Origin of the sequence: Halomonas sp. IOP_6 (genome assembly GCF_021151565.1) — a bacterium.
Classification (GTDB): domain Bacteria; phylum Pseudomonadota; class Gammaproteobacteria; order Pseudomonadales; family Halomonadaceae; genus Vreelandella; species Vreelandella alkaliphila.
Genome location: NZ_JAIRBO010000015.1, coordinates 1 through 51,247, shown reverse-complemented (window position 1 = coordinate 51,247; position 51,247 = coordinate 1). Strand labels below are relative to the sequence as shown.

Below are 51,247 nucleotides of genomic sequence, written 5' to 3'. Positions count from 1 at the left end.
ACTGATCTCGGTACTGGATACGGTAAGAGGGCTTAACCGTTCTTCATGAACCGCCGTGGTACGGAACCGTATGCCCGGTGGTGTGAGAGGACAGGGGAGGCGACTCCCCTTCCTACTCGATGCCAACCGATAAAGCTAGTCGATAAAGAGAGGGAGGTCAGTCTGGCGAATAAACGTAGCCACCAGTGCCTCAATACCCGCCTGATCTTCTTGACTAAAGCGTGCGTGCTGGGGGCTGTCTAGGTCGAGCACTCCCCAGAGATAGCTGTCGATCACGATGGGAGCAACGAGCTCTGAGCGAGAGTCAGCATCGCAGGCGATGTGATCAGCAATAGAGTGAACGTCATCAACCCGTTGGGTAGCTTGTTGGCGGGCAGCAGCCCCGCAAACGCCTTTGCTGAAGGGGATTGGATGGCAGGCAGGTTTGCCCTGAAATGGGCCAAGGCTGAGTTGGTTGGGCTGGCGCTGCAAATAGAACCCCACCCAGTTGATGTCGCTCAGGGCATGTTGAATAAAGGCACAGGTTTGTGCGCTGTTGGTTAGCCAATCACGTGTGTCTAGCAGAGCTTCAAGCTGCCGATTAAGCAACGCATAATCAACACTATGCATACGAATTCCTTATAGGATTAAACACATCAGGCCAGCCCTAAGGCTGGCCTGATTATATCGATAGAGAAAACCGTACTGTTTATTCGATCCAGCCGGGTACAGCTGCGCCCTTAAACAATTCTTCTGCTTTTTCGATGACCTCGTCGCGCTGATAAGCGTCAACAAGTTGACGGATTTCTTCGCGATCTTCGTCTCCGCCCCGTACCGCAATCAAGTTGACGTAGGGAGATTCAGGACCTTCCTTGATTATCGCGTCACTCAGGCTCAAGCCAGCCGGTTGGGCGAACGTATTGTTAATGAACGCCATGTCGACGTCTGGTAGTACACGGGGTAGTTGTGCAGCTTCAATTTCGCGGAAACGGAAGTTGCGGGGATTTTCAGCGATGTCGATGGGGGTAGCTTCCAGGTTGCTCGGATCATTAAGTGTGATCAGGCCCTGGTTGTGCATCAGAATGAGTGCGCGCCCTTCATTAGATGGGTCGTTGGGCAGCGCGATTTGAGCGCCGTCGGGCAGTTCTTCAATGCTGTCGTATTTCTCAGAGTATGCGCCGATCGGGTAAACAAAAGTGTAGCCCGCAATGGCAAGATCATATCCACGGTCATTGACCATAGCCTGCAGGTACGGTTCGTGCTGATAAGCGTTCGCGTCTAAGCTGCCATCGGCGAGGGCAGCATTCGGCGTGACGTAGTCGGTGAACTCAATGATCTCGACGTTTAGGTCATACTCTTCTTTGGCAATTCGCGCTGCCACTTCCATGACTTCGGTTTCCGGACCTGCCACAGTGCCCATTTTGATGGTGCGTGTTTCTGCGTTGGCAACGTTAACTGCAAGGGCTAAGGCAGTCAGGCTGCCGATAAGTAGTTTTTGCATGGTGTCACTCCTGTGGCACAGTAAATGTTGGATGTGATTATGCGGCAATAAGAAATAAAATTCTAATGCGTTTTGGTTATATTCGACTATGCCGATAAAAGGTGCAGACTATCGTCACTTGCGATCACTTTTGCGCACCAAATAGTCGCCCAGGCTTTGGAAACCTTGAACCATCACCACCAGTATAACGACGGTAATTAACATAATGGTGGGGTTGAAGCGGTTATAGCCATAGCGAATGCCTAAATCGCCCAGGCCACCGCCACCTACGGCGCCCGCCATGGCAGAGTAACTGACCAGTGTCACTAACGTAATCGTCAGCCCCGTGATAATACCGCCCCTTGCCTCAGGGATCAGTACCTTGGTAATGATCTGCCAAGGCGTTGCGCCCATTGATTGAGCAGACTCAATAAGCCCCGGGGATATCTCGTTAAGCGCACCTTCGATTAGCCGAGCTACAAATGGAATAGCAGCAATAGTTAACGGCACTGAGGCGGCATTAATACCAATAGAGGTGCCGACCAGCATGCGGGTGAACGGGATAATCGCCACCATCAAAATGATGAACGGAATTGAGCGGCCAACATTGGTAACAATGCCTAGTACTTGATTGAGTGCTGGCATCGCTAATATCTGACGAGGGCGAGTCACGTAGAGCATGACGCCAAGTGGCAGGCCGAGCAGGGTGGCGATCACGCCTGAAATAGCCACCATGTAGAGCGTATCCAGCGTGGCTTGTAAAATAAGATCAAACATTGCGCTGGACATGACCAAGTACCTCTACCTGTAGTTGATGTGCTTCTAAATAAGCCATTGCTTCCTGAGTTTGAGCGGGGCTGCCGAGCAGCTCTGCAATCATCAGCCCTAGGGTGCGGTCTTGAATGGACTCGACCTTTGCCTGGAGGATGCTGACATCAACGCTGCACTCCCGCGCTAAGCGTGAAATAAGCGGCGTCGAAACAGCATCACCGGAAAACGTTAGCCGAACGACGGGATGAGTATGTTCGCTCGGTGTATCGCTTAAACGCTCGATCAGTTCTTTAGGTGGGCTTAGCTGCAAAAAGTCGTTCAGGAACTCCCTACCCAGCTGTGTGATAGGCGCAGTGAAGAAATCACCGACCTCGGCGTCTTCTACTAGCTCACCATCGGAGATGAGGCTTACTCGATGGCAAATAGACTTCACAACTTCCATTTCGTGAGTGATCAACAAAATGGTGATGCCGAGCTGCTGATTAATTTCTCTCAACAGCTCAAGAATCGAACTGGTGGTCTGGGGGTCTAGTGCGGAAGTGGCTTCATCGCACAGTAAGACGTTGGGTTTGCTGGCCAGGGCGCGGGCGATGGCGACACGCTGCTTTTGACCACCAGAAAGCTGGGCTGGGTATTGTTTGGCTTTATCAGACAAGCCCACCAGCTCCAGCAGCGGCAATACGCGATCCTTTATAGCACTGCGGCTTTCGCCCATTAACTCAAGGGGAAGTGCCACATTATCAAATACAGTACGCGTTGTTAGCAGATTGAAATGCTGGAAAATCATTCCAATGCGGTGTCGGGCACGGTTTAATTCGCCGCGACTAAGGCGGGTCATTTCCTGGCCATCGACTGATACGCTGCCAGTGCTTGGGCGTTCAAGTAGGTTGACACAGCGAATAAGGGTCGACTTGCCTGCGCCCGAAAGACCAATAACGCCGTGAATGGTGCCTTTGGGAATCGTTAAATTGACATCTTTTAGGGCATGAACGGCACTATTGCCAGTGCCATAGGTTTTACTAACGTTGCTAATTTCAATCATAGCGTCTGCCTTAACGGTAGGCCGAAGACGGAGTGCGAGGGAGCAAGCGTAGGGCGGGAAATAAAAAAAGGCCACCCTTGCGGGTGGCCATCAACGCTGGACACACCCTTTTAGCTGCACTTCACCAAGCCATTGGCTTGGTGGACGCCCGCAATCTGGGTACAAATCGGCGTCATTACATTTGCGGCGAAAGTCTAAAGAGTGGTGGGTGTCTTGTCAATTAGCGCCGTTCTATTTCATGTTTTAATGCGATAATTCAGGTTTATTTTCTGAGTCAATGATTTTTGTTAGTGATTGATTCTGATGAGTGCTAATGCGGCGCTTGTTATCAGAAAAAAAGCCGTTTCAACGTTTGTAGCAAGGCTTCTGGCTGCACACGGGTTGGGTATTAGTAGTAAGCTTGCACAGAATTTTAGGACCTGTTTTGACTTTAATGCGTTGAGAAAGAGGGCGTAGCAATATGTTTACTGGCATTGTGCAAGGCGTGGCTGAGGTCGTCGCTGTTAAAGAGCTGGAAGAGTTTCGCACCCACGTAGTCGCATTGCCGGAGGCGTTGCGTGAAGGGCTCACTATTGGTGCGTCGGTAGCCCATAATGGTGTTTGCCTGACGGTAACCGCGATAGAAGGTGAGAATGTCAGTTTTGATCTGATGCGTGAAACGTTGCGTTTGACAAATCTTGGTGCAATTGCACCAGGTCAGTGCGTCAACATAGAGCGCGCGGCGCGTTTTGGTGATGAAATTGGTGGGCACTCCATGTCAGGCCACATTATTTGTATGGCCAATGTGGTGGCAATCGAAGAGGCACCCAACAATCGTCGGCTTTGGTTTTCACTGCCTGAGAGAGTCGCTAAGTTTGTATTCGAGAAAGGGTACATTGGTGTTGATGGTATCAGCTTGACGGTAGGTGACGTACGTCCCGCCAGCGATAGTGCGGGGGTGGAGTTTAGCGTCAATCTGATACCAGAGACGCTGGCGCGTACAGTTTTAAAAGACCGGTTGCTAGGCGACAGGGTCAATATCGAGATTGATCCGCAAACCCAGGTGATTGTTGAAACAGTTGAAAGGGTGTTAGCGAGTCGTCTTTAGTCGTGTTTTTTGTCTTACCGTTGACCGATCGGTTAGCTCATGGACTGAAGTTTGCTATTCATAATAGATAGGTGGGGGAGTTCCCATCAACGCTAGCGGCACACGGGGCACTCGCAACGCGTAGAGCCTTTAGGTAGTATGTGCGGCTTTTCTCGCATCAAGGGACGCATTCAGCGTAAGCGCGAAGGATAAAAACGACATGAAACTTCTGGACAACTACTTCAAGCTCACCGAGCAGAAGACCAACGTAAAGACCGAGGTGATCGCTGGATTCACCACGTTTCTTACGATGGCTTATATCATTTTCGTCAACCCGAGCATTCTCTCGGAAGCGGGGATGGATTACGGCGCGGTGTTTGTGGCTACCTGTATCGCCGCTGCCATTGGCTGTTTTGTCATGGGGCTTTGGGCAAACTATCCGATCGCGCAAGCACCAGGTATGGGGCTGAATGCCTTTTTTACCTACGGGGTGGTGCTGGGAATGGGCTATACCTGGGAGGCGGCATTGGGGGCTGTCTTCTTCTCCGGCCTGACGTTCTTCCTGCTAAGTATTTTTAAAATCCGCGAGTGGATCATTAATTCTATTCCACTCTCATTGCGTTTGGGGATTGCCGCGGGTATTGGCTTATTCCTTGCGATGATCGCACTCAAAAATGCCGGTATTGTGGTCGCTAATCCAGCCACCTATGTGGCACTGGGTGATCTATCCCAGCCACCCGCACTTTACGCCTTACTGGGCTTTTTCGTTATTACGGCGCTTTCTTATCTGCGTGTGACCGGTGCGGTAATGATCGGTATTTTGGGTATCACGATCCTTGCGATGCTGTTCGGCCATAACCAGTATGGCGGTATTATGTCGATGCCGCCTTCGATTGCACCTACCTTTATGGCAATGGATCTAATGGGCGCACTGGATGTGGCCATGCTAAGCGTCATTTTTGCCTTCTTGTTTGTGGATCTGTTTGATACGTCAGGCACGTTGGTAGGGGTGGCCCACCGCGGCAAACTGCTGGATGAAAATGGCAAGCTGCCGCGCATTGGTCGCGCTATGATGGCCGACAGTACCGCGTCTATGGCGGGTGCTGCATTGGGTACTTCGACAACGACTAGCTATATTGAATCAACTGCGGGTATCGCTTCCGGTGGTCGTACGGGGTTAACGGCGGTTGTGGTTGGTGTGCTGTTTTTAATTAGCCTTTTCTTTGCGCCGTTAGCAGGTTCTATTCCGGCCTATGCGACAGCAGGGGCGCTGCTTTACGTGGCCGTTTTGATGGCGGGTAGCTTAGCCCACGCAAACTGGGAAGACCCAACCGACGCTGCGCCGGTACTGATCGCTGCCCTGGCTATGCCGCTGACGTTCTCAATTGCTGAGGGAATTGCGCTTGGCTTTATTAGCTATGTTGCGATTAAAGCGCTTTCGGGACGGTTCAGCGATTTGAACCCCGCCGTCATAACGCTGGCGCTACTGTTTGCAGCAAAATTTCTTTTCCTGGGTTAATTACCCGCTTTATCTTTAATCAATGAGAGACGCGATGAGCATCTACGGCGACTACATTAAGTCCGTTATTCGCACGGTTCCTGACTGGCCAGAGCAGGGCGTAAATTTTCGTGATATCACACCGCTACTGCAAAATAGTGCTGCCTTTCGTAAGCTGATTGATAGCTTTGTGCATCGCTACCAGGAAATGAACTTAGATGCCATCGCGGCGATTGATGCCCGAGGCTTCATCATTGGTGCGCCCTTGGCCTATGAGTTGGGCTGCAGCTTTGTGCCCGTTCGCAAGAAGGGCAAACTGCCTTTCAAGACGATCAGTGAGACTTACACGCTTGAGTACGGCCACTCTGAAGTTGAGCTTCATGCCGATGCTTTTCAGAAAAATGACCGTATCCTGCTGATGGATGATTTGATTGCCACTGGCGGTACTATGCTTGCAGCAGCGAATCTAATTCAACGCTCTGGTGGGCACGTGGTGGAAACCGCAACTATTATTGAACTGCCTGAGCTGGGCGGTTCCCAGAAAATTCGCGACGCTGGCTATAGCGTATTCGCGGTATGTTCATTCACCGAAGACGAGTAACGCCTCTTATGAGCAGCGAACGCTATCATCAGCACTTCACCATTTCCTGGGATCAACTGCACCGCGATGTGCGTCAACTTTGTCATCAGTTAATTGAACGAGATTTCAAAGGTATCGTCGCGATTACCCGTGGTGGATTAATACCTGCGGCGCTTATCGCCCGTGAACTCAATATTCGCTTGATCGATACCGTTTGTATCAAAAGCTATGATCATATGGATCAAGGCGGTTTAGACATTATGAAGGGCGTTGACCATGATGGTGATGGTTGGCTGTTGGTTGATGATCTGGTAGACACCGGTAAAACTGCCCGTGCTGTTCGTGAAATGCTGCCTAAGGCGCATTTCGTGACAATGTATGCCAAACCAGAAGGGCGCCCTCTGGTTGACCAATACCTTACCGAAGTGGCTCAGCAGTGTTGGATCCAGTTCCCTTGGGATATGGGCATTGCTTATGTTGAGCCGCTGGCGGATCAACTGAAGAAGTAATATGGCTAACCCGCTACCCGACGATTGGAATCAATGGCTTGGGCAAGAATTTCAGGCTGACTATATGTCAGCCCTGAAAGCATTTTTGGCCCAAGAAAAATCAGCCAAAAAAGTTATCTACCCGCACTCATCGCATTGGTTTCGCGCTTTTGAGTTGACACCTTTAGCCTCTGTGAAAGTCGTTATTCTAGGGCAAGACCCCTATCACGGCCCAAATCAAGCTCATGGGTTGTGCTTTTCGGTGCAGCCGGGTATCCAAGTGCCCCCCTCTTTGGTCAATATTTATAAAGAATTAGCTGCTGATGTGGGGTTTACGCCCGTGCGACACGGCTTTTTGGAGTCTTGGGCAAACCAGGGTGTGCTGCTGCTGAACACCGCATTAACGGTTGAGCAGGGTAATGCCGCTTCTCATCGTGGCAAGGGGTGGGAACACTTCACCGACTGCGCGATTGAAACCGTCAGTCGGTACGCTGAACCGTGCGTTTTCTTGTTGTGGGGTAGTCATGCGCGCCAGAAGAAAGTCCTGATTGATCAGTCGCGCCACTTGGTGTTGGAATCCCCGCATCCTTCGCCACTCTCGGCGCATCGAGGCTTTTTTGGCAATCATCACTTTTCCCGTGCCAATCAGTTTTTAGCAGAGCATGGGCGTTCACCGATTGAGTGGCAATTGCCGGAAACCCCTTAACCTACTGGTCAGTTGCGGGTAGAATGGCGCGCAATTTTGTAAGCTTGTCGATGCGACTTAGGTCGCCATCCTGAATCCCATGCAGCGAGGAAGTCCCATGAGTGTCTACGCCATTAATCATCCGCTTGTTCAACATAAGCTGGGACTGCTGCGCGAAGCTGATTTAAGCACCAAGAGCTTCCGAGAGCTGGCTGGTGAAGTGGCTAAGCTGCTGACCTATGAAGCAACAAAGGGGCTAGAGCTCGAAGATCATGAGATTCAAGGCTGGAACAACGAGCCTATTGCGACGCGTCGCTTGAAGGGAAAAAAAGTAACGGTTGTGCCAATTCTGCGAGCTGGTTTAGGTATGCTGGAGGGCGTAACTGATCTAATTCCTAGCGCACGCGTCAGCGTAGTGGGTCTTTATCGTGATGAAGAGACTCTTCAGCCAGTGCCTTATTTCGCCAAGTTCGCCAATGATATTGAAGAGCGCATGGCACTTGTCATCGACCCGATGCTTGCGACCGGTGGCTCAATGGTGGCGACGTTAGATATGTTGCGTGAGCGTGGTTGTGAGCATATGAAAGTCATCGTGCTGGTAGCTGCCCCTGAGGGTATTAAGCGTGTTCAGGATGCGTACCCAGATGTTGAGATTTACACCGCATCCGTTGATGACCGGCTAGATGAGCATGGCTACATCGTGCCTGGTTTGGGAGATGCAGGCGATAAGATCTTCGGAACGCGCTAAGCACTCCGACTAACAATGCCCCTTACGCTTCGCGTTGGGGGCATTTTTTTGGCTAACCACCGACAACGAAAACATTGGAAACGTTTAGATGAGACATTCAGCAAGTCATGAGTCTTGGCCCAAAATGCTGCTGACAGGTGCGCAAATGCTATTCGTAGCCTTTGGTGCACTGGTATTGGTTCCACTGCTGACTGGTCTAGATCCCAGTGTCGCACTATTTACCGCGGGTATTGGTACGCTGGTGTTTCACGGAATTACCAAGCAGACGGTGCCGGTATTCTTGGCGTCATCATTTGCGTTCATTGCTCCCATTCAAGGCTCGATAGCAAGCTTTGGCGTGTCAGCCACGCTGGGTGGCTTAATGGCAGCAGGGGTGGTGTACGTTGCCATTTCTCAAGTAGTACGTGTTAAAGGCACTGCTTGGCTGCACAGGCTGTTACCGCCTGTTGTTGTCGGGCCAGTCATTATGGTGATTGGTTTAGCATTGGCGCCAGTCGCTGTCAGTATGGCAACAGGAGAGACAAGCGATAACATTGGCTATGGTCAAGCGATCTTTCTTTCCATGGCCAGTTTGCTGGTAACGCTGATATTAGCTGTCTTCGGGCGTGGAATTCTTCGCTTGGTGCCGATAATGGGTGGTATTGCAGTAGGGTATGGCTTAGCGCTTGTTATGGGCGTTGTCGATTTCACTGTGGTGCGTGATGCTGCTTGGCTATCATTGCCAAACTTTACCGCGCCGAGTTTTCACTGGGCGGCTATTTTGTTCATGATTCCTGTCGCGATTGCTCCTGCGGTGGAACATATCGGCGATATGGTGGCGATAGGCTCAGTGACACGCAAAAACTATTTAGAGAAGCCAGGTCTTCACCGCACCTTGTTAGGCGATGGGCTGGCGACAATGGCGGCTGCGCTGTTTGGTGGTCCTCCCAACACAACCTACTCAGAAGTAACGGGGGCAGTGACGCTGACTAAGGCATTCAACCCCATGTACATGATCATCGCCGCAGTGATTGCGATTGTACTGGCCTTTGTAGGCAAGCTGGGCGCGTTACTGCAAACTATTCCAGGCCCTGTAATGGGCGGTATTATGACGCTGCTGTTTGGTTCGATCGCAGTGGTTGGTATGAATACCCTGGTGCGTGCAGGCCAGTCATTAACTGCGGCGCGTAATCTCGTGGTGGTTTCGTTAATTTTAGTATTTGGGATAGGTGGAATGCAGTTTGGAGGTGGTCAGTTCACCCTCCAGGGCGTGAGTTTAGCTGCGTTAGTTGGCATTGCGCTAAACTGGCTGTTACCCGCTGAGAAAGAGGGCGAATAGCCACTCAATCATACCCACCGGTTGGTCATTGGGAGTTGTTAATGGAAGAGGCAATTGATAGTCCATTTCCTGTACTCGGCATTGCCGCGTGGAGTGGTACTGGTAAGACGACTCTGTTAGCGCAGCTTTTGCCTCGCCTGCGCGAAAAGGGGCTTAGGGTGGGGGTGATAAAGCATGCTCACCATAGCTTTGATGTCGATCAGCCAGGAAAAGATAGCTATAAACTTCGTCAGGCTGGCGCTGCGCCTATGTTGATTGCATCCCGAGAGCGTTTTGCCATGATGCAAGAGACACCTGGCCAAGCAGAACCGGACCTTGGCTACCTCTTGTCACTGATGATTACCCAGGCGCCAGATTTGGTCATTGTCGAAGGCTTTAAGGCGTGGCCAATTCCTAAGCTAGTCCTGTACCGTGCAGGAATTGGCGATGTTTCCATTGTCAGTGGTGACTGGGTACAGGCGGTAGCGTCAAGTGGTTCGCTGCCTCCATCAATTCGCCCAACAGCTAAGCGGCTGGACCTGAATAATATTGAAGCGATCACTGAGTGGGTAATCGAGTGGATGAATGCTCAACCCAATGCTGTGGCTAACTAAATTAGCAGCTCCCAAATCAGTATTTTTATAACACCGTGGCTTGATTAAATAGGTAACGATATGCAGCTAACTCACCTCAATAAACACGGCGAAGCCAACATGGTCGATGTCGGAGATAAGCGAGAGACTCGCCGCGAGGCGGTAGCGTCTGGGCGTATCGTTATGCAGCCTAAAACGTTGCAGCTGTTGAGTGATGGCGAGTTGCCCAAAGGCGATGTGCTGGCGACTGCGCGCATTGCGGGTATTCAGGCAGCAAAGCGCACGCATGAGTTGATCCCGTTGTGCCATTCATTAGCGCTTTCAAAAGTCTCTGTAGATTTCGATATTGATCACGCTAACGGCTGTGTTGAAGTCTCCGCGCTTTGCCGCCTTAACGGACAGACCGGGGTGGAAATGGAAGCCCTGACAGCCGTGTCAGTAGCTTGTCTGACGCTTTACGATATGTGTAAAGCGGTGGATAAAGAGATGCGCATTGACGCCATTCAATTGGAAAGTAAGCGGGGCGGTGTTCGTGGCGATTATCAACGAGGTGTGCCAGAACCAATTGTGACTGGCGGTGGCGTTGCGGGAGAGGTTCGCTTAGGCGAGCGATGTGCATCCCCTTGCGTGCGGGTTAAGTTTCTTGCTGAGTTGCGTGAGCGGGTGGAAGAGAGTGACCTTGCCATTGGGCTTGATCAACTGCCAAGTCGAGATGTGGCGGGTTTGAAAGCGGCGTTAAGCACTATGGATGCACGCTTTAATGTGTTGTCAGAGCAGCGCACGTTGTGTGCTATCAATCAAGTGATGGCCAACGATAGTGCGCGCCTTACCGATGAGGATGAAGTGGCCTTCTTTCCTCCAGTGACGGGTGGGTAATCAGATGGCTGATATTACAGAGACTGAATTGGATATTGCTGTCAGGGTTCAAGAAGAAGCGTTTAAAATGGATGATGGCTATGAAAGTGCGCTGCGCAAGCGCACCGATATCGGCGCTATTGTCACCTTCACGGGATTTGTGCGTGACTTTAATGAATCCCCTGATGTTATTGGGCTGACTCTTGAGCACTACCCAGGGATGACCGAGCGCACATTAACGCAGATTGGTGAGCAGGCCTATCGGCGTTGGGATTTACAGGCCGTGCGGATTATTCACCGCATTGGTGATTTGACGCCGGGAGACCCTATTGTGCGGGTGCTGGTGGCCAGTGCTCATCGCCGCGATGCTTTCCAAGCCTGCGACTTTATTATGGATTTTTTAAAAAACCAGGCGCCGTTTTGGAAGAAAGAGCACTCCCGTCAGGGGGCTTACTGGGTAAAAGAGCGGCATACTGATCAGCAAGCTGCAGAACGCTGGTAGACGATATTGCCAATAGCATTAATATCGCCAATGGCTTTAACTATCGCTAATGGCTTCTGAAGAGGGCATTTCGGTTGCCATTATTTGTAAATGTACGTCTGGCATGTGCTGTAGGTGATTGGCTAGCCAATGAATGAGCCTCGGTTGCAGTGCTTGACGCAAATCGGCCAATGTCTCTGCTGCTATTTCTAATAACTGATCATCTAGCCATTCGCTGAAACTATCTTCATCGAGTGGGCTGGTACCGCTGGCATCCAGCATCAAACGACCAATGCGGCACCAGCCAGTGTCGGTAGCCGTAACGGGAAGCGCTAAGAACAAACTGCCGCGCCGCGATGAATGAGAGCCGGTATCGAGCCCTGGATGAGGCACGACGCTGTTCTGATTAACGATGCAGGGCGGCTGGGGATAGCGTGCTTCGCAGCGTAAGCCTAGATTGTCGAACATCAACATGTCGCCATTTACCGGTGCGAGCGGGGCGTTAATACCGAGACTGGTGGCAATCTCTTGATGGGTAGCCTGATGGCGCGCCTCCCCATGCACCGGCAGCAATGTTTTCGGCCGAACCCATTGATACAGTTTTCTCAGCTCATCTTCGGCAGGATGCCCAGTAGCGTGTAATTCTGGGTGGTTCATCTCATCGAAAATTGACACCCCAAGCTGCACTAGGCGTTTTTTCAGTTGTTCAATAGGGCGCTCGTTGCCTGGTATGGCTTTGGCAGAAAAAATGATGCTATCGCCTGGCTCAAGATCCACAAACGGGTGCCTCCGCTGCGCTAAGCGTTGTAGTGCTGCACGTGGTTCGCCTTGGCTGCCCGTCGCAATAATCACCACCTCTTCTGGCGGCAGGTAGCCTAAGTCATGGGGCGGTACTAGCGGCGGAAAGTCGTCTAGATACCCTAGGCCCTTCGCGACACTCACCATGCGTTCCATTGAACGGCCCATCAGACTGACGCGTCGGCCGCACTGTTGGGCAGCAATCCCAATCGCTAATACGCGGGCGAGGTTGCTGGCAAAACAAGATACCACCACGCGGCCTTTGCACTGCTTCAAGGTGTGAGCGAGTGCTTTTGCAACATCGCCTTCACTGCCTGAATGGCCGGGCATCGGGGCGTTAGTGGAGTCGCCTACGACGAGGTCGATAGGCGCGAGCGCACGAAATTGAGCAGCGTTAATGGGCGAACCAATTAACGGGTTAGGGTCTAGTTTCCAGTCCCCGGTGTGTAGCACGCGATAGTCGCCTGCCTGCATTAGGATTGAGCAGCTTTCAGGAATCGAATGGGTAACTTGAAGGTAACGCAGCGTGAAGGGGCCGAGCTCCATTGCATCACCCGGTTCCACAACGTTTATAGCGGCGCTACTAAGCTGATGTTCTGCAAACTTATGGCGCAGCAATCCCGCCGCTAACGGCGTTGCAAAAATAGGGCAATTCCACTTAGGCCAGAGCCACGCCACGGCGCCAATATGATCTTCATGGCCATGGGTAATGTAGAGTGCCTTTGGGGTAATGTTGAGTGCTGCTAATGTATCTGTATTGGGCACCTGCAGTGGAGAATTAGGTAGATCTTGGCGAATCATCATGCCGCAGTCGACGGCGATCCACTCATCATCGTATCCATACAGCGTAAGGTTCATTCCAATTTCACCACACCCACCTAGCGGCAGTAGGCGCAGGGGAGGGCGACGGCGGGGACGAAGTTGAACGCGTGGTGGGTGCATCAGTAATGAAAAGCCTAAAAAGTAAGGCCTTAACTATACGGGAAGGCAGGGGCGGGTAACAATCATCGTGGCATTTGGCTGCGGTGCTTCCTTGATAAGCATAAGGTACACTATTTCGCCTATATACCGCTTACCTACCGCTGGTAGGTGCTTGTCGAACGTGCCGTTAAAATATGTCAAGAGTGTTTATTTATGTCTCATTATTACCGTTTGGTGGTTTCTTGCCCTGATCAAGTGGGCATTGTGGCGCGTGTCTCAAGCTTTATTGCTCAACAAGGTGGTTCTATCACTGAAGCAAGCCAGCATTCTGATCTTGAGACTGGCCGATTCTTCATGCGATACGAAATTTTGGCAGATTCGTTGGGTATGTCGGCGGAGGCGTTACGTAGTGCGTTTGAGCCGGTGGCTAAAGCCTTCAATATGCAGTGGTCGCTCGTCGATACTCAAAAGCGTAGGCGTGTGGTGTTGATGGTGTCGCGGGAGTCTCACTGCCTGGTTGATCTGCTTTATCGTTGGCAGGCTGGGGAGCTTGATTGCGATATTGTCGGGGTTATTTCAAACCATGAGGATATGCGATCACTCACTGAGTGGTATGGCATTCCTTACCATCATGTGCCCGTAGATCCTGATAACAAGCAGGTTGCTTTCGAGCAGGTGCAAACTCAGATTGATAGCGCAAGGGCTGACTGCGTTGTGCTGGCACGTTACATGCAGATTTTGCCACCTTCGCTCTGCTCACGTTACGCGGGACGGGTGATTAACATCCACCATAGCTTCTTACCCTCTTTTGCCGGTGCTAAGCCCTATCATCAAGCTTACCAGCGTGGCGTTAAGCTAATCGGTGCTACCTGTCACTATGTCACTGAAGAACTGGATGCTGGGCCGATTATTGAACAAGATATTCATCGGGTAAGTCATTGCCACACGCCAACGGATCTCGTGCGTTTTGGGCGCGATGTCGAAAAAGCGGTATTGGCGCGTGGTTTACGATGGCATTTAGAAGACCGAGTATTAATCCATGGCAATAAGACCGTGGTGTTCAGCTAAGCATGTTGTTTAGATACGCAGAGTTTTTAGTCAATTCAATTTTACAGCTGGCTTGTCGTTAGCTGACGGGTAGATAGGGGCATCCATGTCTTTCGCGCAAAGTGTTTTAGCTCCCTGGGCATTGTTGCTGACGTGGTTGGTATCGTTGAGCGTACTTGCATGGATGATATGGCTGCGCCCTTGGCGAGTACTGATAGGCGATGTGGCTCTTCAGCATCGGTGGTTAGCCGCGACGCTCGCTGTAGTGTTGATGTGGCAACTGCGTGCTCAGGCAGTCGATTGGCTAACCCTGCACTTAGTATTCACTGTCTTAATGACGTTGGTATTCAAAATGCCTCTCGCATTAATCAGCAATGTGCTGATTAATGTTGCGATGTCAGCTATTGGCCGCAACGAATGGGTGTTACTAGGCGCTAATGTATTGGTAACCGGCATTGTACCTGCGGTCATTACCGGTTTGGTATGGCGATGGGTAGATCGGCGCCTGCCGGATAACTTGATGATCTTTCTATTCGTATGCGGCTTTTTTGGCGCAGCGCTGGCAACACTGGCAGGAGGGTTGTCGGCGGTCTTGCTAATCATGGTGGCGGGTACCGACTCTGAAGCTGTGTACTTAGCCCAAGAGTATGCGCGCTTCTTACCCCTGTTAATGCCCTCCGAGGCTTTCATCACAGGGATGTTGCTCAGTATTTTATTGGTGTATCACCCGAGTTGGGTAGCTACGTTTAATGATCGTCGCTATATAGACTCTCAGTAACATTGCGATAGCCGGTGAGTATCTCTATCGAGTGCCTCACCGGCATTTACACTTACTCGCTTATCCCAGTGCTTGGCCGTTACCGCCACGTATGACACCAACTCCCACCCCTTCGATATCCAACTGCTGCGTGCGTAGGTCAATTTCTATGGGCGCAAAGTCGTTGTTTTCAGCAATCAGCGTCACCGTATGGCCCTGTCGTTTAAAGCGTTTTACAGTTACTTCATCTTCTAGCCTTGCCACCACAATCTGGCCATCACGAACCCGGTCGGTGCGATGCACGGCAAGAAGGTCGCCTTCCAGTATGCCAACATCCTTCATTGACAAGCCTCGCACCCGAAGAAGGTAATCCGCTTTGGGGGTAAAGTATTCAGCGGGGAGTGGGCAATAACGATCAATGTGTTCCGCTGCTAGAATCGGGCTTCCTGCGGCCACTTCGCCAATGACAGGTAAGCCATTGGGTAGTGGTTCTACGTTGGCGGCAGGCGCTGTTGCCGAGACATCACTGACATCCTGCGGTTCCTGATTAGGCAGTCGAATCCCCCGCGAGGTATTGCGAATGATGCGGATGGCACCTTTACGCTCAAGCGCTCGTAAATGCTCTTCAGCAGCGTTAGGGGAGCGAAAGCCTAGCGCTTTGGCAATTTCTGCGCGGGTTGGCGGATAGCCAAATTCAGACATCGTTTTAACAATAAAATCAAAAACATGCTGTTGACGAGCAGTAAGTGGACGCGACATAACAAACTCCAAAAAATTAAACAAGACAGTGGCTACATGTCGGCTTAAACAGTATGTGGTTAAGTATACAGTATGTTGCTCTGTCCAGTACATGCTAGAGCGTTTCGCTATGGCATGGGAGTCGTTATGCGAATGGTGTCAGGAGTGGAGATAAGAACGGTAAGTCTGAGGGGCTCTGTCGACGGAGCGTCTGATGGCAGGCGTTTGAATAGGGGCCTAGGGTGTATTTGAGCGTTGGGTAAAAAGCTAAAGATAAGTGATTGAGCCAAATAGCGTTATGGCATAGTATTTAACGATGTTTTAAACACTCGTTTTCTGGAGGGCGCTATGGCGCAATCTGATACGGTAACACGTATCCTCGATACCGCTGAGGTGCTGTTTGCCGAGCGTGGTTTTGCCGAAACATCGCTACGCAATATCACCAGTAAAGCGCGGGTCAATTTGGCGGCTGTCAATTACCACTTTGGTTCTAAAAAAGCGCTTATCCAAGCGGTGTTTGCGCGCTATTTAGACCCCTTCTCGCAACGTTTTCATACGGCGCTTGATGAGCTGGAAGCGCAGTACAACGGTGATGTGATTCCGCTTGAAGTGCTGTTGGAAACAATGGCAAGCACGGTGCTGGCAGTGCCTGCTGAGCGCAATAGCCTGAAGGTGTTTATGCGTCTGCTAGGGTTGGCGTATAGCCAGGCACAAGGGCATTTACGCCGTTATATCCAACAGCAGTACGGAGACGTATTTACCCGCTTTACTGAACTCGTGCGCCAGGCAACGCCAGATTTACCTGATGCTGAGCGTTTTTGGCGACTGCATTTCATGTTGGGCACCGTGATTTTTACGCTGTCGGGTCTAGATGCGCTGCGAGACATTGCTGCGAAAGACTATAATGAGCAAGTAACCGTCAGGGATTTGGTAAGACGTTTACGCCCTGTCGTGGTTGCTGCCATGAATGCTCCGCTACCGCCTGCTGCTGATGAAGGACATTATGCGAACGCCCACGCTAGCTGAACTACCCCCGCAGAATGGTGGTTGGATAGACATCAATATCAAACAGCAGCAGCTATGCTGGTGGCAAGGGCGTACGCTGCAGTACACGTGCTCTGTATCCACCGGTGAGAAAGGTGTAGGACAGCAGGAAGGTAGTGGTCAAACCCCCCTGGGATGGCATTATATCCGCGCATCGATAGGGGGCGGTTTAGCTGATAATGCTGTTTTTCGGGGGCGACGGTGGACTGGGGAGGTGTTTACGTCGGCGCTTGCGGCGGAATTCCCTCATCGTGATTGGATATTAACGCGCATTTTGTGGCTCTGTGGTTTAGAGAGAGGAGTGAATCGCGGCGGGGATGTCGACACTCAGCGTCGCTTTATCTACCTTCATGGCACGCCACCTGATCAACCGATGGGTGTGGCTGCTTCACATGGGTGTATTCGGTTGCGCAATGACGATCTGCTTTATCTTTTTGAGCATGCGCCGCCGGGCACACCTGTTTGGCTTCATAATGGCTAAGCGTAGGCAGCTTATTATTGATTTTTTGACACGAGAGATTGATCAACTAAAATTGACGGCCCTTTTGTTGGATCCATCACAATGACTCAATCTTTAGGCCCGGTCATGCTTGACCTTGAAGGGCCGCGATTAACCAAAGCTGAAAAACATCTTTTGATGGACCCTGCTGTGGGCGGTGTCATTTTATTCGCTAGAAATGTCGAGAATGCTTACCAGGTTAGAAAGCTTTGCAGTGATATTCGTCGTGTTCGCGGCGAGCTGTTACTTGGTATTGATCAAGAAGGCGGTCGCGTTCAGCGAATTAAAGAAGGCGTTACTCGCATGCCAGCCATGGCACGCATTGGTGATCAATTCGCTGAGGATTCGGCATCCGGTCTTGCACTAGCAAAAGATGCGGGTTGGTTGCTGGGGATGGAAATGGCTGCTTGCGGTCTGGATATCAGCTTTGCGCCTGTTTTAGATGTCGAAAGTGGCATCTCTAGCGTTATCGGTGATCGTAGCTTCAGCACCGACCCTGCACACGTCGCTGCGCTGGGTCAGTGTTTTATCAACGGTTTGCATGAAGCGGGTATGGCGGCGGTAGGTAAGCATTTTCCTGGCCATGGTGGCGTTGCCGCTGACTCCCATGTGGCGTTACCTGTGGATGACCGTCCGCTGGCGCTTATTAAACAGCGCGATCTTGTTCCGTTTAGCCAGCTTGCTACTCAGCTTGATGGTGTTATGCCTGCCCATGTTATTTATAGTGCGTTTGACTCACGTCCTGCTGGCTTCTCACCTAGCTGGTTGGGAATGTTAAGAGAGTCCCTGGGGTTTAAAGGTTGTATCTTTTCAGATGATTTAAGCATGGCGGGTGCTCATGAAGCGGGTGACCCGAAGGAGCGCGCCAGTGCTGCCCTTGCCGCAGGATGCGACATGCTATTGGTCTGTAATGACCGCTCTGCAGCGTTAGACGTTGTTGAAGCATGCCAAGGATTACACAGCAAACGACCAATCAAGCTACGCTATGGGCGAGCCCGTCCAGATGTGGATGCGCTAACGGCGCTTGGCCGCTGGCGTCGTACCCATGCCAAATTAGAAGCGTTGGCGAACTAACCCCATCTTTTCTTAAATTATTTCGTTTTTAAGTCACTGACTAGTTAACCTCTTCTTGGAGTAACCCGATGTCCAAACTGGATAAAGAGGCGCTTGAGTCGCTTGACTCAATGCGTGAGCTGATGGATAACGCTGACTGCTTAATTTCTCAAGAACAAGTTGAGCGCGCACTGGATCGAATGGCCGAGGCAATTAGCAAAGATCTAGGGGATAAGTTGCCGGTTTTTTACTGTGTTATGAATGGCGGCTTGATCACTACAGGGCACCTGCTAACTCGATTAGGTTTCCCTCTTGAGGTTGATTATCTGCACGCGACCCGCTATCGCAATGAGTTGCGTGGTGGCGAACTTTTTTGGCGTGTTTCTCCAGAAATTCCCATGGCAGGGCGCCACGTAGTCATCGTCGATGACATTCTTGATGAAGGCTCTACGTTAGCCGCTATTCTTGCCTACTGCGAGGAAGCCCAAGCGGCGAGCGTTACAACGGCCGTGCTGGTGGATAAGCAGCATGACCGTAAAGCGGTGCCTGGCTTAAAAGCCGATTACTGTAGCCTAGAGGTTGCAGATCGTTACGTGTTCGGCTTTGGCATGGATTATAAAGGCTACTGGCGTAATGCCCCTGGAATATTTGCTCCCAAGGGCATGTGATGTTCTGGCCTAGCGGGGCGAGAAGCGCCTGGCTAGGCCTGTCTCCGCAATCATTCGGGTTGATATCTCTTCTACTGAAAAGCGTGTCGTATCGATAAACGGGATGTGCATCGAGCGATATAGCGACTCAGCCTGTTCAACTTCTTGCAAACACTGATCCATTGAACTGTAGCGGCTGTTTGGACGGCGCTCGTTGCGTATTGCTGCTAGCCTGCGAGCATCAATTGTCAGACCAAACAGCTTGTGTCTATGAGGAGCCAGTGCCTTGGGTAGTTTTAAACTGCCATCTTCATCCAGGTCATCTTCAGTTAATGGGTAGTTAGCTGCTCGAATACCAAATTGAAGCGCTAGATAAAGAGAGGTGGGTGTTTTTCCGCAACGTGAAACGCCAACCAGAATAATGTCGGCTTTATCGTATTGGTGCGTTCGTGCGCCATCATCATTATCTAGTGCAAAATGGACGGAATGGATGCGATCCATGTAGACATCATCGCTACCAATCGAGTGCGTTCTGCCGACGCTGTAAGAGGAGTGTGTTTCTAGCTCTTGCTCTAGGGGTTCTAAAAAGGTAGAGAAGATATCCACCTTGAAACCTGAGGCCTGTCGAATGACGTTACGGATATCCTGATCCACAATGGTATCAATGATAATCGGCCGATGGCCGTCACGGACGGCGGTAGAGTCGATTATTTCCGCTAAAGCTTGAGCCTTTTCCAGCGTATCAATGTAGGGCTTTGTAAGCATATTAATTTCAACATCACTAAATTGAGCTAACAGGCTACGCCCAAGGCTTTCTGCCGTAATGCCAGTACCATCAGAAATAAAAAAGGCTGTTCGCTTCATCGCTAAATCCGTCAATAAATAAAGTTGCTATTGTGGGGTGAGGCGTGGGTTAGCACAATCGTTGCCAAGCCATTCACATTGCAGTTCGTTTTAACGCATATTTAATAAAAATTACCTCATTAAGACTACATAAAAAGCCCTTTATTGCACTTTGTTGTAAAAATCCTCCACTCCGTTCGCTATTAGACCAATGGCGAATGCGGTGGGGCGATGCTAGTGTGACATGGTCAATTAGAGTCGGCCTGTCAGGTCGCAAAGCAGTCTAAAAGCGAGGGGGTTGCGTGGAAGAGTACATTCTATGGTTCGATCAGCTAGGTATGGCAGACGTCGAACGTGTGGGTGGTAAAAACGCTTCGCTTGGCGAAATGATCTCGAATTTATCAGGTGTGGGCGTGACAGTGCCGGGTGGATTTGCCACGACGGCCCATGCCTATCGTGAGTTTCTCTCTCACGAAGGGCTAAATGACCGCATCAACGCCACCCTTGCTCGCCTTGATGTCGATGATGTTAAGGCGTTGGCAGAGGCTGGCAAGACTATCCGCCAGTGGATTATTGATACGCCACTTCCCCCTGCATTTGAACATGCTTTACGCGGTGCCTATGAGCAGCTTCAGGCTAAGCATCCCAGCTTGAAAGTTGCCGTACGCAGCTCGGCCACGGCAGAAGATCTGCCTGATGCGTCTTTTGCTGGTCAGCAGGAAACGTTCCTCAATATTGAAGGTTTTGACAATATTAAACAGGCGGTGCACGAAGTGTTTGCATCGCTATTCAACGACCGCGCGATCTCTTACCGCGTTCACCGCGGCTACGCCCATGAGAATGTGGCGCTGTCTGCGGGTGTGCAGAAGATGGTGCGTTCAGAGACAGGTGCTTCCGGGGTTATGTTTACGCTGGATACCGAGTCTGGTTACCGCGACGCAGTGTTTGTCACTGCTTCCTGGGGGCTTGGTGAAACCGTCGTCCAGGGGGCTGTCAATCCTGATGAATTTTATGTGCACAAGCCCACGCTTGAGGCTGGCCGTCCCGCGGTGCTTCGCCGGACGCTAGGCTCTAAATTGATCAAAATGATCTATGGGCAAGATGCCAGTGCTGGTAAATCAGTTGAAACTGTTGATGTGCCGCTTAACGATCGTGGTCGGTTCTGTATTAACGATGAGCAGATCATGGATCTTGCACGGCAAGCCATGATCATTGAAAAACATTACCAGCGCCCGATGGATATCGAGTGGGCACTGGATGGTGATGATGGTCAGCTTTACATCGTTCAAGCACGTCCTGAAACCGTTGTTTCACAACAGGAAGGAGGAAAGTTAGAACGCTTCCACCTGCGTGAAAAAGGACGCACGCTGATTACAGGGCGGGCGATTGGTCAGCGGATTGGGCGTGGCACGGTAAAAACAGTACTTAGCCCAGAAGAAATGGACAAGGTTCAAGAGGGTGACATCCTGGTAACCGACATGACCGACCCGGATTGGGAACCGATCATGAAGCGTGCATCAGCGATTGTTACTAATCGTGGTGGACGAACTTGTCACGCGGCCATCATTGCGCGGGAATTGGGCATACCTGCGGTGGTCGGTTGCGGGGATGCAACCACTCAGCTTAAAGAAGGCATTGATGTCACGGTGTCCTGTGCCGAAGGTGACACTGGCCACGTATATGAAGGGCTTCTGGCATTTGACTGCAAGGTCTCAAGTGTCGACGCGATGCCGGAGATCCCCTTCAAAATTATGATGAATGTGGGTAACCCAGACCGTGCATTTGGCTTTGCTGGCTTACCCCACGCTGGGGTTGGCCTTGCTAGGCTGGAGTTCATCATTAACCGTATGATCGGTGTTCACCCCAAAGCGCTGTTGGATTACGACACGCTGCCTGCTGATCTTCAGCAGGTCATCGATTTGCGCACTGCCGGTTACGATGATCCTGTCAGTTTCTATGTTGATAAGCTGGTCGAAGGCATCTCAACCCTGGCCGCTGCTTTCCATCCTCAGCGAGTGATCGTAAGGCTCTCCGATTTTAAATCAAATGAGTACGAAAACCTCATTGGTGGCAAGCTTTATGAGCCCGGTGAAGAGAACCCAATGCTTGGTTTCAGAGGGGCCTCGCGTTATATCTCGGATGCCTTTAGGCCCTGTTTTGAGCTTGAGTGCCGAGCGCTGAAGCGGGTTCGTGAAGAAATGGGCTTTGATAACGTTGAAATCATGGTGCCCTTTGTCCGCACAACCGATGAAGCGCGCGAGGTCGTAGAGTTGTTAGCGGCTAATGGCTTACCGCGGGGCGGTGAGTCTAATCCTGATGGCTTAAAAGTTATCATGATGTGTGAGTTACCGGCTAACGCACTACTGGCTGATGAGTTCCTCGAGTACTTTGATGGTTTCTCGATTGGTTCCAATGATTTGACCCAACTGACGCTAGGTCTGGATCGTGACTCGGGTATCGTTGCGCATCTGTTTGATGAACGAAATCCAGCGGTGAAAAAGCTATTAGCAATGGCCATCAAAGCCTGCAAAGCGCAAGGCAAGTATGTTGGCATTTGTGGTCAAGGCCCTTCTGATCATCCGGATCTGGCCAAGTGGTTAATGGAGCAGGGAATTGATTCTGTCTCCTTAAACCCAGACGCGGTGCTTGAAACCTGGTTTATGCTGGCGGGTGAAACCATCGAATAATACTGTCAGCTTGCAGGACTGGCTCGCAACACCAGTGAGTGACATAGTGGGGTGAGTTGCTCATCTTCGCCCGGCCATTGGCCGGGCGACTGGGAATCATAAAGAGATTTTTGCTATTGGCGTAGCCAGTTGCGCAGTTTTACCAGCATTAGACCGCCGTCGCTCAGCGCACGGCGGTCTTCTATTAGCTCGCTCAAACGGTCTGGATAGTCAGTGATTATCGCATCAACCCCAAGATCAATCAGTGCCGACATGCGCGCTCGGTCATTGACTGTCCAGGCGTGTATTTCGTAGTTATAAAGCGCCGCCAATCGAATTTCTTGTGGTGTGATACGGTTATGACGCAGGCCTAAAGCATCGAATTGGCGTCGATCCAGCGTGCCAGCCAAGATCAGTTGGGCGAGTAAGGTAATGCGTAATTCGGGGGCTTGCTGTTTTAAATAAGTCACCATACTGGGTGACATGGTCGCCATGCGCATATCTAGGAATACATTTGGAAACCCGCAGTTCGCGTTCGCATTGAGCGCGTTATCCTGGGTTGCCCAGCAGCGATAACGAATGTCACTTTCTGTCTCAAGGGTTGCTAATACGGCGCGAGCAAGCCTCTCTTCGTCGCCAGGCGAGGGCTTCATGTCAATCATTAAGCCTGCGCGTCCTCGCACTAGCGCCAAAGCATCATCCAAACCAGCAATCCTTTCGTCTTGAAAGGCATCGCCAAACCAGCTGCCGACATCAACTTTGCTCAACTCTGCTCTAGTGAGTGAATCAAATTCTCGCCGATCGCCTGTTAGCCGGGCCAAGCTGCGATCATGGTAAAGAAGCACCTGGTTGTCAGCACTCAGGCGAACATCCAGTTCTACAGCATCGGCACCGTCTTCAAGCGCTTGTCTTATCGCGGATAAGGTATTCTCCGGCGCTACCATCGAGCTTCCTCGGTGGGCGATGACTGCTACGTTATCGCGTATTTCAAAGCTGTTGAGTATCCACCATGCTTGTAGCCCCGCCAGTAGCAGTACGCTTAGTTCAATCGCCCACGCAAGGCGACCAGGATGGGCGTGTTCCGACCGAGGCGAAGGGCGTGTCTCTCGAAAAGCCAGTTGCAGGTATAAGCACGCTGATAGGAGGGCATTGGTGGCAATACCTAAAAATGTAATGGTTAACGTAACCAGTACGTAGCTGGTTAAATAAGCCAACATCGCTGGAATCAGCACGGCATTATGTTCGGGTAGTCCCCATAACAGGGGCGTCACGACACTATCAAATAGCCATGTAGAGATAATCGGCAGACTGATAATGACGATCAGCAGTGTCAAGACCGCCACACCAATCGAACGATGCCAGCCGCGAGTTAAGCGCACGCTACGCTTAAGTGCTTGGAAAGGGGGACAGTTGTCCAACGCTACTAACGGTAGCGCTAGTAACCAACGCAGGTAGAGCCACGCAGCAAACCCAAGCCAGATAACCAGTAACGGCAGTGCGCAAGCAATAAAATACCACAGCGAGGCTGGGCGGGTTTGTTGTAAATAGTAGGGATCTATACCGCTTAACCACACATCATAAAGCCACGCTAAGCCCATCATAAAAGGGGCTAAAAGCAACAAGTGGGCTCCTACCTGAAGAATGACCAGACCCGCGAGTGCTGGCAAACGGCGTGTGCTTAACCACAGTGCTTCAAAAGCGAGTCGGTAGTGGTTGTCTTTAGGTCTGACGGCCACCAGCAGCATGCCTGCTTGTTGCCAATAAATCAGTAAGAATGCAAAGCCAAGACCCACGAGCAACGCAACTAAGCCCAGTGGACTAAATAGCAGTGTAATCAGCGCATCATTGGTGACGACTGTTTGGTTGAGTTGCGCTAGTAAGGCCCGAGAGATCCACGCAATCAATGGCACTACAAGAGCAGAGGCTAATAGGGTGAAGAGCAGGTGATAAGCAATGAGAGGACGAAGATGGTCGCGCAGAGTGTGGAGTAGGGTGTAGCCCAATTGGTTAAGCGGCTGCATGGTCACAATTTTGTCAGAGTTGAATTACCAGGGTGGCACTAAGTACCACACCTGGCAAGCCCTTGCCTTAGGAAAGCTCAAGCGGTTTTTCGGCGATAATAATGCCGTTGTTATCTGCGTAAAGCCATTGTCCAGTGTGTAACGTGGCGCCTGCAAAGGTAATGGGTATATCGCGTTGCCCTTCGCCGCGCTTTTCGCTCTTGCGCGGATGGTTACCTAACGCTTGAACGCCAAGTGGTAGTGTGACAAGAATGTCGACGTCTCGTACACAGCCATACATCACCACACCAGCCCAGCCATTTTTAGCGGCTTGCTCGGCGAGCATATCACCAAGCATGGCACAGCGGTGTGACCCGCCAGCATCCACAACTAGCACTGCACCATCACCTGGTTCGGCAACAGCTTGCTTAACCATTGAGTTGTCTTCAAAACACTTAACGGTACGAATAGGGCCGTAAAAACTGTCGACGCCACCATAATTAGCAAACATCGGTTCAAGTACTATTACGTCAGGATTCGCATCACATAAATCTGGTGTGACAACAGGGGTTGCATATGTCATTACACGCTCCTATGAAGCATTATCTTCAAAATTAGCCCATGAAGACCCATTGATGAAAGTCAGGCGGCCATAAAAAAACGCCCCAGCCTGCAAGCAGGTTGGGGCGTTCGGTCATCGGCTCAAAAAGGAGACATTGTCATCCTTCTTGCGATGTTGCGAGCATCGGCGATAAGTTCTCGGTACTGCAAAGAGCATTAAGCTTCTTGAGCAACCGGAATCACGTTCGAGGCGATTTTTTGATACTCCTCGATTTCGTGGAAGTTCATGTAACGATATATTTCTCCAGCGAGTGCGTCAAATTCACTCATGTATCGCTGGTACTCTTCCACGGTTGGAAGGCGGCCTTCCACGGCAGCGACGGCTGCGAGTTCCGCTGAGGCGAGGTATACATTGGCACCATCACCTAAGCGGTTCGGGAAGTTACGTGTAGACGTAGACACAACAGTGCTTTTCGCTGCAACGCGTGCCTGGTTACCCATACACAGTGAACATCCCGGCATTTCCATGCGGGCGCCAGCACGGCCATAAATGCCGTAATAGCCTTCTTCGGTAAGCTGGTGCTGATCCATTTTGGTCGGCGGCGCCAGCCAAAGGCGCGTTTTCAGGCTGCCCGCAGGCTGTTTTTCAAGTAGTTTACCGGCTGCACGGAAGTGACCAATATTGGTCATGCACGAACCGATAAATACTTCATCAATTTTTTCGCCGGCAACGTCTGAAAGCAGACGAGCATCATCTGGATCATTAGGCGCACAAAGAACGGGTTCTTTAATTTCGCTCAAATCAATTTCGATGATTTCGGCGTAGTCAGCATCTTTGTCAGCACGCATCAAGCTTGGGTTCTCAAGCCATGCTTCCATACCTTCGATACGACGGCTGATAGTGCGTTCGTCACCGTAGCCATTCGCAATCATCCACTTCAGCAGTGTGATGTTGGATTTAAGGTACTCGGTGACGCTTTCTTCAGACAGGGTGATTGTACAGCCTGCTGCACTGCGCTCTGCTGAAGCGTCGGAAAGCTCGAAAGCTTGCTCGACGGTCAGGTCTTCAAGACCTTCAATTTCCAATACACGGCCAGAGAAAGCGTTCTTCTTACCGGATTTCTCAACGGTTAGCAGTCCCTGCTTGATGGCGTAAAGGGGAATGGCGTGAACCAGGTCGCGCAGTGTCACGCCCGGCTGGCGCTCACCTCTAAAGCGCACCAGTACGGATTCCGGCATGTCCAGTGGCATAACGCCAGTCGCAGCAGCAAACGCTACCAGACCAGAACCTGCTGGAAACGAAATGCCCAGCGGGAAACGGGTGTGAGAGTCACCACCGGTACCCACTGTGTCGGGCAGTAGCATACGGTTCAGCCAGCTGTGGATGATGCCGTCGCCGGGGCGAAGAGAGACGCCGCCACGGTTCATGATGAAGTCAGGCAGTGTGTGGTGCGTATCCACATCGACAGGCTTTGGATAGGCCGCAGTGTGACAGAATGACTGCATGACCAAGTCGGCCTGGAAACCAAGGCACGCCAAGTCTTTCAGCTCGTCACGGGTCATCGGCCCTGTTGTGTCCTGAGAGCCAACGGTGGTCATCTTGGGCTCGCAGTACATGCCGGGGCGTACGCCGTCCATGCCACACGCTTTACCGACCATTTTTTGAGCAAGGGTGAAGCCCTTGCCAGTATCAACCGGCTGGTCTGGCAGGCGGAAAACATCGGAAGGCTCAAGGCCTAGCGATTCACGCGCTTTACCTGTTAAACCACGACCGATAATCAGCGGAATGCGTCCACCTGCGCGCACTTCGTCAAGAATCAGTTGGGTTTTAAGTTCGAAGGTTGTCAGTACTTCGTCGGTACCGTGCTTGCACACTTTACCTTCGTATGGATAGACATCAATGATGTCGCCCATTTCCAGTTTGGCAACATCCATTTCAACCGGCAGTGCACCAGAATCTTCCATAGTATTGAAGAAGATCGGTGCGATTTTGGCACCAAAACAGAAGCCGCCAGCGCGCTTATTGGGCACGTAAGGAATGTCGTCGCCGAAGAACCAGAGTACAGAGTTAGTGGCGGACTTGCGTGAAGAGCCAGTACCAACCACGTCGCCTACATAGGCAACGGGGAAGCCTTTCGCTTTAACTTCTTCAATTTGTTTCAGCGGGCCAGTCGTGCCTTGCACTTCGGGTTCAATACCTTCGCGCTCGTTTTTGAGCATGGCATTGGCATGCAGCGGGATGTCTGGGCGCGACCACGCGTCAGGCGCAGGAGAGAGGTCGTCAGTATTGGTTTCGCCAGGAACCTTAAAGACGGTTAAGGTGATTTTCTCTTCCAGTGCAGGCTTGGAGAGGAACCACTCTGCAGCAGCCCAAGACTGAATAACGTCTTTAGCAACCGCATTGCCATTTTTGGCGCGCTCTTCAACGTCATGGAACGCATCAAACATGAGAAGGGTATGCTTGAGCTGTTCGCCAGCTTCTCGAGCAAGTTCTTCATTGTCTAATAGTTCGACCATGGAGACGATGTTATAACCGCCTTGCATGGTGCCGAGAAGTTTGACGGCATGGATCTTATCGATCAGTGGAGAGGTGGCTTCACCTTTAGCAATCGCGGTTAAGAAACCTGCTTTTACATACGCAGCTTCATCAACGCCTGGGGGTACTCGGTTGGTGATTAGGTCAAGAATAAACTCTTCTTCACCTGCCGGCGGATTTTTAAGTAGCTCAATTAAGGCAGCGACTTGTTCGGCGTTCAGGGGCTTGGGCGGTACGCCCTCTGCAGCGCGTTCCTCGACATGTTGGCGGTAAGCTTCAAGCACGTTGGGGCCCTCTCATCTTCTTAATGGTGACGAGCGCATACCCACACGGTATTGAGTATGTGCTCGGACACGTGACATACGCTTGACAAACAGCGTCTGGTGGATGAAATGGATTCTACGGGAAACTGTCGACAATGTTAAGGCGGCAAGCTCCTGAGGACCTTGTACTTTATGTTGAGGAGATGGTGTGGGGTTTCTTAATAGCGCGTTTTTTTCTTAATTAACCCAGCGGGTGGAAGTTTTTTACCGAACAGGCGTAATTGAGGGTGAGGGCACGTGTGATTATTGTGATGCCGCGTTACCATACTGTTTGATTATTTCGTCGTATTATTATCACTACGGCAGTTGAATCGCGGGTATTGTGGTGTGGAGCTGCAATATAAGCGTAATTTTATATTAGATATGTGCTATATAAAAAGTGCTGTTACGGCTCTTTCAACAGCGAGCGTAATGGCAGGGAACAAACGCCCAGGGCGTTTATATGTTGTACAATAGTGAGATAAGCGCTTGGTAATGGTGTTATGTCGATACAATTAAATATGTTGCAACCTGTAGGTCATGCGCTTCAAGCGGATGATTTACTGCCAGAATGTCTCCATCAGTTTCTTGCTTGCTCAACGCCTGATGCTTGGCTGCAATGGGCGCTGGATAACCCAGAGATACTTCTTATTGACCACGCTCAGTGTGAGAAAAAAGCCGCTTCAACGGCAATGAGCTTGCTCTATCGTTACGTTGATCAGCCGTTACTATTAAGCAAGATGTCGCAGCTGGCTCGAGAAGAACTACTGCATTTTGAGCAGGTAGTTGGCTTAATGGAGAAGCGAGGCGTGGCGTATAGTCACCTTACTGCGTCACGCTATGCCGAAGGCTTGCGCAAGCATGTGCGTAGCAATGATCCTGACCGTTTAATTGATGTGTTAATTATTGGTGCGCTCATTGAAGCACGTAGCTGCGAGCGCTTTGCGCGCTTAATTCCTTATTTAGATGAAGAGCTTGCCAAGTTCTATCGCACGTTAGTGAAGTCAGAAGGCCGTCACTTTGAAGACTATTTGCTGCTTGCAAGACAGCAAACATCGGCATCAATAGATGACAGAATCGCCTTTTTTGTGGCGCGTGAAGCGGAGTTGATTACTTCGCCAGATACGGCTTTTCGTTTTCATAGCGGTGTGCCTGCTTAAGCCACCGCTAGTCTAGGTAGGATATGTATCATGCGCGATGCTCGTGAGACAGACCAACTGACCCTGTTTGGCCATTTCTCTTTATCACAAGGAGAAGATGTGCTGACGCACTTCAGTTATGACAAGGTAAAAGCGCTGCTCGTTTATTTGTTGCTGCACCGACAGCCGGTCAACCGAGCTTCCCTCGCAGAGTTACTTTGGCCAGACCAGGGGCTGTCATCGGGCAGAACCAACCTACGTCATGCGCTTCACTGTCTGCGTCAGTCGATGGGGGACAATGCCGAGCAAGTGTTGAACGTATCTCGCCAGACCATCGCTTTTCAGTTGCCCGCCCACTGGCGGGTTGACTTGCACGAATTACAGCAATTGTTGGAAGGCCCTCGAGATTTGGCGAACCTTGAAGAGGTGATGTCGTGTTATCAGGGGGATTTGATAGAAGAACTCCAGCTTGCCAACTGCAGCGAATTTCAGCGCTGGTTAGTTCAGGTGCGCAACGAGTGGCGTCAGCGTGTTATCCGTTTCGCTGAGCAGGTGTTAGATGCCCACTCCGATGTACCTGACAATTTATTGGAAGGTTTAGTCAGCCGCTTTTCTGGCTACGGACCATTCCATGAGCGCCTAGTACGTCAGTTGGCTGAGCAAAATCAGATGGCTGCTGCCCATGAACAGTACAACAGCTATTTACAGTTGTTAGCACTTTCTGGACAGCAGCCCGAACCGAGCTTTCTACAGTTAGCTAATTATTGGTCAGATGGTCACCATGATCCGCGTGTATTGAGCCCGCAAGGCGCTTTTTCGCGCGTGTTGGCCGCGGATAGTAAGCCTCTTCGCGAAGATGAAATTGAGCTGCGCCAGTTATCTGTGATGGCTATCCGGCTTAAGTTACAAGGTGATTGGCAAGATCGCGCGGCTACTCGGAACTGTTTGGCGCTTCAATTAGAGCTACTGCGCTGGTTAGAACAGCAGTGTCATCACTTGGGTGGCTTCTGGTTGCCGGGCGCAACAGGTGGGCTTGGCTTGGCCTGCTTTGGTACCCATGGTCCGGCTCATCAGTTGGCAGAGCTGGTTGCACTTTATGAACACTGCCGCCTGGCGTTGCCTTTAGAGTCCCAGCGTCACTGGGTCGGTGACGGTGATCCTCCAAAATTTGAGCTCGCCGCAGGTCTTAATAGCGGAAGAGTGGTTTATCTACCTGAACGTCAGCTAGCTGACCCGCTTGGCCAAGTAACCCAAGTATCACTGGAGTTAATGAGTGCCGCAGAAGGTAGCGAGTTGGTAATTTCTCAAGAAGCCAGCCAGCACATGCCGCCTGCACTTGATTTGCAGCCGCGGTTGGTATCTCGCTTAGTGGCTAGCGATGGCCGCGTCCGCTTGAGAGCGTTAGTGCTGGGAGTGAATGAGGGCGGTAGGGATGCGCTACCTCCCAGTTTAGTGGGTCGAGAAACATCACTACGCACGCTAAGAGACGCGTTGGCGAGGGCAGGCATTGGCTTGCGCCAGAGCGTGCTAGTACGTGGTGCATCCGGGATGGGTAAATCTGCGCTAATGGTGGGTTTTCGCCAGTTAGAACTGAGTCGTGATGCTGCCATTTGTTGGCAGCCAACGACGCGGCTATCGGTGCTAGAGCCCTACGGTGTCGCACGTACTCTACTCGCTTGGTATGTTGAAGCTACGCCAACTTGTGAAGCTGTTCGCCAACTGCAAGAAACGCTCTCCTTAGAGCCTCTGGAGGATGAACGTCAGCAACTGCTTGAAGAAGCGCTCGGTGTGCGTGATGTTCAAGAAGTTGCTCAGTTAACTCAGAATGGTGAGGCTATTGAGCTAGTTGTAAAGCTGTTACACCGCTTAATCGATCATCTGGCCAGTTCACGGACATTGGTACTAATGATTGATGATCTGCAATGGCTTGATGAACCTTCATTCAAGGTGTTGGCAGGGCTACAAGCTCGGTTGCCGATCAATACTGCCTTTATGCTGGTCGCCAGTCACCATGGCCGAGAGTCACTGCCGGTCAAATTGCACTGGGATCAGCAAATTACGCTTGGAAGGCTGGATGCGCAGCAGTCGTCTCGCTTGCTTTCTCAGTTATCCCGCCGGTATCGCATTCATTTAAGCCCGCGGCTACGCAATCAAATCATTGAGCGTTGCGACGGGGTGCCGCTGTATATGCAAGAGATTTGTCGGCGTTTAGATATGGATCGCCGCGAAGGTCGCAGTGTACAGTTTGATGAGCTGCCCAAAGGGCTATTAGGACTGCTGGCTAGCCGAATTGACCAGTTGGAAGGTGATCGGGAAATTGCCCACGTAGCGGCGGTATTAGGCAAGCGTTTCCGTCTTGATTTTCTGCAAGAGTGCAGTGGTTGGGAAAAGCCGCGGCTGTCCCAAGCAATTGAGCACATGCGTCAACTGGAAATTATCGAACCAGTGGATAAAGACGGGGGCGAGCCGGAGCATCAGTTTAGCCACCAACTGCTGCAAGAAGCCGCTTATCTTTCATGTCCTAGGGACGTGCGCGTTAAGCTTCATCAGCAGGTAGTCACGCTGATTGAAGAGCGCTTCCCTGTATGGATTAGCCGCCACCCAGGTGATTTTGCAACCCACCTACGCCGCAGTGGCCATTACGCCAGGGGTGCTCGTTACTTTGAACTGGCCGCACGGGAAGCCCTCAAGGTGAGTGCTAACCGTACGGCACTGCGCATGGCAGACTTCGGACTTGCTAGCCTGCGTCATGTGGATCATGAAGTTGAGCGCGAAGTGAGCCTGCTGACCGTGCGAGGCCAAGCGGCCTTCGCCTTAGAGGGACATGGTTCGCCCACTGCGCATGAGAGCTTCGTGCGTGCGAGGGAGTTGCTCCGCCAGTCGGGTGGCGCCGCCACGGAAGATCCCGAAGACCTTGAGCAAATATTTTTGGTTAAGTGGGGCTTATGGGTTGGCCGAAGTCAGCGCTATGCCCACGCCGATGCATTTGCGCTTGCCTCGACGCTGGCAGACATTGCTGGGCGTTTAGAAGATCCGCGCTACCAAAGGCTGGCAGATTATGCGCGGGCGCATTGCGAATACTGGGCTGGACGCATTCAGCAAGCGCATGACCATCTGGACGAAATTGACCCGCTCAATGCGCAAATGATGATTGAATGGCTGCCATTCTCTGATCACCCGCAAGTAACCGCGGCTTCTTTCCAAGGTTGGGCGCTCTGCTTGCGTGGTGACTACCAACGCGCAGAGCGGCATATCTCTTCCGCCATCCGATTAGCTGAAAAAATTGGCCATCCCGGTACGCTTGCCATGGCGTTGATGTTTTCCGCCGCTCTTTATCGGCAGCTTGGCCATGTACATCTAGCAGCACGACACGCTGAGCGTGCTGCTGCAATGACGGGTACGCCCGATTTGCAACTGTGGCAGATTTCTGCCCAGGGGATTCTTGGCTGGCAGCGAGCTCTTGCGGGCGATCAGGGGGGCTTGGTGCAGGTGCGGGACAGCCTGGATCAGATGGCAGAGCTGAATGGGCGTGATCGCTATCAGCGTCCGGTCCTGTGGTACTCAGATGCGTGTATTGAGCTTGGCGAGTTAAAAGCGGCTGAAGATTATCTGGATCAGTGTCTGGTCATTGCCAAGGAGCGCACAACGCTCTTTTTACCTGAGTTGGCAACCCAGTTAGCTAAAGTGCGTGATTTGCTCGGTCACCCTGCTAATGAAGTGAAAGCGCTGGCTGAAATGGCCATTAATCAGGCCCGTGAGCATGGCAATCGCCATCAGGAGCTTGCAGCGCTCGAGCTTTGGTTGACGCGTATTGCACCAAACGACTTGCAGGCCAAAGAGGCATTTAGACGCTTATTAAGTGAAGTGAGCCATAGCGATGCGCCAGTGCTTGTTCGCTGGGTTAGCCTGCTTGATAGACGGTTGCCCCACGCGGTAAGTGTTGAAAACGAAACCTGATTGGGTGACTAACGAGTTGTTGTTTCCAGCCAGTTAAGTGTGGCGAGCGCCTCTTCTCGGTGTTCGCCACACACATCAGCATCATAGTCGAACCGCTCACACACGGCAGGACGACTAGGATCGCCAAATAACCTACATAGATTGTCATCACTTAACTGTGCGCATCGAACGCCCGCCGGTTTGCCATTTGGCATGCCGGGTATATAAGAGGTGATCGACGGTGCAATACAGCAAGCACCGCAGCCTGCTCGGCAGGCGGCGGTGTCTGTTGCGAAAACGTGACTACTCATGGCGAGGCTTCTGCCGTTGCGCCTTTATCAATTCCTTCAAATGCCTGAACCAGTGTTTTATGGCCGCTGTGCTCTGCAATACTCTTGGCAAGCCATAAAGCAATATTCTCGACGGTTGTCGGCTTGGGCAGTACACAGCAGCGTTCTTGAGGCAGCGTGATCGAAAATGTGCCTTGTGCAGACTGGTAACGGCAGGTCAGCTTTTCATCAATCTGGCTTTCAATGTCGGCCTTTTCAAGCAGATATCGATTATCCAGCCATGCTGCCCAGCGCTGCTCAAGCGCTGGCTGACGTGCCTGATGCTGCCAGATAAACAGGCGCGAGCGGTGGCCATGGGCAATCCGCTGACAGTTGCCGAGATGCCGTTTCAGTCCGTGAGTGTAGCCATAGGCAGCGCCGTCTATAGGCTCGTCACTAAGCGTTAGTGTGACACTGTGGACATTGGCTGGCCGTTGCTCTTGCTTTGTCAGCTGTGAGCTTAAATAGTGGGTGACACGCTCAACAGTGATGGTATCCCAGGGGAGCAAGGTAAATGCTTGGGCTGGCCCGCGAACTTCCATTTCGTAAGGAGTCGCTGTTCTAATGCAGATACCTTCAGCGCAGTCAGTAACCTTAATGCCGGGCGCGTTGATAGGTACGAGCAGCGTATGGTCTAGGCCACTATCGAGTGTGCGCTTTATCCACGGCTTTACTTCTCCAAAGTCAAAAAGCATACCGTCTTCGCCTAGCTCCCCATCCAGTTGAGCATCTACTTGCCAGCTACAGCCTACCAACCCTTTTGTAGGGCACCACAGTGAAACATCAATATGGCTGAGACGATTTACAAATAACGCCATTACTCAAATCCTGCAATTTTGTGCGTTTGAAGCGATAGCCGCCACTGGGGGTTAGCCATGCAATACTCGGTGGTTGCCTGAACCGTCGCGTGATTTCTCTGCGCTATGCCGTGGTCCATCGGCTGCAAAAAAAAGTGGTTGAAGTCCAAATTGGCAAATTGAGTGGGTGGCGCTGCAGATTGTGGGAAAACCAGCTTTAACTCATCGCCATGGGTGACCACCAGTGGATTAGTGCCCTTAGGGCTAACACATAGCCAATCAATTCCTGGTGGTGGTATGACCGTTCCATTCGTTTCAACGGCCACTTCAAATCCATCGCTGTGTAGTAGCGCGATCAGCGGGGTATCAAGTTGGAGTAATGGCTCACCGCCAGTGAATACCACGTAGGGCGTTGCTCTTCCAGCATGAACTGGCCAAAGGGCTTTAATGTGTTCAGCGAGTTCACGTGCTGTATTAAAGCGCCCACCGTTAATGCCATCCGTACCGACAAAATCGGTGTCGCAAAAGGAGCATTTTGCGCTGGCGCGATCGATTTCACGCCCAGACCACAAATTGCAGCCGCTAAAGCGGCAAAATACGCTGGCGCGGCCTGCCTGTGCACCTTCGCCCTGCAAGGTATAAAAGGCTTCTTTGACGTGATACATCAGCCGGTAACCTGTGCAGGGGTAGATTCATACGCCAGTGGGTCTGAAGTATTGTTGGCTGCGAACGCCGCCAGCCGTTCACGGCAACTGCCACACTTGCCGCAAGCCAGTGGGCGTCCTTCATAGCAGGTCCAGGTATCACGGTAGTTCAGGCCCATTGCTAAGCCATCGCGTAAGATATCGGCTTTGCTCGTTGCTAGATAAGGTGCATGCAGCGTTATCGGTTCAAAATTAGCGATGCCAGCGACCTGATTCATTGCGTGAACAAATTCAGGGCGGCAGTCAGGGTAGAGAATATGATCGCCGCCGTGGGCGCCGTAATCGACACGCCCCGCCCCGATATTAACTGCCTTAGCAATGGCTAACGAAAGCAGAATCATATTGCGGTTAGGGACAACGGTAGTAGTGAGGTTATCAGCAGCGTAGTCACCCTCAGGCATTGATATATCTGGGTTGGTCAGCGCTGAGTTATCAATTAAACCGTGAATAGCACGTATATCAACGACTTGATGGGGAATATTGTGCTGCTTACAAACTGCTTTCGCTATGTCCAGTTCTTTGGCGTGGCGTTGGCCATAATCAAATGAGAGCGCATGAACCTCGAGCCCTTCTTTAATTGCGCGGTGAAGAACGGTATAGGAGTCCATGCCGCCGGAATAAATCACAACGGTAGATGACGCGTCTGCGCCAGAGGTAGGGGGTAACGACATAATAATTACTCATTGGCCGGAGAATTTATTGAGTGCTTTAGCGTCGCGCTAAATGAGATTCCGGGGTCCGGTCCGGAAGGACGGCAGTTTACGCAATGCGGGCTTGCCTGGCCAGTGGTAGCGGCAATTGGTACCATTTTCCGTTCGGTATGTGCATGGGTCAACATGCTAAGCTAATCCTTCTAGTCGTAAGGGATGAATCCATGGCCACCATAGAACATAGCGAAATTATTAATGCTCAGCCTGAAAGGGTGTTTGAACTGCTGAGTCGAGTTGAAGATTTTGCTGACTATTCTGATCTGATTAGATCAATTGATACCTTAGGCGATAACCGTTATCGCTGGCATGTCCACGCGGTGGGTATGGATTGGTCATTTGATGTGGCAGTAACCGAGATCAAGCCACCTTATGTGCTGGCATGGGAATCATTGGAAGGCGTTAAAAATCAAGGTCGTTATCAATTGCGTGAAGTGCCGGAGGGGACAGAGGTATCACTTACGCTGAGTTATGAAATCCGTAATCGATTGGTGGAAAAAGCGGTGAACCGTGCTGCAAAGCCATTAGTGGGAAAAGTGAGCAGGCAAATTCTTGAGCGCGTTGAAGCTCGCCTCAATAGTTAATGGCTACATTGGCGCCGTTAGTGAGCGGCGCGCAAAGAGATGTTTAACAGCAATCAAGCTCGTTTGTGCATCGAGGCATCAAGGTGGTCGACAACTTCGGCCCAGTCAGCATCATCTTCCACGGCCTCACGAAGAAAATCAGCTTGGCCTTCGTTCCAGCAGGGAGCCTCTGCGAGTGGCATTTCTTTAGGTAGGGGGGAGTGGCGCTGAATAAAGTGCTCAATGGATTCTGCATCCGAGCGTAGCCCGAGCTGTTCAAATAGCTCGCTAAAATGGTGTACAGGCCGTTCCATACGCTGCTTTCCTTTTTGGTTATTAACGTATGTTTAAACATAGCGTGTATAAGTGACTACGCCAGTGCGAATTGATCGACGTGCGGCGTTTAGCGCTCGCCGACAAGTGACGTTAAAAATCGCTGGCGTCGAATGTCCATGGAAAGGGGTTGAGCCAATAGGTGAACGAGTTTGGTGAAAGCGGCTTCCGGCGTCATGTTATCTCCAGACAGTAAGCCCGCTTCTGCTAGGCCATGGCCCGCTGCGTACTCGCCCATATGAATGCTGCCCTGGGGGCACTGGCTAATCGCGGCCAGCAGTTTTCCTTCGCCACTGGCGTTAGCAATGACATCAATGAGTGCAGGGTCGTTGGGTATATTACCTGCTCCCCAAAGCTGCAGTAGAGCCCCCTTTACGCGCGAATCACCGAGCAGAGCTTCCAATTGCCAAGGCGATATGCCGGGCCACAATGCTAGTCTGATAACGGCGCCATCGGAGACGGCTTGATAGTCTGAAAGCTCAAAGCGGGGCGCGCCGCGTTGTTGAAATCCTAAACCTCGACTTGGGTAATAAATGAAGTCTTCGCCAACGCGTTCACCGATACAGGGATAGCTTGGTGAGATAAATGCATCTAAGGATTCTGTATGCTGTTTAATCGCTCGTGAACCCCTCAGAAGGCGATTTGAAAAGTAGATCGCCACCTCCTGTAATTCAACGTTTGCAGCAAACCTTAATGCTCCGTAAAGGTTGCCGATCGCATCGCTATCAATCATTTCAAGAGGATGCATAGAGCCTGTTAATACAACCGGGCGGTCAATCCCCTGTAGCTGATAGGCAAGACTCGACGCGGTCCAGCTTAGGGTATCTGTGCCGTGGATAACGACAAATCCACGGTAGTTGGCTAAGTGGGCTGCAATATCGTTGGCAATCTGTTGCCAAGTCAGCGGCGTCGCTGCACTTGAGTCGATCAATGACGCATAACTAAGCACGTCATAAGCGGGAAGGGCATGTTGGTGCAGTATAGGAAGCTGGCTTAGTGCGTCTGCCATGCGATCTTGAAAGTTCCCCCCTGGGGCTAGTCCCTTTACATTTGGCTGCATGCCAATGGTGCCGCCAGTATAGATGACCAGTACACGCTCTTGAGTGGGGGCGGCGTTTGCCAGGGGAGAAGTGATGCTCATAGCCGTTTCCTGAATTGGGCGAATCTAAAGGGGTGCTTCTCAATCGTAGCGTCTAGGTACTTGTGTCTAAGTACTTGTGCCTAAGTGCCTGTGCTTAAGTGTCCGTGGCTCAGTATGCTATTGAAGCAGGTGCTGCAAACTGAGGCAGGTATTGCCATGTGCGACTGCTAACCGCGATGTACTAACAACTCACCACTATGATCGTCTAATTGGCGGTTACGCCCAGCCAATAAGGCAAATCCGCAACAAATAACAATTAGCAGAATAAGCAGCCATGCTATGTGGGCTAACTCTGCTCCGGCTTGCAGCATTAGACCAACCCCAAATGGGCCTAGCGCTGCCAACGTATAGCCGCCACCCTGTACTAAGCCAGAAAGCTGCCCCGCAAGACGTGAGTTAGCCGTTCGTAACACCAGCAGACTGAGCGCTAAGCTAAAGCTGCCGCCTTGTCCAATGCCCAGAAGTACCGCGCCGGGCCACTTCCAGGCTAATGGCGCAATAAGCAACATCCAAAGCCCTAGTGCGGTGCTAAAAAGGACTAGCAGTAAGGCAGGGCGTTGGTCGTGGGTTAAGCGGGCTAGCCAAGGTGCGCCCAGTGCTGAAACTAGCTGACACATGATTGAGATGGCCATTGTCCAGCCGGCCGCAGCTTCATCATAACCTCTGTAGACTAATAAGGTGGGCAGCCAACCAAACACAATGTAAGCCATGGAAGACTGAATGCCCATGAACAGCATGACATGCCACGTGAGTGGTTTACGCATTAATTGGGCGAGCGAAGCAGAGGTTCTTGGGTTGAGCGGGGTGTGTTGAGCCGTTGGCATGCTGATCATCCATAGTGCCAGGGCTACTAATGCTAACAGTGACCAGCTCATTAGACTCAACTGCCAGCTGCCTAACCATTGCATTAGCGGAACACTAAGACCAGCGCCTAATGCACCGCCGAAACATAACGCCATGGTGTATAAACCAGTCAGCAGATCGGCGCTGTGGGGCAGCTCTCGTTTAACAAGCGCTGGTAGAAGGGTGCCTGCAAGGCCAATCGCACTGCCTGCCATTGCGGAGCCAATAAAAAGTGCGCCAGGCACTGGCATGCCTCTTAAGATTAAACCGCAGGTTAATAAAAGCAGTGCACTACTCAGGGCCCGTTCGCTGCCCAACTGTTTAGCCAATAGGGGAGCAAGTGGGGCTGACAAGCCTAAAAAAAGCACGGGTAATGTGGTTAAAATGCCCGCTGATGCAGGGCTTAATCCCGCAGTTTCTTGCAGTCGGGAAAGCAGAGGCGCAACTGATGACATAGCAGGGCGTAAATTAAGCCCTACTACGAACATCAGAACAATAAAGGTGTATGTGCGACGAGAAGCCATGCTGGCATTTACTTGAGGTGGGGGCGTAAGTCGCCGCGTACCGCATCAAGCAGGGTAATGAAATGATAATCTTGCTGCGTGTCTAAGCAGTCTACGCGCACCTCGGTACGCATCCCTTTATCAATATTCAGCTTGTCGTAGATTTCGAGGGTTAATTTACGTGCAGGTTTATCCCCAGGCGTAATAATGCCGTCTTCCAGCGTAAAGGTTTCAAGTAACGTTACCCGTACTCGCGTGCTGCTCTCTTCGCTAAGTACCCGTCGTACAAATAACCATCCTTCACAGGGTAGCGATTCGTTATCATTACGTTCACGTAAGAAAAGAGTGCGATAACAAGCGCCCTCTGTAGAGGCTTTTTCTGCCATGCTGCGATACGCTTGCAGTACCTGCCCAGCCGATGCTCGGGCATCCTCTAGCCGCTGTGAAATACCTTGGTGCTCACGGCTTAGTTGCTCCTGGCGTTGAAAGGTAAGCCACTGGCGGTAATCGTTAATAAGTTGAGACGACGCCATAATCACTCCATGAATAAGTTAAGCTGTACCAGCGGAATACGCGAAGCGATAACCTTCGCATATTCCTAAGCAAAGGGCTAGCGACGGGCGCGACGACGACGTTCACCGCCAGTATTGGCTGCTTGTCCTTCCGGTTTACGCTTGGCGCGGGGCTGCTTCTGACCACGGCGGCCATTTTCAATCGGCTCGGGCTTGGCGTTGGGATCAGGTTCAAAACCGGGTTCGATACGTTTAGGCAGGTTTTGCTTGATAAGACGCTCAATCCCACTCAGCAAACCGTGTTCGTCGACACATACGAGCGAAACTGCTTCTCCATCGCTGCCCGCTCGGCCGGTACGTCCAATACGGTGAACATAGTCCTCTGCCACATTGGGTAAGTCGAAATTAACGACATGGGGAAGTTCGTTGATATCTAGCCCGCGAGCGGCAATGTCAGTGGCGACAAGTACCTGCAAATCACCGCTTTTGAAAGCACCTAGAGCACGTGTTCTAGCCCCTTGGCTCTTATTGCCATGGATGGCCATGGCAGGTATGTCTTGCTTAGAAAGCTGCTCTGCTAAGCGGTTTGCGCCATGTTTGGTGCGTGTGAAAACGAGTACCTGAAACCAGCCATGCTGCTGAATTAAATGGGCCAGCAGCTCGCGTTTTTTATCACGATCTACTCGGTAAATGGTTTGCTCAATTTTTTCAGCGGTCGTGTTGCGAGGTGCGACTTCTATTAACGCGGGATTGTTGAGCAACTGTTGCGCCAATAATTGTATGTCGTTGGAGAATGTTGCAGAGAACAGCAGATTTTGACGCTGTTTTGGCACTAAACGCAATAGGCGCTTGATATCATGGATGAATCCCATGTCGAGCATGCGGTCAGCTTCGTCGAGCACCAGGATTTCGACGGCCGATAGATCCACGTGGCCCTGCTGATGCAAGTCTAGTAGCCGACCTGGCGTGGCGACCAATACATCAAGCCCCGCTTTGAGTGCATCCACTTGTGGCTGTTGGCCAACACCGCCGAAAATAATATGCGAGCGTAAAGAGAGGTGCTTGCCGTAAGCGGTTACGCTTTCGCCTACCTGGGCAGCAAGCTCGCGCGTAGGCGTGAGCACTAACGCGCGTACTTGGCGTTTGCCGGGACGTTTTCCATTCGCTAACCGCTGTAACATGGGTAACGTAAAGCCAGCGGTTTTGCCTGTGCCAGTTTGGGCACTGGCGAGCATGTCGCGACCTTCAAGTACAACGGGGATAGCTTTTTGTTGAATAGGGGTAGGCTGCGTATAGCCCTGCGCGGTAACCGCGCGTAGTAAATCGTCGTGCAGACCAAGTTCAGAAAAGCTCATGCGTTCTCCGCAATCGCTTAGTAAGTGACGCCGCTTGGCGCCGTCGTTACTGAGCGTAATGTTCAAAAAGCGAGGATGGTACACCTTCGCGGCAGCGAAGTTTGCCAGATAAAGCACGATGCCGCGATGGTCATTTTTTTGCCGATCAAGACGGTGAAATAGACATTGGCTCGAATCGGGGGTGACGTGGTGATGCTGAAAGATGACCCCTTTAGTATATCATGGATACTTCATTTCAGCGTTTAACATAGCGGTTGGATGCCTTACTGATGTCACATCTGAAAATAATTTCCTTCGCGGATCTCATTGGCGATTTGCAGGGCCACCTTATCCCAACTTTCGCCAAGTGAGCGAACGAGAGCAGGGTAGCCGTCCTGCTGTAGCTCGGTCTCTGCAGAAAAACTTTTTAGCGCAAGTAGGTTATTATCCGCGCCGCGTAACTGCCATTGGCCACTGGTGACCGCTCGCCCATCGTGCCGCCCCTGAAATTGATCAACTTCAAGTAGTAATGTGAGCGCTTCAGGTGCATTGCCATCAGCATGAACGACCTGAATGGACGCGAGCTCTTGGGATAGTTGAGCACGCAATGCACGTTCTAATTGGCGTCCAATACTTTCCGCCCATTGGTGTTCTCGGGCTTCATTTAGGGTGATGTCATCAAGCTGCATGACGATACCGTCCACATCTAGATAGTGTGCTAAACGTGGTGATCGCACCTGCAGTGTGCCAATCGGCTGGCTTGGTGAACTCACTGCATTTTCGCTTGGTAGCATGTAGCGAGAGGGTGGTGTGACACTGCTAGCGCAAGCGCTTAGCAGAATGCAAAGGCCAAATAGTGATAAATAGCGGACTGCCTTACAGCGCATAGTAAGCTCCTTCTTAGCGTGGTGCGCGAGGCACGGGATCTTGAGTATCCAGGTTGTCGAATAAAAGCGCTCTTGGGTTTTCATTTAATGTGCGAGTAAGTGGTTGTAAGTCGCGCATTAAGCGATCCAGCCGTTGAATAGCCGTTGTTAAATCCTGATAGGCTGGAGATGATGGCGATACACCTTGCAAGGTGTTACGTAGCTCCTCAAGAGTCGCATTTACGTTTCCGCCCACTGCCTGAGTATCGGGATCATTCAGCAACTGGTTGATGGAAGTGCTTACTTGGCGTATCTCGTTGAGCACACTTTCAGATGCTTGTAAGTTTCGGTCTAAACCTGCAAGTAATGGCTCAACTTCAAGCGCGTTTAATTTCTCAAGCAGGTTGGTTATCTGCGCTTGGATCTGTGCAAAGCCGCCAGCGACGGTAGGGAATACTGTCCGCTCGGAGAACGTTTCGGCGACATATTCATCAGCCAAGTCGCGTTGAAAATTAAGATCAACGAAAAGTGCACCCGTTAATAGGCTGCCATTTTTGAGTGATGCACGCAGCCCTAAGCCGAAAAGGCGCTTAAAGCGCGAGTCCCACTGTTCTATGTCGATGTCGGCATTCTCAATGCCCAGTCGCTGAGGCTCGATTCGAATCAGCACTGGGATGGCAAACTGAGAACGTGAGTCGGGCTGTGGAGCGGTAAAATTCCAGGGCACCGACGCAACCGTACCGATTCTTACTCCGCGAAATTCGACGGGCGCACCTTTCGATAACCCGCGAACGGTATCATCAACCAATAGCACGTACTCTAAATACTGATTGAAGGTTCCTTCCCGGGCAGTATTTTCATCCGCATAGAGATTAAAGCGTGCATTGGGCTCTACGGGTTGCCCCATCGGCAAGTCTTCTGGCACGCCAAACGTAACGCCACCTCCCAGTAACGCTTCAAGAGACTCCACGTTGACACGTACACCATCAGCATCTAGTTGAAAATCAACACCGCTCGATGTCCAAAATCGAGTGCTATCCGTTACCAACTGGCCGTAGGGTTCTTCAATAAATACTTGGTGGTGCATTGTGCGAGATTCCGCGTCAAACCGAGTATCTTCAACTCGTCCTACGGTATAGCCCTGGTAAGAAACAGGGTCGCCTATATGAAGTGAGTTACCCAGTTGACTGACTAAGCTGATTTGCAAACCAGCCTGTCCAGCTGGGGCAACCGGTGGTGTATCACTTACCGTAAACTCGCGCTCAGGTTCATCAGACTTACCTGCCTCTAGCTGAATATAGGCACCCGACAATACCGTGCCCAGCCCGCTAATGCCCTCGCGGCCGATGCGCGGCTTTACCACCCAGAATCGGCTATCTTCCCTAAGCATAGCTTCCGCTTCTGGTTGGATGCGGGCGGTCATAACGGCGTGGGAAAGATCATCAGATAAGCGAACGTTTTGGACTCTGCCTATTTCAACATTGCGGCTGCGAATAAGCGTGCTGCCCGCTTCGATACCTTCCGCGCTGTCCATTGTTAGTGTAACGAGCGTGCCTCGGCTGGCGTAGTTGTCGTAGACAAGCCACAGTCCGATCACAACAGCAACGATTGGCACGATCCAAATCGGAGAGAGCCGTGTTTGCGGTGATGACTTCGCACGATGTAAATCGTTGTTGTCGTTGGTATCGGCTTTATTTGGTGTTGAATCATTAGCCATCAACAGTTTCCTTGGTGGCCGTTTTACGGCGTGTAGAGCGAGGAGTTGGTGTGTCCCAAATTAAGCGCGGATCAAACGTCATGGCTGCTAACATTGTGAACACAACGACGGCGGCAAACGCGAGCGCTGCCGGCCCTGGTGTAATTGACATTAAAGACCCCGCGCGAATCAGAGCTACTAATATTGAAACCACAAATACGTCAACCATTGACCATCGGCCTATAAACTCAGTCAGCCGATAAAGTCGAGTTCGGCTTTGTGCGTTTAGCTCGTTGCTATGCTTTATAACCATACAGAGCCAAATCAATGCGACTAGCTTGCCAACGGGAACAATAACGCTCGCTACAAAGATAACCACGGCCACGGGCCAGGAGCCCATTTGAACCAGTTGGACAACCCCGCCAATGATCGTTGAGGGTGATGAGTGCCCTAAGCTAGTCGTGGTCATAATAGGGTATACATTAGCAGGGATATACATCACCGCTGCTGCAAAAAGCAGTGCCCAGGTGCGTTGTAGGCTGTGTGGTAATCGTGGGTGGAGCTTTTCTTGGCACCGCCGACAGTGCCCCGTGCCATGCTCGCTAAGGCGATTAATTAGGCCGCAAGTTGGGCAGCCGGTTACTCCCTGGCTTGCTGCTGTCGTTCCTGTAAGAGTGCCTTCTGGCGCGAGGGGTTCTTTCTCTAAAGAGAACCACATCCAATCTGAATCAATGGATTGTGTCGTTAACAGTAAGAGGATGGCAAATACACTGAATGCCCAAAAGGAGATGCCTAATTCAACTTGTGCCATGCCAGCTATTTTTATCAAACTCACCAGTGCCCCAACGATGAAGACATCCGCCATCATCCATGGGTTAAGCCTCGCTAGTGAACGAGCGATGTCCCGACTAAACGGCATTGGATGGCCGCGAAGTAAGCCAAACTGAAGCCAGATCACGCCGATTAGATAAATAGCGGGCAGCACAACAATGGTCATAATGACAGCGATAGCGACAACAGGCTGATGAAAAGAGATGAGCGTAGTGGCTGTCTGTGAAAGTTCTATACGATTACCAATGCCGCTGATGCTAAAGCTCACAAACGGAAATGACACTGCTGCAAGTAGTGCTATCAAGGATGAAAGCGCTAGCGCCATGCTTCTCTGAGCAGGATAACGATGTCGCTTTACCAGCACATGTGAACAGCGTGGGCAGGATGCTTTCTCTCCGGAGCCGAGCGGAGGGAGTGCAGAAACCCAGTCACACTCGTGACAGGCGCGTAAGCGTCTACGCTGGGCGCGTGTTTCGGGAGGATGGCAGTCGACCTGTGGTGAGTTCACCTGCAAAGAAGGTCGTTTAATAAACTGAAAATGAGGCAACAGCAAATTCTCAATACGTTGAGGAATCCAAATTAGTACGGTGGGCAGATACTACTGTCAAATCGAGATTTATCTTCGCCCCGCCAAAACAGCACTTGACCTAACCAACTAGTTAGACAAGGATGCCTCGGCAATGGTGCCTAATGATAGTGCCTAACATTACGTTATTAAGGAAATGAAATAATGTTGCTCCCTTTTTTGGCTGTAGTTTTGGGATTGGTGCTTCTCGTATGGAGCGCCGAGAAATTTATCGATGGTGCTGCAGCTACCTCTAGGTGGTTAGGGCTATCGCCTCTATTAATTGGCATGCTGGTTATTGGTTTTGGCACCTCTGCACCAGAAATGATGGTGTCAGTGTTGGCGGCCATGCAAGGAAATCCTGGTTTAGCGGTAGGTAACGCATATGGTTCAAATATCGCTAATATTGGCCTTGTTTTAGGTTTTGTCGCGTTACTAGCTCCTTTAGCGGTGCACTCCGGTGTGATCCGCAAGGAGATGCCACTGTTGATAGGTGTCATGCTTCTGACGGGTTATATGCTTTATGACGGTTGGATTTCTCGTGGAGAAGCAGTCTTACTGCTAGGCGCGTTGGCGCTCTTTATCGGGGTTAGTATTGTTCGTTCACGAGGGCAGCAAGATGATCCGCTAGTGGGTGAAGTTTCAGAAGCGCTGGATAGTAAAGCCATGTCCCGTGGCAAGGCGCTTATGTGGACGTTAGTTGGACTAGTTTTGTTAATCGCTAGCTCGCGCATCTTAGTGTGGGGGGCGGTCGAAATAGCGGTAGCTTTTGGGGTTAGTGACTTAATTATTGGCTTAACCGTCGTAGCAATAGGAACGTCCTTACCAGAGCTTGCTTCCTCTATCAGCGCTTTACGGCGCAAAGAGCATGATATGGTGCTGGGTAATGTCGTAGGCTCTAACCTGTTTAACAGTTTGGCTGTGGTAGGTCTTGCAGGCCTTATTACACCCATTGAAGTAGGGCGCGAAGTGCTAATTCGTGACTGGAGCGTCATGACTTTTATGACCCTCATGATGGTGTTCTTTGCTTTCTCTTGGCGGGGTCGCCCACGGCGTATAAACCGTATCGAGGGTGGCATGCTGCTCTCTATGTTCATTGCTTACACTGGCTACATGGTTAGCATCGTCGTGATGTCCTAACTGCGTCAATGCGACACAGTTTTGAAGAAGCGCTAGTAGTGTATAACGTTTGTCACAGCATCAAATGACAACACATTCGAATCTCAGGCTTAGTTGCTGTGTTGCTGCATCGTGCCTAGAGCCCATGCTCATTGCTAAAGTGCAGCACCAGTAAGGCTTAACTAAGCTTGTGTGGCCCCGCAGTGGGATGCTTATCCAGGTCTTAGGAGAGTGTGATGGAGCTTGCCCTCTGCGTGCTATCGCGAATTCAGTTCGCCTTTGTGGAATATTTCCATGCAATTTTTCCAGTTTTTACTATCGGGCTGGTCTCCTATATAGCATTACTCCATGGGCTTTTCTTTAAAACCCAAAACCCAGCTTGGGACCGTATTTCGCTATTTTGGACAAAGGTGTGTGCAGTTGTCTTTAGCTTGGATGTATCCATTGCTGGCAAGGCGCGACCATCAAGTGCGGAGTGCCACTAACCTTATGGCTACCTCTCAATCAGATCAGGTAATACCCTTAACTTCACGCTCATGGTTGAAATCTCTTGCTCGGCGTGAGCACAAAAAGCTCACGCTAGCCGCAATAGGTGGCGTGCTTGCAGGGGGGCTTACGGTTTTACTAGTGGTGGGGCTTGCATGGTGCATTGATCAGCTTGTAATTCATGGTCGCTCACCGGCATCACTGACAGTTTTTTTCTTGGGGTTGGTGGCAGTGGTACTGTGTCGCTCACTACTTCAAGCAATGCAAGAAGCCAGTAGTGCAGAGGCAAGTCTTCGTATTCGCCAGCATGCGCGAGAGGAGTTGCTAAATAAAGTGGCGATGCTTGGGCCCGTTTGGCTTACTCGCCAACAGAGTGGGGCGATAGCGAATCAGGCGGTAGAGCATATTGACGCGTTAGACGGTTATTTCGCGCGTTTTTATCCTCAGATGAGGATTGTCGTCGCCTTACCGCTACTTATCCTTTGCATTGCTGGATGGCTGGACTACCTCGTGGCCATTTTTTTATTGCTTTCAGCACCACTTATCCCGCTATTTATGGCGTTGGTAGGCATGGGCGCTGAGCGTTTGAATCGTGATCAATTCATGGCCGTGTCGCGTTTGTCGGCTCACTTTGTAGACCGAGTTAGAGGGATGACGACGCTCCAGCTGTTTGGCCATACCAAGTCAGCACAAAAAGATGTTTGGTATGCCACTGATGACTATCGACGACTAAGTATGCGCACGCTGCGTCTAGCGTTTCTATCATCAGCGGTGCTTGAGTTTTTTGCATCCGTGGCGATTGCAGTTGTGGCCATGTATGTCGGTTTTGGTCTACTTGGTTATATCGACTATGGGCCATCCTCTTCTCTAACCCTCTTCACTGGGCTAGCCGTTTTATTGCTGGCACCAGAGTTTTTTCAGCCTCTACGAACGCTATCCCAGCACTATCATGACCGCGCAGCAGCATTAGGGGCAGCTGAAAGTATCGTGGCAATACTCAACGAGCCAGATCTGGTCCCTTCAGCCACGTCAGTGCCTCATTCGGAGAATGCAGTTATTGAGTTTTGCGGGGCTAGTGTTGGATATGAGGGGCGTGCCACGGTCTTGTCCAACCTGAACGCTACCATCCGGCGTGGTGACGTGGTTGCTATTACCGGTGAATCAGGTAGCGGTAAATCATCCATCCTAGCCTTAATGGCTGGTTTTATGATGCCTAGCAGCGGTGAGTGCCGGTATCGCCACAGTGGTCAGGTCGCCTGGCTGGATCAAACGCCTTGCATTATTCAGGGAAGTCTTGCCGATAACCTGCGCTTAGCCGCTCCTGAGGCTGACCAAGCGTCAATGGTACGAGCACTGCAACGGGCAGGGCTGGGTGAGTTGTTATTCCAGCTACCTAATGGTCTGGAAAGTCTCGTAGGCGAGCGTGGTGTCGGACTGTCTGGTGGCCAAGCGCAACGTCTTACGCTGGCGCGTGTCTACCTTAGCGAGGCGCAACTGGTTTTGTTAGACGAACCGACGGCAAGCCTAGACGCTATCACTGAGAAGGCTGTCATTCAGGCACTGTTGGATTGGGCAAAGGAAGGCCGTACGCTAGTTATTGCAACGCATCACTCTGCGGTGGTGGCTGTTGCTAATCGCCATTTTACTTGTGAAGCTGGCCAGCTTATTGAGGCGACGGTATGAGTCAGTTTTATCGCGATATGAAACCCTGGCTGCTCATAATGCTGCGCCGTCGTCAGCGCTTTTTTATAGGTGCATTATTAGCGTTGGTGACGCTCCTGGCAGGTCTTGCACTGTTAGGGCTTTCTGGTTGGTTTATTGCCGCGTGTGCGTTGGCTGGCATAGCGTTGGCAGCTGGGTTGCCCGTTACTTTGGATATTTATGTTCCCGGTGGCGGTATTCGTTTTTTTGCACTGCTGCGAACGGTGGCGCGTTACGCGGAGCGTCTTTACAACCACAATACCGTACTGACATTGTTAGCTGATTTGCGCTACCGCGTGTTTGGCGATTTAACAAGGTTGGATGAAGCAACCCTTAAGCGCCGCCGCGCGAGTGAATGGCTAAGTCGCTTAACGTCGGATATTGATACGCTTGACAACTTGTATCTGCGCTTGCTTATCCCTCCGTTAGTTGGGCTGTTGAGCATCTTTGTTATATCTGGCTTTATCGCTATTTGGGTGCCAGTGTTGGGTGGTTTGATAGCCGCTGTGTTGAGCGTACTATGGTTTGTAGTGACGCTTGGTTATGCATGGTTGGGGTTTGGTAATAGCCACCAGCAAGTTAGCGACCAAGAAGAGTTACGCCGTCTAGTGCTTGATCAAGTACAAGCGTCGGCTGAGCTAATGAGTTACCAGACCAACCCTTGGTACCGTACACGGATTAATCAACACGAAGACCAGGCGCTAAGTAATCAGCGTCAGCTTGCTTATAAGTCGGCCATTGGCAATGCGTTAGTATTAGCGGTGACCGGTATGTTGTTGTTGGGCGTATTATGGCTGGGCAGCTTCATTGTAGAGGCTGGTCACGTGTCGGGGCCCATCATTGTTATGGTGGTTATCGCTGTGCTGGGTATAAATGAAGTATTCACTACGCTGCCTAACGCCTTTCTAAAAGTCGGTGCTAGCTATGGCGCTGCTCGGCGATTAAATGCACTGGGCAGCATAATGACTGAAGCGCCGTCGTTGGCCTTGCCTAATGCTTCTCACGGGCATTCAGTGGCGTTTAAGAATGTTTCTTTTCGTTATCCCGCAACAGCCTATTCGGTGCTGTCTGAGACTACATTTACCTTGCCTGCCGGAGAGCGAGCAGTAGTGACAGGTATCTCAGGGGCAGGCAAGTCAACGTTGGCTAACCTTGTTATGGGTAGAATATCGCCTTCAGAGGGGCAGGTTTACGTTGCCAACTGTGCGCCTTCTAACGTTACTGTGGAAAGCCGTGCCAAGAATTTTGCTTTGCTCACGCAGCAGATTGATCTTTTTGATGGATCGTTAGCGGCGAATCTGCGTATCGCGAACCCTGAGGCAAGCGATGATCAACTGTGGGGAGCTCTCTCTCAAGTTGCCCTAAAGGATTGGGTAAAGCAGCAACCAAATCAGCTTATGACCCAAGTCGGCGAAAAGGGGCAGCAGCTCTCAGGAGGGCAGGCGCGAAGACTAGCATTGGCTCGTATTTTCTTGCGTGACCCAGCAGTCGTGCTTTTGGACGAGCCCTTTGCCGGTGTGGATGCCTTCACCGCTATGCATATTGCTAAATCTCTTGATCATTGGCTCACTGGTCGAACAGCGATCTATTTTATTCACCAAGTAGAATGCCCGTCGTTGCTGCCTGGCGTTAACTATCACTGGCGACTTGCTGGGGGGAAGTTAAATACGGATACTCTTGATAATGTTGGAAATAATTTATCCTAATGACAGGAGTTTCGTATGCATGAATTTCTTCTTCAGCTGCCTAAGGTAGAGCTTCATTTGCATATCGAAGGCTCACTAGAGCCTGAGTTAATGTTTGAACTTGCCAAGCGAAATGGTATTGAGCTTCCTTATGCTACGGTTAAAGAGGCAAAAGCAGCTTACGAGTTCGATGACCTACAGGGGTTCCTAAATCTTTATTACCAAGGCATGAACGTGCTGCGTACAGAGCAGGATTTTTATGACTTGGCGATGGATTATTTCAAGCGTGCTCGTGGGGAAGGGGTAGTGCACATTGATATGCATTTTGACCCTCAGGCCCATCTCCAGCGTGGTATTCCTCTTGACGTTGTGATGGCGGGATTGCTTCATGCGAAAGAAGAGGCAGAGGCAACGCTTGATCTGTCTGTTGGTGTGATTATGGCTTTTTTGCGTGATCGTCCGGCTGAAGAAGCGCTCAGCGTGCTTGAAAACGCTGCTCCATACTGGAAGTTTTTAGATGCAATTGGTTTAGACAGCGCAGAGCGTGATAATCCCCCGGTAAAGTTCCAGGCACTGTTTGCGCGAGCCAAAGAACTTGGCTTGGTGCGTGTTGCCCATGCAGGAGAGGAAGGGCCTGCTGAATATATTGCTGAAGCACTGGATCTTCTCGATGTTCAGCGAATTGACCATGGGGTTCGCTGCCTCGAAAGTGACGCAGTGGTTAAACGGCTCAGGGAGCGTCAAATCGTACTAACGGTTTGCCCGCTGTCTAATGTCAGTCTGAAAGTGGTTGATGATCTTCGAGATCACCCTCTTCCCCAGTTATTGAAAGAAAACCTTAAGGTGACAATTAGCTCAGACGACCCGGCTTATTTTGGAGGTGGGTTGCTGACAAATCATGTTGCCTGTGCTGAAGCATTTGGCTGGGGTGCGGAGGTGTTCCGCATGCTGAACCGTAATGCAATCGAAGAAGCGTTTGTTGATGAGTCACGTCGCCAAGAACTTTTGCAACGTCTTGAGTTGGTATGAAAGAAGCGCCGACCTCGTGTTGATAATGGCTTATGTAAATCGCTTCCCATTTCACCGTCGGCCAGCATAGGTTTGGTCGCTACCCGTAATGAAGTTCCTACTAGACAAACGGTATTCTCAAGTAGTCGCATATCCTCTTTCTAGGTGGTCATTCAACAAGATAAAAAAGTGTTGACGAATAAATAGAAATGAGTAGAATACGCCCCACATCGAACGGCAACGCCATTCGATAGCTCTTTAACAATTTGATCAGGTAATTCATGTGAGCGCTTGCCGATGAGGGTGATAAATCACCAAATATCAAGGCAAGCGGTCATGACAATGTAAATTGAAATGAATTCGTTTGAACCTTGAGCCAAGTTTGATGCGCTTTTGTTGTTCGTAAACATTACGTTTTCGAGTGACGAGTAAGCATCACAATGATTTTAAACTGAAGAGTTTGATCATGGCTCA

Annotated in this window: 46 protein-coding genes and 1 pseudogene; 25 read left to right on the top strand and 22 right to left on the bottom strand. The window is 51.1% G+C overall.

Annotated features, from left to right (window positions below; translation table 11 throughout):
- Positions 1-135: 135 nt before the first annotated feature.
- The 4 genes from K7H08_RS17925 to K7H08_RS17910 all read right to left on the bottom strand — a co-directional run bounded on the left by K7H08_RS17925 (position 136) and on the right by K7H08_RS17910 (position 3,272).
- Positions 136-609 (bottom strand): GAF domain-containing protein, encoded by a 474-nt coding sequence (locus tag K7H08_RS17925; protein WP_095604129.1) that lies wholly within the window; start codon positions 607-609, stop codon positions 136-138.
- Between the two features lie 79 nt (positions 610-688).
- A complete protein-coding gene (locus K7H08_RS17920; RefSeq protein ID WP_038483758.1) occupies positions 689-1,480 on the bottom strand; it encodes a MetQ/NlpA family ABC transporter substrate-binding protein in 792 nt (263 codons plus the stop codon).
- 114 nt (positions 1,481-1,594) lie between these two features.
- Positions 1,595-2,248: a methionine ABC transporter permease gene (locus K7H08_RS17915; protein WP_089038188.1), complete on the bottom strand. Its 654-nt coding sequence runs from the start codon at positions 2,246-2,248 to the stop codon at positions 1,595-1,597.
- Complete coding sequence (locus K7H08_RS17910) at positions 2,229-3,272, bottom strand: methionine ABC transporter ATP-binding protein (RefSeq protein WP_038483762.1); 1,044 nt, start codon at positions 3,270-3,272, stop codon at positions 2,229-2,231. Before K7H08_RS17910 ends, K7H08_RS17915 begins: the two co-directional genes overlap by 20 nt.
- A gap of 460 nt (positions 3,273-3,732) precedes the next feature.
- Between K7H08_RS17910 and K7H08_RS17905 the strand changes: the two genes are divergently transcribed.
- From K7H08_RS17905 to moaE, 10 genes are all read left to right on the top strand, one after another.
- Positions 3,733-4,359, top strand: a complete 627-nt coding sequence (locus tag K7H08_RS17905) for a riboflavin synthase subunit alpha (protein WP_120387033.1) — start codon at positions 3,733-3,735, stop codon at positions 4,357-4,359.
- A 199-nt stretch (positions 4,360-4,558) separates the two neighbouring features.
- Positions 4,559-5,857, top strand: coding sequence for an NCS2 family permease (locus tag K7H08_RS17900; protein ID WP_038483766.1), 1,299 nt, complete (start codon positions 4,559-4,561; stop codon positions 5,855-5,857).
- A gap of 34 nt (positions 5,858-5,891) precedes the next feature.
- Entirely contained in the window at positions 5,892-6,437 is a 546-nt protein-coding gene (locus K7H08_RS17895) for an adenine phosphoribosyltransferase (RefSeq protein WP_038483768.1), read from the top strand.
- 8 nt (positions 6,438-6,445) lie between these two features.
- A complete protein-coding gene (gpt, locus tag K7H08_RS17890; RefSeq protein WP_009723428.1) occupies positions 6,446-6,925 on the top strand; it encodes a xanthine phosphoribosyltransferase in 480 nt (159 codons plus the stop codon).
- Between the two features lies 1 nt (position 6,926).
- Positions 6,927-7,610 carry a uracil-DNA glycosylase gene (gene ung / locus K7H08_RS17885; protein WP_231658650.1) on the top strand — a complete coding sequence of 228 codons (684 nt, stop codon included), beginning with the start codon at positions 6,927-6,929 and terminating at the stop codon, positions 7,608-7,610.
- A gap of 97 nt (positions 7,611-7,707) precedes the next feature.
- Positions 7,708-8,337 (top strand): uracil phosphoribosyltransferase, encoded by a 630-nt coding sequence (gene upp / locus K7H08_RS17880; RefSeq protein ID WP_038483772.1) that lies wholly within the window; start codon positions 7,708-7,710, stop codon positions 8,335-8,337.
- A gap of 88 nt (positions 8,338-8,425) precedes the next feature.
- The gene (locus K7H08_RS17875; RefSeq protein ID WP_120387030.1) at positions 8,426-9,655 is read left to right on the top strand and encodes a uracil-xanthine permease family protein; all 1,230 of its coding nucleotides are present in this window, start codon (positions 8,426-8,428) and stop codon (positions 9,653-9,655) included.
- Positions 9,656-9,696: 41 nt separating this feature from the next.
- On the top strand, positions 9,697-10,248 hold the full coding sequence (gene mobB, locus K7H08_RS17870) for a molybdopterin-guanine dinucleotide biosynthesis protein B (protein ID WP_231658649.1): 552 nt from the start codon (positions 9,697-9,699) through the stop codon (positions 10,246-10,248).
- A gap of 60 nt (positions 10,249-10,308) precedes the next feature.
- Positions 10,309-11,103, top strand: a complete 795-nt coding sequence (gene moaC, locus K7H08_RS17865) for a cyclic pyranopterin monophosphate synthase MoaC (RefSeq protein WP_038483778.1) — start codon at positions 10,309-10,311, stop codon at positions 11,101-11,103.
- Positions 11,104-11,107: 4 nt separating this feature from the next.
- Positions 11,108-11,584: a molybdopterin synthase catalytic subunit MoaE gene (gene moaE, locus K7H08_RS17860; protein WP_231658648.1), complete on the top strand. Its 477-nt coding sequence runs from the start codon at positions 11,108-11,110 to the stop codon at positions 11,582-11,584.
- A gap of 36 nt (positions 11,585-11,620) precedes the next feature.
- On the opposite strand, the gene K7H08_RS17855 is transcribed toward moaE, so the two are convergent.
- Positions 11,621-13,219, bottom strand: coding sequence for a ribonuclease J (locus tag K7H08_RS17855; protein WP_231658652.1), 1,599 nt, complete (start codon positions 13,217-13,219; stop codon positions 11,621-11,623).
- A gap of 276 nt (positions 13,220-13,495) precedes the next feature.
- Here K7H08_RS17855 and purU point away from each other — a divergent pair, with 276 nt between their 5' ends.
- The gene (purU, locus tag K7H08_RS17850; protein WP_095604125.1) at positions 13,496-14,350 is read left to right on the top strand and encodes a formyltetrahydrofolate deformylase; all 855 of its coding nucleotides are present in this window, start codon (positions 13,496-13,498) and stop codon (positions 14,348-14,350) included.
- Positions 14,351-14,435: 85 nt separating this feature from the next.
- Positions 14,436-15,107, top strand: a complete 672-nt coding sequence (locus K7H08_RS17845) for an energy-coupling factor ABC transporter permease (protein ID WP_095604124.1) — start codon at positions 14,436-14,438, stop codon at positions 15,105-15,107.
- Between the two features lie 60 nt (positions 15,108-15,167).
- On the opposite strand, the gene lexA is transcribed toward K7H08_RS17845, so the two are convergent.
- Positions 15,168-15,845 (bottom strand): transcriptional repressor LexA, encoded by a 678-nt coding sequence (gene lexA, locus K7H08_RS17840; protein WP_038483790.1) that lies wholly within the window; start codon positions 15,843-15,845, stop codon positions 15,168-15,170.
- A gap of 327 nt (positions 15,846-16,172) precedes the next feature.
- Between lexA and K7H08_RS17835 the strand changes: the two genes are divergently transcribed.
- The 4 genes from K7H08_RS17835 to K7H08_RS17820 all read left to right on the top strand — a co-directional run bounded on the left by K7H08_RS17835 (position 16,173) and on the right by K7H08_RS17820 (position 19,088).
- A complete protein-coding gene (locus tag K7H08_RS17835) occupies positions 16,173-16,850 on the top strand; it encodes a TetR/AcrR family transcriptional regulator (RefSeq protein WP_038483793.1) in 678 nt (225 codons plus the stop codon).
- Positions 16,828-17,349 carry a L,D-transpeptidase family protein gene (locus K7H08_RS17830; RefSeq protein WP_231658647.1) on the top strand — a complete coding sequence of 174 codons (522 nt, stop codon included), beginning with the start codon at positions 16,828-16,830 and terminating at the stop codon, positions 17,347-17,349. The genes K7H08_RS17835 and K7H08_RS17830 overlap by 23 nt, the downstream gene beginning before the upstream one ends.
- Before the next feature lie 81 nt (positions 17,350-17,430).
- Positions 17,431-18,441 carry a beta-N-acetylhexosaminidase gene (gene nagZ / locus K7H08_RS17825; RefSeq protein ID WP_038483798.1) on the top strand — a complete coding sequence of 337 codons (1,011 nt, stop codon included), beginning with the start codon at positions 17,431-17,433 and terminating at the stop codon, positions 18,439-18,441.
- Positions 18,442-18,509: 68 nt separating this feature from the next.
- On the top strand, positions 18,510-19,088 hold the full coding sequence (locus K7H08_RS17820) for a hypoxanthine-guanine phosphoribosyltransferase (RefSeq protein WP_009723414.1): 579 nt from the start codon (positions 18,510-18,512) through the stop codon (positions 19,086-19,088).
- Positions 19,089-19,097: 9 nt separating this feature from the next.
- Here the strand turns inward: K7H08_RS17820 and ppsR are convergent, their stop codons facing one another.
- Positions 19,098-19,931, bottom strand: a complete 834-nt coding sequence (ppsR, locus tag K7H08_RS17815) for a posphoenolpyruvate synthetase regulatory kinase/phosphorylase PpsR (RefSeq protein WP_038483801.1) — start codon at positions 19,929-19,931, stop codon at positions 19,098-19,100.
- A gap of 281 nt (positions 19,932-20,212) precedes the next feature.
- On the opposite strand from ppsR, the gene ppsA reads away from it, so the two are divergent.
- The gene (ppsA, locus tag K7H08_RS17810) at positions 20,213-22,597 is read left to right on the top strand and encodes a phosphoenolpyruvate synthase (protein WP_231658646.1); all 2,385 of its coding nucleotides are present in this window, start codon (positions 20,213-20,215) and stop codon (positions 22,595-22,597) included.
- A gap of 113 nt (positions 22,598-22,710) precedes the next feature.
- Here ppsA and K7H08_RS17805 read toward each other — a convergent pair whose 3' ends face one another.
- From K7H08_RS17805 to acnB, 3 genes are all read right to left on the bottom strand, one after another.
- Positions 22,711-24,597 carry a glycerophosphodiester phosphodiesterase family protein gene (locus tag K7H08_RS17805; RefSeq protein ID WP_231658651.1) on the bottom strand — a complete coding sequence of 629 codons (1,887 nt, stop codon included), beginning with the start codon at positions 24,595-24,597 and terminating at the stop codon, positions 22,711-22,713.
- A 67-nt stretch (positions 24,598-24,664) separates the two neighbouring features.
- On the bottom strand, positions 24,665-25,159 hold the full coding sequence (gene rraA, locus K7H08_RS17800) for a ribonuclease E activity regulator RraA (protein WP_038483805.1): 495 nt from the start codon (positions 25,157-25,159) through the stop codon (positions 24,665-24,667).
- 194 nt (positions 25,160-25,353) lie between these two features.
- A complete protein-coding gene (acnB, locus tag K7H08_RS17795; protein ID WP_198349834.1) occupies positions 25,354-27,957 on the bottom strand; it encodes a bifunctional aconitate hydratase 2/2-methylisocitrate dehydratase in 2,604 nt (867 codons plus the stop codon).
- A 521-nt stretch (positions 27,958-28,478) separates the two neighbouring features.
- Between acnB and K7H08_RS17790 the strand changes: the two genes are divergently transcribed.
- A complete protein-coding gene (locus K7H08_RS17790; protein WP_095604116.1) occupies positions 28,479-29,135 on the top strand; it encodes a tRNA-(ms[2]io[6]A)-hydroxylase in 657 nt (218 codons plus the stop codon).
- A gap of 30 nt (positions 29,136-29,165) precedes the next feature.
- The gene (locus K7H08_RS17785) at positions 29,166-33,071 is read left to right on the top strand and encodes an AAA family ATPase (protein ID WP_231658645.1); all 3,906 of its coding nucleotides are present in this window, start codon (positions 29,166-29,168) and stop codon (positions 33,069-33,071) included.
- Between the two features lie 8 nt (positions 33,072-33,079).
- Here K7H08_RS17785 and K7H08_RS17780 read toward each other — a convergent pair whose 3' ends face one another.
- From K7H08_RS17780 to queC, 4 genes are read right to left on the bottom strand one after another with little or no spacing between them, the layout of a single operon-like run.
- Entirely contained in the window at positions 33,080-33,361 is a 282-nt protein-coding gene (locus K7H08_RS17780; protein ID WP_084183702.1) for a YkgJ family cysteine cluster protein, read from the bottom strand.
- Positions 33,358-34,197 (bottom strand): 6-pyruvoyl trahydropterin synthase family protein, encoded by an 840-nt coding sequence (locus K7H08_RS17775; protein WP_038483809.1) that lies wholly within the window; start codon positions 34,195-34,197, stop codon positions 33,358-33,360. Before K7H08_RS17775 ends, K7H08_RS17780 begins: the two co-directional genes overlap by 4 nt.
- The gene (queE, locus tag K7H08_RS17770) at positions 34,197-34,841 is read right to left on the bottom strand and encodes a 7-carboxy-7-deazaguanine synthase (RefSeq protein WP_231658644.1); all 645 of its coding nucleotides are present in this window, start codon (positions 34,839-34,841) and stop codon (positions 34,197-34,199) included. Before queE ends, K7H08_RS17775 begins: the two co-directional genes overlap by 1 nt.
- A complete protein-coding gene (queC, locus tag K7H08_RS17765; RefSeq protein ID WP_038483813.1) occupies positions 34,841-35,551 on the bottom strand; it encodes a 7-cyano-7-deazaguanine synthase QueC in 711 nt (236 codons plus the stop codon). The genes queE and queC overlap by 1 nt, the downstream gene beginning before the upstream one ends.
- A 203-nt stretch (positions 35,552-35,754) precedes the next feature.
- Here queC and K7H08_RS17760 point away from each other — a divergent pair, with 203 nt between their 5' ends.
- Positions 35,755-36,171: an SRPBCC family protein gene (locus K7H08_RS17760; protein WP_038483816.1), complete on the top strand. Its 417-nt coding sequence runs from the start codon at positions 35,755-35,757 to the stop codon at positions 36,169-36,171.
- A gap of 53 nt (positions 36,172-36,224) precedes the next feature.
- Here K7H08_RS17760 and K7H08_RS17755 read toward each other — a convergent pair whose 3' ends face one another.
- From K7H08_RS17755 to K7H08_RS17720, 8 genes are all read right to left on the bottom strand, one after another.
- Positions 36,225-36,464: a DUF2789 domain-containing protein gene (locus K7H08_RS17755; protein WP_038483819.1), complete on the bottom strand. Its 240-nt coding sequence runs from the start codon at positions 36,462-36,464 to the stop codon at positions 36,225-36,227.
- Between the two features lie 89 nt (positions 36,465-36,553).
- On the bottom strand, positions 36,554-37,624 hold the full coding sequence (locus K7H08_RS17750) for an asparaginase (RefSeq protein WP_120387018.1): 1,071 nt from the start codon (positions 37,622-37,624) through the stop codon (positions 36,554-36,556).
- Positions 37,625-37,791: 167 nt separating this feature from the next.
- Positions 37,792-38,991, bottom strand: a complete 1,200-nt coding sequence (locus K7H08_RS17745) for an MFS transporter (RefSeq protein ID WP_120387017.1) — start codon at positions 38,989-38,991, stop codon at positions 37,792-37,794.
- Between the two features lie 8 nt (positions 38,992-38,999).
- Positions 39,000-39,503 carry a hypothetical protein gene (locus K7H08_RS17740; RefSeq protein ID WP_038483828.1) on the bottom strand — a complete coding sequence of 168 codons (504 nt, stop codon included), beginning with the start codon at positions 39,501-39,503 and terminating at the stop codon, positions 39,000-39,002.
- Between the two features lie 77 nt (positions 39,504-39,580).
- Positions 39,581-40,837, bottom strand: coding sequence for a DEAD/DEAH box helicase (locus tag K7H08_RS17735; protein ID WP_089038216.1), 1,257 nt, complete (start codon positions 40,835-40,837; stop codon positions 39,581-39,583).
- Positions 40,838-41,109: 272 nt separating this feature from the next.
- Entirely contained in the window at positions 41,110-41,703 is a 594-nt protein-coding gene (locus tag K7H08_RS17730; protein ID WP_038483834.1) for a PqiC family protein, read from the bottom strand.
- Positions 41,704-41,716: 13 nt separating this feature from the next.
- Positions 41,717-43,399 (bottom strand): intermembrane transport protein PqiB, encoded by a 1,683-nt coding sequence (gene pqiB / locus K7H08_RS17725; protein ID WP_231658643.1) that lies wholly within the window; start codon positions 43,397-43,399, stop codon positions 41,717-41,719.
- Positions 43,392-44,738, bottom strand: coding sequence for a paraquat-inducible protein A (locus K7H08_RS17720; protein WP_038486739.1), 1,347 nt, complete (start codon positions 44,736-44,738; stop codon positions 43,392-43,394). Before K7H08_RS17720 ends, pqiB begins: the two co-directional genes overlap by 8 nt.
- A gap of 201 nt (positions 44,739-44,939) precedes the next feature.
- Between K7H08_RS17720 and K7H08_RS17715 the strand changes: the two genes are divergently transcribed.
- The 5 genes and pseudogenes from K7H08_RS17715 (at position 44,940) to K7H08_RS17695 (ending at position 50,794) form a co-directional block, all read left to right on the top strand.
- On the top strand, positions 44,940-45,914 hold the full coding sequence (locus tag K7H08_RS17715) for a calcium/sodium antiporter (RefSeq protein ID WP_038483840.1): 975 nt from the start codon (positions 44,940-44,942) through the stop codon (positions 45,912-45,914).
- Positions 45,915-46,129: 215 nt separating this feature from the next.
- Positions 46,130-46,333 (top strand): annotated as a pseudogene (locus K7H08_RS17710) (cytochrome ubiquinol oxidase subunit I); the annotation flags it as partial.
- A 49-nt stretch (positions 46,334-46,382) separates the two neighbouring features.
- Entirely contained in the window at positions 46,383-48,062 is a 1,680-nt protein-coding gene (gene cydD / locus K7H08_RS17705) for a thiol reductant ABC exporter subunit CydD (protein WP_231658642.1), read from the top strand.
- Positions 48,059-49,786, top strand: a complete 1,728-nt coding sequence (gene cydC / locus K7H08_RS17700; RefSeq protein ID WP_231658641.1) for a thiol reductant ABC exporter subunit CydC — start codon at positions 48,059-48,061, stop codon at positions 49,784-49,786. Before cydD ends, cydC begins: the two co-directional genes overlap by 4 nt.
- A gap of 15 nt (positions 49,787-49,801) precedes the next feature.
- Positions 49,802-50,794, top strand: a complete 993-nt coding sequence (locus K7H08_RS17695; RefSeq protein WP_038483855.1) for an adenosine deaminase — start codon at positions 49,802-49,804, stop codon at positions 50,792-50,794.
- The last annotated feature ends 453 nt before the right edge of the window (positions 50,795-51,247 follow it).

What these genes read in the sequence shown, in the direction of transcription:
- K7H08_RS17730 (WP_038483834.1), bottom strand. Translation starts at nt 41,703, where the DNA reads ATGCGCTGTAAGGCAGTCCGCTATTTATCACTATTTGGCCTTTGCATT.
- K7H08_RS17830 (WP_231658647.1), top strand. Translation starts at nt 16,828, where the DNA reads ATGCGAACGCCCACGCTAGCTGAACTACCCCCGCAGAATGGTGGTTGG.
- K7H08_RS17780 (WP_084183702.1), bottom strand. Translation starts at nt 33,361, where the DNA reads ATGAGTAGTCACGTTTTCGCAACAGACACCGCCGCCTGCCGAGCAGGC.
- K7H08_RS17895 (WP_038483768.1), top strand. Translation starts at nt 5,892, where the DNA reads ATGAGCATCTACGGCGACTACATTAAGTCCGTTATTCGCACGGTTCCT.
- K7H08_RS17695 (WP_038483855.1), top strand. Translation starts at nt 49,802, where the DNA reads ATGCATGAATTTCTTCTTCAGCTGCCTAAGGTAGAGCTTCATTTGCAT.
- K7H08_RS17925 (WP_095604129.1), bottom strand. Translation starts at nt 609, where the DNA reads ATGCATAGTGTTGATTATGCGTTGCTTAATCGGCAGCTTGAAGCTCTG.
- K7H08_RS17915 (WP_089038188.1), bottom strand. Translation starts at nt 2,248, where the DNA reads ATGTCCAGCGCAATGTTTGATCTTATTTTACAAGCCACGCTGGATACG.
- rraA (WP_038483805.1), bottom strand. Translation starts at nt 25,159, where the DNA reads ATGACATATGCAACCCCTGTTGTCACACCAGATTTATGTGATGCGAAT.
- moaE (WP_231658648.1), top strand. Translation starts at nt 11,108, where the DNA reads ATGGCTGATATTACAGAGACTGAATTGGATATTGCTGTCAGGGTTCAA.
- K7H08_RS17785 (WP_231658645.1), top strand. Translation starts at nt 29,166, where the DNA reads ATGCGCGATGCTCGTGAGACAGACCAACTGACCCTGTTTGGCCATTTC.
- K7H08_RS17845 (WP_095604124.1), top strand. Translation starts at nt 14,436, where the DNA reads ATGTCTTTCGCGCAAAGTGTTTTAGCTCCCTGGGCATTGTTGCTGACG.
- K7H08_RS17900 (WP_038483766.1), top strand. Translation starts at nt 4,559, where the DNA reads ATGAAACTTCTGGACAACTACTTCAAGCTCACCGAGCAGAAGACCAAC.
- K7H08_RS17760 (WP_038483816.1), top strand. Translation starts at nt 35,755, where the DNA reads ATGGCCACCATAGAACATAGCGAAATTATTAATGCTCAGCCTGAAAGG.
- K7H08_RS17855 (WP_231658652.1), bottom strand. Translation starts at nt 13,219, where the DNA reads ATGAACCTTACGCTGTATGGATACGATGATGAGTGGATCGCCGTCGAC.
- K7H08_RS17910 (WP_038483762.1), bottom strand. Translation starts at nt 3,272, where the DNA reads ATGATTGAAATTAGCAACGTTAGTAAAACCTATGGCACTGGCAATAGT.
- gpt (WP_009723428.1), top strand. Translation starts at nt 6,446, where the DNA reads ATGAGCAGCGAACGCTATCATCAGCACTTCACCATTTCCTGGGATCAA.
- pqiB (WP_231658643.1), bottom strand. Translation starts at nt 43,399, where the DNA reads ATGGCTAATGATTCAACACCAAATAAAGCCGATACCAACGACAACAAC.
- moaC (WP_038483778.1), top strand. Translation starts at nt 10,309, where the DNA reads ATGCAGCTAACTCACCTCAATAAACACGGCGAAGCCAACATGGTCGAT.
- nagZ (WP_038483798.1), top strand. Translation starts at nt 17,431, where the DNA reads ATGACTCAATCTTTAGGCCCGGTCATGCTTGACCTTGAAGGGCCGCGA.
- K7H08_RS17920 (WP_038483758.1), bottom strand. Translation starts at nt 1,480, where the DNA reads ATGCAAAAACTACTTATCGGCAGCCTGACTGCCTTAGCCCTTGCAGTT.
- K7H08_RS17745 (WP_120387017.1), bottom strand. Translation starts at nt 38,991, where the DNA reads ATGGCTTCTCGTCGCACATACACCTTTATTGTTCTGATGTTCGTAGTA.
- ppsR (WP_038483801.1), bottom strand. Translation starts at nt 19,931, where the DNA reads ATGAAGCGAACAGCCTTTTTTATTTCTGATGGTACTGGCATTACGGCA.
- K7H08_RS17740 (WP_038483828.1), bottom strand. Translation starts at nt 39,503, where the DNA reads ATGGCGTCGTCTCAACTTATTAACGATTACCGCCAGTGGCTTACCTTT.
- K7H08_RS17790 (WP_095604116.1), top strand. Translation starts at nt 28,479, where the DNA reads ATGTCGATACAATTAAATATGTTGCAACCTGTAGGTCATGCGCTTCAA.
- K7H08_RS17735 (WP_089038216.1), bottom strand. Translation starts at nt 40,837, where the DNA reads ATGAGCTTTTCTGAACTTGGTCTGCACGACGATTTACTACGCGCGGTT.
- lexA (WP_038483790.1), bottom strand. Translation starts at nt 15,845, where the DNA reads ATGTCGCGTCCACTTACTGCTCGTCAACAGCATGTTTTTGATTTTATT.
- K7H08_RS17820 (WP_009723414.1), top strand. Translation starts at nt 18,510, where the DNA reads ATGTCCAAACTGGATAAAGAGGCGCTTGAGTCGCTTGACTCAATGCGT.
- mobB (WP_231658649.1), top strand. Translation starts at nt 9,697, where the DNA reads ATGGAAGAGGCAATTGATAGTCCATTTCCTGTACTCGGCATTGCCGCG.
- queC (WP_038483813.1), bottom strand. Translation starts at nt 35,551, where the DNA reads ATGTCGTTACCCCCTACCTCTGGCGCAGACGCGTCATCTACCGTTGTG.
- upp (WP_038483772.1), top strand. Translation starts at nt 7,708, where the DNA reads ATGAGTGTCTACGCCATTAATCATCCGCTTGTTCAACATAAGCTGGGA.
- queE (WP_231658644.1), bottom strand. Translation starts at nt 34,841, where the DNA reads ATGTATCACGTCAAAGAAGCCTTTTATACCTTGCAGGGCGAAGGTGCA.
- K7H08_RS17775 (WP_038483809.1), bottom strand. Translation starts at nt 34,197, where the DNA reads ATGGCGTTATTTGTAAATCGTCTCAGCCATATTGATGTTTCACTGTGG.
- purU (WP_095604125.1), top strand. Translation starts at nt 13,496, where the DNA reads ATGTCTCATTATTACCGTTTGGTGGTTTCTTGCCCTGATCAAGTGGGC.
- K7H08_RS17835 (WP_038483793.1), top strand. Translation starts at nt 16,173, where the DNA reads ATGGCGCAATCTGATACGGTAACACGTATCCTCGATACCGCTGAGGTG.
- K7H08_RS17875 (WP_120387030.1), top strand. Translation starts at nt 8,426, where the DNA reads ATGAGACATTCAGCAAGTCATGAGTCTTGGCCCAAAATGCTGCTGACA.
- K7H08_RS17755 (WP_038483819.1), bottom strand. Translation starts at nt 36,464, where the DNA reads ATGGAACGGCCTGTACACCATTTTAGCGAGCTATTTGAACAGCTCGGG.
- K7H08_RS17715 (WP_038483840.1), top strand. Translation starts at nt 44,940, where the DNA reads ATGTTGCTCCCTTTTTTGGCTGTAGTTTTGGGATTGGTGCTTCTCGTA.
- cydC (WP_231658641.1), top strand. Translation starts at nt 48,059, where the DNA reads ATGAGTCAGTTTTATCGCGATATGAAACCCTGGCTGCTCATAATGCTG.
- ung (WP_231658650.1), top strand. Translation starts at nt 6,927, where the DNA reads ATGGCTAACCCGCTACCCGACGATTGGAATCAATGGCTTGGGCAAGAA.
- cydD (WP_231658642.1), top strand. Translation starts at nt 46,383, where the DNA reads ATGGCTACCTCTCAATCAGATCAGGTAATACCCTTAACTTCACGCTCA.
- K7H08_RS17905 (WP_120387033.1), top strand. Translation starts at nt 3,733, where the DNA reads ATGTTTACTGGCATTGTGCAAGGCGTGGCTGAGGTCGTCGCTGTTAAA.
- K7H08_RS17805 (WP_231658651.1), bottom strand. Translation starts at nt 24,597, where the DNA reads ATGCAGCCGCTTAACCAATTGGGCTACACCCTACTCCACACTCTGCGC.
- K7H08_RS17750 (WP_120387018.1), bottom strand. Translation starts at nt 37,624, where the DNA reads ATGAGCATCACTTCTCCCCTGGCAAACGCCGCCCCCACTCAAGAGCGT.